Here is a 53,149-nt window from a genome sequence, read left to right as displayed (position 1 = left end):
GCATGACGGCTTGGTCCTGGCCCTGAAATCGGGCAACTTCGGCGCCGAGGACTTCTTTGAAAAGGCCGCAAAACGGCTCGCGGAGGATCAGGAATGAGCAGCAGCGACACCCGCCTGCGCGAGGATATCTGTTTCTGGGCGGCCTCGATGTTCGAGCGCGGCCTGACCGGGGGCGCCTCGGGCAACATCTCGGCCCGGACCGAGGACGGTGGGCTGCTGGTCACGCCCACCGGGTCGAGCTTCGGCCGGCTCGACCCCGCGCGGCTGAGCCGGTTCGACGCGCAGGGCCGCCACGTCGGCGGCGACAAGCCGACCAAGGAAATGCCGCTGCACAGCGCCTTTTATGAAACGCGGCGCAGCGCGGGCGCGGTGGTGCATCTGCACTCGACCCATGCCGTCGCCCTGTCCATGCTGCCCGACACGGACCCCGAGAACATGCTGCCGCCGCTGACCGCCTATTCCATCATGCGGCTGGGCAAGGTTCAGCTGCTGCCCTATTTCCGCCCCGGCGATCCGGCCATGGGCGACGCGGTGCGCGGGTTGGCGGGCAAGCGCTCGGCGGTGGTGCTGGCCAATCACGGGCCGGTGGTGGCGGCCAAGGACATGGAGGCCGCGGTCTTTGCCATGGAAGAGCTGGAGGAGACCTCGAAACTGGCGCTTCTTATGCGCGGCAGCCGGGCGATCGCGCTGACACCCGAGCAGATCACCGATGTGGTCACAACCTTCGACGTGGAGTGGGACTGATGCAATTTTCCGCTAATCTGGGCTTTCTGTTCACCGAGCACCCCCTGCCCGAGGCCATACGCGCCGCGAAGCGCGCGGGCTTCGACGCGGTGGAGTGCCATTTCCCCTATGCCGTGCCCGCCGGTGAGGTGAAGGCGGCGCTGGAGGAGACCGGCCTGCCCATGCTGGGGCTGAACACCGTGCCCGGCGACGTGGCGGGGGGCGATTTCGGTCTGGCCGCCCTGCCCGGCCGCACGGCCGAGGCCCGTGCCGCGATCGAGCAGGCGGTGGCCTATGCCGCAGCGATCGGCGCGGCCAATGTCCATGTCATGGCCGGCAAGACCGATGGCGGCCCGGCGGCCGAAGAGACCTTCCGCGACAACCTGCGCTTCGCCTGCGAGCGCGCCGGCGCCCACGGCATCGGCATCCTGATCGAGCCGATCAACCACCGCGACGTGCCCGGCTATCACCTGTCGCGCGTCGAACATGCCGCCGAGATCATCGCGGATCTGGGCCAACCCAGCCTGCGCCTGATGTTCGACTGCTATCACACCCAGATCATGCAGGGCGACCTGACCCGCCGGATCGAGGCGCATCTGCCGCTGATCGGCCATATCCAGATCGCCGCCGTCCCCGACCGGGGCGAGCCCGATGCCGGCGAGGTGAACTATCCCGACCTGCTGAAATCCGTCGCCGCGATGGGCTATGACCGCCCCATCGGCGCCGAATACAAGCCGCGCGGCGGGGACACCGGAAAGGGGCTGGTCTGGCTGGCGCCGTTCAGGGCCATCGGGGCCTGAGCCGCCGGCCTCAGCGCGGCACGACCGAGGCCGAGTCCGACAGCGCGCGGACCCCGCCCTCGGCCAGCACATAGTCATTCTCGATCCGCACGCCCGCGCGCAGCCCGGGGCCGTAGAGCCCCGGCTCCAGCGTGAACACGTCGCCGATCTGGAAACGGTCGTTCCAATGCGGGTTGATGCGCGGAGTCTCGACCGGGCTCAGGCCGATGCCGTGGCCGAGATGGCTCTTGAACGTATACCCGCGGTAGCCGTCGAGGAAACGGCCGACCTCGTCATAGACGGCCCGGCACGACGCCCCCGGCGCGATCATCGACAGCGCCAGCGCATGCGCCTCGACCACCCGACGCGCGGCATCGAGCTGCGCGTCGCTCCAGTCCCCGCCGACCGGATAGGTGCGGCACAGGTCCGAGTGGTAGCCGCGCAGCATCACGCCGGTGTCAATCGGGATCAGGTCGCCGGCCCGCAGCGGCGCGGTGCGCGGCGTGCCGCCGCCCGCGCCGCCGCGAAAATCGTTGCCAAGCTCGCCGATGGCCTCTCCCGCCGCCGACACGGCCGCCGCCTGGTAGGCCGCGAAGAGGTCGATCTCGCGGGTGCCCTCGACCAGCAGCGGCTCGATCGCGGCATAGGCGGCCTCCCCCGCGGCGGCGGCGGCGGCGATCAGCGCCAGTTCGTCGGGATCCTTGGCGCGCTGGCGGCGCGCGATCCCGGGCCGCATGTCGAACGGCTCCACCCGGCCCGACAGCGCCAGCGGCAGGTCGCCGTCGCAGCCAAGCCGGCAGCCCGCCGGGATGAGGGCGAGCAGCGGCGCCAGCGCCAGGTCGGACATCCCGGGCCGCAGCGAGGCCATGTAGGCCGCCTCGAAAGACCGCTCGTCATCCGCGAAAACCGCCCCCTCGTCGCCGGCGCGGCGGCTGATCACCGACGGCCCGTCCGCGAGGATCAGCGCCGCCGCCAGGAAAATCTCGCGCGCGCGGTAGTTGAACAGCCGGGTGAGCTGCCCGCGGTCGCGCACCAGCAGCGCCGCGCAGCCCGACGCGCGCAACTCCTCGCGCAGCGCCTGCTGCCGGGCGCGGCAGAAGGGTTCCTCCAGATTGTATCGTCCTTCGGTTTCGCCGCTCACACTGTCCACACCCCTGCGTGTCCGCTCTGCCCCGGCGCCGCCCAGGACTAGGACAAGATGTGCCATGAATGACAGGCCGGGGAAAGCCGGGACGCGGCCCGGCCGCGCATCTCCGCGCGAATTCGAATCAATCCCCCACCGAAACCGGCGGGCGGTTATCGCGCAACTTGACCTGAATCAATTACAGTAAGCCCGCCGGGGTCCACGATCTCCCCCATTGTTACCTGGAGGCCACAATAACCTAAGAACCGACGACCGACGGGCCCATTTGGGAGGAGAAAACCATGGACCGGAACCTCAATTCGACTGCCCCCCTGCCCACGGAGGACGACGCGCCGGCATCGCAATCGCGGCGCGGGTTCCTGCAGATCGCCGCGCTGACGGGGGCCGTTCTCTCGACCTCGGGACGGCGCGCCTTCGCCGACGGCGACATCGGATTCCACGCGAAGGATCTGCCTGACGAGAAACTCGTGGACATGTACCGCACCATCCTGAGGATCCGCTGGCATGAGCGGACCCAGGCCGACCAGATGCTCGCCAACCCGGATTACCGCGGCTACAACCACTTCTACGCCGGGCAGGAGGCCGTGGCGACGGGGGTGTGCGCGGCGCTCAGGAACGACGGGCCGTTCGAGCAGATCGACCTCGTCTATTCGACGCACCGCCCCTCGGGCCATGCCATCGCCAAGGGCGTGGACATCCCCAAGATGGTCGCCGAGGACGACTTCCGGGCGACCGGGCTGAACGGCGGCTACGCGGCCGAGATGCACCTGTCCGACCCCTCGGTCGGCTTCATCGGCGCCGACGGGATGATCGGGCCGGGCCATGTGACGGCGACCGGCTCGGCCTTTGCCTTCCGGGCACGCGGCTCGGATCAGGTTTCGGTCGTGTTCGGCGGCGACGGCACCTATGCCACGCCGCAGTTCCACTCGGCGCTGAACAACGCCAAGCTTCTGGACCTGCCCTTCATCTATGTGCTGGAGAACAACCTTTATCACCAGTACGCGCACTACACCTATTCCTGCCCGCACAAGGACATTGCCGATGCCGCCACGGCCTACGGCATCCCGGCGCGCGTGGTGGACGGCCAGGACGTGTTCCAGGTCTACAACGCGATGAAGGAAGCCGTGGACCGCGCCCGCGCCGGCGGCGGCCCGACCTTCATAGAGGCCAAGACCTACCGCTACTACAACCACTGGGGTGCGCCCGGCGCCAAGGAGGGGGAACTCGGCGCCTTCGGCTACGACCCGCTGGCGATCACCTCGTTCCGGCCCGAGCGCGAGGTGCGCGCCTGGATGCAGCGCGATCCGGTCGACATCTGCCGCGACACGCTGGTCGACTGGGGGGTGCTGGACGAAGCCCGCGCCGCCGCGATCGAGGAGGAGGTCAAGGCCGAGATCGCCGCAGCCTTCGAATGGGGGCTGTCGCAACCGCTCTGCAATCCCGAGGACGCGCTGAAACACGTCTTCGCCGAGGGCACCGTGGCCGCACGGCAGTTCGGCTGAACCCGGGGACCGTTTTGAAAGGATAGACCGATGGCACAGAAAAGCTGGATGTACGCGGTCCTTGAGGCCGTACAATACGAAATGCGCGAGGATCCCAACATGATCTGGATCTTCGAGCTCACCCCGCCGGTGGCCTCCAACCCCGGCCTGCCGGTGATCAACCTGGAGACTGAGTTCGGGCGCAAGCGCGTCTGCAACACCGGCATCGACGAATACTGGATGGCGGCGACCGTGCTGGGCGCGGGCCTCGCCGGTTCGAAGGCGGCGACCTACATTCCCTATCAGGGCGCGCTGATGCCGTTCGAACTGATCCAGAACTATGCCGGCAAGATGCGGCACATGACCGGCGGCAAGGCCTCGATGCCGGTGGTCTGGATCATCGAGATGACCGGCCAGACGCCAGGCTTCGCCGGCCAGCATTCCTGCTACGAGGAGGACAGCTATTACATGCACATCCCCGGGGTGCGCACGGTGATCCCCTCGACCCCCTATGACGCCAAGGGCATGATGCATGCCGCGCTGCGCTCGCCCGACCCGGTGGTTTATCTCTACCCGGCCGGGCTGCGCACGCTGGTCGAGGAGGTGCCGGACGAACCCTACGAGGTGCCGCTGGACAAGGCGGCGGTGCGCCAGGAAGGCAGCGACCTCACCATCGTCAGCTCCGGCGCGGGCATGCCCGAGGTGCTGAAAGCGGCCGAGACGCTGACCGCCGAGGGGATGAGCGTCGAGGTGATCGACCTGCGCGCGCTCAAGGAGATGGACACCGAGACGCTGGTGAATTCGGTCGCCAAGACAAAGCGCCTGCTGACCGTGGACCAGTCCTATTACACGCTGTGTCCAGGCGCCGAGGTGATCGCCCGCGTGGCGACCAATGTCGAGGGCGCGAAATACAAGCGCGTCGCCTTCCCCGACGCCCCGCCGCCCGCCTCGCCGGAGATGTTCCTGTGGATGCGCCCCAACGCCGAGCATGTGATCGGAGCCGCCCGTGACCTTGTCTGAACGCGATCTTGAACAGCAGGAGCCGGTGACGGCTCCTGCTCCCGCGCCGTCCGCCGCCTGCACCAGCTGTTCGGGCGGCACGCTGGCCGCCGAGACCGTCAAGGCCGCCTTCTGGGAGGGCGAGCGTCTGGTCGTCGTCGATGGCATCCCCGCGCTGGTCTGCCGGACCTGCGGCGAGAAATACTACGAGGACGAGACGGCGATGAGGCTCGACCTCATGCGCGGCGCGGGTTTCGCGCCGGAAAAGGCGGTGCAGAGCATGACCGTCCCGGTCTTCCGTTTCGACGCGTCCGCGGGCGGCAAGGCGGGCGGATAGGAAAGATGCGACACCCGACGCGTGTTCTGCCGGTTCTCGGCCTCGCCGCGCTGACGCTGGCGCTGTCGGCTTGGGCACAGGAGGATCAATATGCCTTCATGCCCTCGGGTGGCCGGGCGCTGCTGCTGCTCCTGATCGGTGCGGAGGACGGCGCCGCGCTGGCCGAGATCGCCGCCCGCGACCAGGGCGCGGAGGAATGGCGCGACTGGGCCGCGTCGCGCGAGGCCGGGCTGGACGAGACCGCGCTGGCCACCTTCGCCGGCTATGCCGATCTGAACCTGCCGCTGCCCGCGGAGATCCTGTCGAAGCTGGCCGAAACAGGCGACGCCGCGCTGCTGCCGCCGGATGGCAAGGACCTGGCGATCGCGCAATGCCAGTTCTGCCATTCGCTGTTCTCCGGCTACCTGATGCATGACCGCGACGAGGTCGGCTGGAAGGGCACGTTCAAGTCGCCCTTCCATTCGGAAATCCCGATGAGCGAGGTCGAACGCGACACCTTCGCCCATTATTCGGCCCTCAACATGCCGCTCCGGTTCGAGGATGTCCCGCCCGAGCTGCGGTTCTGACGCCCTGTCCGGGACGCCAAGGAAAGGTGAAACGATGACACGGATCCCGTTGTTGCCCGCAACCCTGAGCGCGCTGCTCTGGCTGACCCTGCCCGGCGTGGCGGCGGCGCAGGAGGATGACGTCTTCAACTTCATCCCCGAGGGCGGCCGCAGCCTGCTGGAAACCCTGCGCGAGTCCGGTCTGCCCACCGGCCTGGAAGCCGCGATCGCCGAGGGCGCGGGCGCAGGCGACCCGGCCACCTGGCGCGGGCGGCTCGATGCGGCGCAGGCCGAGGCGCCGGCGCTGGCCGATCTCGACAACTGGCAACTGGACACGCTGGCGCATTACCTGGCGGCCAACGCGCCCCTCGATCCGGCCGGCGACCTGCCCCGCGACGGGCGCGACATGGCGCTGCAGATGTGCCAGTCCTGCCACATCATCACCGTGGTCATCACCCAGGAGCGCACCCGCGAGGCCTGGCTGGGCACGATGCACAAGCCCAGCCACATCGAGATCGCGATGACCGAAGCCGAGCGCGAGGCGCTGGCGGATTACCTGGTGCTCAACGCCGGGATCCCCATCGACCTGGTGCCGCCCGCCCTGCGCGCGGGGGGCGCGTCCTATTGAGGGCTGCCGAACCCTAGGCCGGGAGATGGCCCATGCTGTTCAATTCGCTCGCCTTTCTCGTCTTCCTGCCGCTGGCGGCGCTCCTTTTCTGGGGGCTTCCCGCGCGGTTCCGGCTGCCGTGGATGCTGCTGGCCAGCCTCGTCTTCTACGGCAGTTTCGGGGTCGCGAACCTCGCCTATCTCGGGGTCGTGGCGGCGATCGCGCTGGCGGCGGGACGCTATCTTCTGGCGCCCGGGGCCGCGCACCGGACGGCGGTGTTCTGGGGCGGCGTGGCGGCCATCCTCGGGCTGCTGGCCGCGCTGAAATACTATGATCCGGTGGCCGAGGCGGTTGCGTGGCTGCCCCCGCTGGGGCTGAGTTCGCCGGCCGGCTTCTCCTTCTACGCCTTCACCGCGATCGCGCTTCTGGCCGACCGCCATCGCAGCCCCGAGGCCTCCGCCGGCGGCGTGCTGCAGGATCTCGTCTTCCTGGCGTGGTTCCCCAAGATCCTCGCCGGCCCGATCGAGCGCATCGGCACCTTCGCGGGCGAGCTGGGCAAGCGGCCCGCGATCAGCCCGCCGGTGCTGACGCTGGCGCTTCAGCTGATCCTGTGGGGGCTGGTGAAGAAGGTGGTGATCGCCGACAACCTCGCCCCCTTCGTCGACCGGACCTATGCGATCCCCGACTATGCCGTGCCGATGGAGCTGATCCTGGCCAGCTATTTCTTCGCCCTCCAGATCTATTGCGACTTTTCCGGCTACACCGATATCGCGCGCGGCGCGTCGCTGCTGTTCGGCGTCAAGCTGTCGGAGAATTTCCGCCGCTCCTATTTCGCCCATTCGATCAGCGAGTTCTGGGCGCGGCGCTGGCATGTGTCGCTGGCCGACTGGTTCCGCGATTACGTCTACTACCCCTTCAGCAGCGGCCACGGCGCGCTGCGGATGTATATCGGCCTCATGCTGGTGTTCGTGGCCAGCGGCATCTGGCACGCGGGCCTGGGCTACGGCATCGGCTGGGGGTTTCTGGCCTGGGGCGCCCTGAACGGCGTCTATCTGTGGGTGGAGCGCGCGCTGAGCCCGCTGCGCCGCAGGCTCCGCGGACGCCTGCGCGGCACCGCGCTGGGCCGGGTCCATACCGTCGCCGTGACCCTGCTCGTGTTTCACCTGATCGTGGTCAGCTGGGTGTTTTTCCGCGCCGGGAACCTGTCCGACGCCGGCACGGTGCTGTCGCGGATCTGGGCGGCGCTGCCGGAGCTGCCGGGCCTGATCGGACGCTACCCCTTCACCGCCGAACATGCCTTCCTCGGGGCGCTCATCCTGGCCCTTCTGGCGATCGAGCTGGTGCTGGAGCAAAAGCAGCTTACCCGCCGCCTCGCCCGCGCGCCGCGGGCACTGCGCTGGGCGGCCTGGTATGGCTGCCTCTTTGCGCTGATCCTGCTCGGCCGCTGGCAGGCCGAAGCCTTCGTCTACATGCAGTTCTGAGAGGCCCACCATGCAACCGGCCCCCCGCGCCGCCCCGACACCGAGACCGAGACCGCAGGCCAGGACCTTCGCGGCCTTCGCCGGCTTCCTGGGACTCTTTCTCGCGCTTTACGCCGCAGCCTTCGCGGTGGCGGAGCGCACGGTGGCCCGCGACGGCGCCGAGACCGCGTTTCAACGGCTGCTGGCCGCGCGCGGGGAGCAGGCGGACTGGGTGGTGCTCGGCGCCTCGCACGCGCTGCCGCTCAGCTTCGGAGACGTGCCCGGGCGGTTGCAGGCCGACACCGGCCAGTCGATGACGGTGCTGGCCGAGATCGGCGCCGGCCCGCTCTACAACCGGTTCGTGTTCGAACAGGCGCTCATCGATCTGGAGGTGCAGAACCTGCTCTACGCCGTCGATTCCTTCGGTTTCGGCGGCGAGGCGTGGAACGAGGCGCGGGTCGGCGACCGAAAGCTTCTGCGCCAGACGCCGCTGCGCCTGTCCACCGCGGGCAGCCTCGGCGCGCTGGTTCTGGAGGGGCACGCCAGCCCGCTGAGCCTTCTCGACTACCTCACCGGCTTTTCCAAACTCAACCCGGTGGAGCGCTTTCCGCAGGAGGGCTGGCGCGGGGCGGCGGATTTCGACCGCAGTTTCCGGCCCTCGCGCCACGCCGTCTCGGCCCGGATCGCCTATCTCTACCCCGAGGGCGCGCCCGCCCCGGCGACGGTCGAACGTTACCTCGAAATCCTGACGGATCTGTTCGACCGCGCTGAGCGCGCGGGCGTGAAGGTCGTCGTCGTCAAGCTGCCCCTGACCGAGGCGTTCCGGTCGCAGCTGCCAAGGGAGGCGGCCTTCGACCGGATGCTCGCCGAGCGGCTGTCCGCGCGCGGAATCCCGTTCCACGATCTCAGCGCGGCGGTCGAGGACCCGAGCCTCTATTTCGACACCGACCACCTGAACCGCCAGGGGGTCGAGGCGCTCTACCGCGATCACCTGCGCGCCATCCTGGCGCCGCGGTGACACGCGCCGGGCGGCCCACGGGCGTCTTGCGGAACACGGGCAGGCCCGGGCGCAGCCGGGCGTAGCCGCACGCCCCGGCCGGCAGGCTTTCATGTGCGCCGAGGACAAGGAAACCGCCGTCGCGCAACGCGGCGTCGAGGCCCGAGAACGCCGCTTGCTGCACGGCCGGATCGAAATAGGTGAAGGCCGCGTTGCGGCACAGGATGAGGTCGAAGGGGCCCGCCGGAACCCCCTCGCGCAGGTCCCCCCTTTCGAACCGGACGCCCCGGCGATAGCCATCGCGCAGGCAGTATTGGCCATCGGTTCGGGAAAATCCGCGCTCCCGCAGAGCGCCCGGCATGTCCCGCAGCGAACTGGCCGCGTAGCAGGCCAGATCGGCGCGCCGCAGCATCCCCTCGTCGATGTCGAGCGCGACAATCCGCAACCTCACCCCGGGATGGCGGGCCTGCAGACCGAGCCGCCAGATCAGGTTGATGGTGTAGGGCTCCTCGCCCGAGGCGCAGCCGGCAGACAGCACCCACACCACCCCGTCGCCCCGCCGGCGCGCGGCCGCGGCGCAGGCCGGCAACACCAGGGCGGCAAGCGCATCGTGGACCCCCCGGTCGCGGTAGAAGCGTGAGATCGGGATGCGGCAGATGCGGTCAAGCTCCGACCATTCCGACGGATCGCGTTCCAGCCGCGCGCGATAGGCCGCGACATCGGCCAGACCGAGCGCCTCCAGCCGCCGGACAAGCCGCTTGCGGACGGTTCCGCGGACCTTGCGAAACCCCGTCCAGCGCAGGCCCAGCCGCGGCAGGCACCATTTCAGGAAATCGGTGAACTCCTCCTGCCCGATGCCCGCGCGCGCCATCAGCCCTCCCCCGGCCCCGGGTCGCGCAGCGGCCAGCGGTTGAACCGGATCCTGCCCGACAGGATCTCCGGCCAGAGTTGGCCGATCCGCGACAGGTGATCGGCCAGGATGTCCCCCGCCCGGCGGCGCACCTCTGGCGGCAGCCCCCCGCCGCGCACGCGCAGCCGGACATGCGCCACCTGCGGGTCGTTCAGCCGCCGGCCGATCTGGCTGACGAGGCTGCACTGCGCGGCCTCGACCTCGGCGATCTCCTCGACCAGCGCGGCGGCCGTCAGACCGGCCACGAGATTATAGAGCTTGCCGACATGGGTGATCGGGTTCTTGCCGGCCGCGGATTCGATGGTCATCGGCCGGCCCGGCGTGATCAGTCCGTTCATCCGGTTCCCACGCCCGGCCTCGCCGTCATCCCCGGCCTCGGCGGAGGTTCCGGTGACGGTAAGAAAGACGCTTTCGGCGGCAAGATCGTCGGCGGCGTTGACACGCACCGAAACCGCGCCGTCGAAGGCGCGCCGCGCGACCTCGCCCGCGATATCGGCCACGCGCCGCCTTTTCGCGGCGTAGTCCCGGATGTCGGCCACATGGGCCCCGATGAAGGCGCAGCTCAGCGTCAGGTCGATCCTGTCGCCGCGCCGCACGCCCATGACCTTGATGTCCTCGCCGATCTCGGGGTGGGCGGATTTCGCCGCCGGCGCGTTCAGATGCCCCTCGACCTCCAGAACGACGCGCTCCAGCGCGCTCAGCGGCGCGTAACCCACCCCGACCGAGCTGTCGTTCGCCAGCATCGCGCCGCTCTCATGCTGGCGCAGGAACAGCGCGGCCAGGTCGGCCGACCCCGGCCTGACCAGCGCGTGGAAACGCGCGTGCCTGTCGGCATCGAGGCCATGCATGTTCCGGCGCAGCCAGTCGCGCGCGCTTTCGACAAACAGTTCCGCGACCGGCACCGTGACCCCGCCGAAGGTGCTGGTGGCGCGGCCGGCGACGAAGACCTCGAAGGGACGCGCCACTTCGCCGCCGCCGAAACACGGGCGCGCGGCCCCGCCCCACAGCAGCGCCTTGTCGACATTGTGGTGCAGGACATGGCCGAATCTGTCCTCGTAGAACCGGCAGAGCGCGAGGCTGAACTCCTCGGCCAGCGCGTCGCAGATGCTGTCGGGATGTCCGAGGCCCTTGCGCTCCGCAATCTCGACGTCGATGGCGCCGGCGTCGGGCGCATCCAGGGGGCCGATTGTCAGATCCATTCCGTCTCGCCGCCCGTTTCTCGCGCGTCGCCTGCCGGGCACGACCCGCGGCGCGGCATCCGCCCGCCGGGTTGCGCGCCACGCCCGAGCCGGTCAGGCGCGGCTTTGCGGCCCGGGGAGGTCGTTCCAGTCAAGCCCAAGCTCCTCGACCACCCGTTTCACCTCTCTGGGGTCGAGGTCCTGCGTCGTCCCCATGACATGCAACTCGGTCCGTCGCCCGCCGAGGCGGACGATCACATCGGCGAAGCCATGCCCCTTCTTGCCGCCGCGCTCTGTCTGTTCGAAAACGCAGCCGCGTTCCGCCAGCCATTTCCTGAAAGTGTCGCTACGCAATGTCTTCACCCATGAAATATGTCGGATCCAGATATCTCGGCCGCGCCGCCGCCTCGGAATTCCGGCGGGGCGATCCCGATCGAACAATCGCCTTGCCCGGGGATTATACGCCGATTGCGGCCGGACTGCATAGCCCCGCGCCCGGTGGCCGCGCGGTGCCGGCCGGTCGGGACGGCCGGGCCAGCGCTAGCGACCTGGCGCGCGCACCCGGCCGATCAGCAGCAGCCCGACCAGGAAGAAGCCCAGAATGGCCGCCATGCCCGCGCGGGCGCTGTCGAAGGCGTCGGTCGCCACGGCGACGGCCAGCGGTCCGGCAAAGGCGGTGGCCCGGCCGGACAGCGCGTAGAGCCCGAACATCTCGGCCTCCATCCCCTTCGGCGACAGCCGCGCCATCATCGCCCGGCTGGCCGCCTGCCCGCCGCCGACGAACACGCCCAGGCCCGGCCCGATGGTCCAGACCACGGCGGGCGAACGGGTCGCGGCCAGCGCGCCGCCCACCGCCAGCAGCCCCAGCAACGCGAGCGTGATCGTGGCTTTCGACCCGATGCGATCGTCCAGCCAGCCAAAGCCCGCCGCGCCGATCCCTGCCGCGAGGTTGAGGCCGATGGCGAACAGGATGACCTGCTCCATCGTCATGCCGAAGACTCCGGCCGCGAAGATGCCCCCAAAGGCGAAGAGCGTCACGATACCGTTGGAATAGAACAGATAGGCGGCCAGGAACCGCGCGATGTCGGCATATCGCCCGATCCCGCGCAGCGTCGCCGCAAGGCTGGCCACGCCTTCGCGCAGCGCCCGGCGCAGCGGCATCCCGCTGGCCGTCCCGTCCGGGGTGAGCAGCAGCAGCGGCAGCGCGAAGACCGCATACCACGCCGCCACCATGACGGCGGTGGCCCGGACATGCCCGGCCGCGCCGCGGTCGAGAAACGCCAGCGGCGCGCCCTCGCGCACGAAGCCCAGCAGCGCCACGCCCAGCGACGCGATGGCGCCCGCGAACCCCAGCGCCAGCCCCCGGCCCGAGACCCGCCCGAGAAAGGCGCGCGGCACGAGGCCCGGCAGCATCGCGTTGTAGAAGACGAAGGCCAGCTCTGCGCAGACCGCGGCGCAGACGAACAGCGCCAGCGCGAGCGGCACATCGCCCACCGTCGGCCGCACCAGCCACAGCGCAGCGGTGAACAGCACGCATAGCGCGGTGAAGCCGCCGAGCCAGGGCTTGCGCCGCCCGATCTTGTCGGCGGCCGCGCCCAGCACCGGGCTCGCCGCCGCCATGAGCGCGGCCGCGATGCTGGAGGCATGACCCCACAGCACCGTGCCTTCGGTCGGCGTGGGGGCGACGGCGGTGATGAAATAGGGCGCGAAGACGAAGGTGGTGATCAGCGTGCCGAAGGCGGAATTCGCCCAGTCGTAGAGGCACCAGGCGAGGACGCCCCGGTCGAACACCCGCGCCATCAGAAACGCGGCTCCTCGCGCGCGATGTCGGGCTCGCCGCAGCGCTCGAGGATGCGCGCGCGGGCGGCGTTCTTCAGCGCCAGCGCCGCCTCGAAATCCGCGCCCCGGGGCGCGATCGGTCGGCCGATATGCACGCTGAGCGGGACGCGGTGCGGGAACCAGCGGTGATCGTGGCGCAGCGCCGAGCGGCAGCCGCGGATCGTCACCGGAACAACGGGCACGCCGGCCTCGGCGGCGGTCACGAAGGCGCCCATTCGGAATTCCATCAGCCCGGGCATCCGCATGATCGTGGCCTCGGGGTAGAACACCACAGGCCGTCCGGCACGGGCCGCCGCGATCACGCCGCGCATGTGCTCAAGCGCCGTCTCGGTCTCGAACTGCTCGACGAAAAGCGTGCCGAGCGCGCGCAGGATCGGCCCGCGGAAACGCATCTCCCGGAAACCGATGAAGGCCACGAAGGCCAGGTTGCCCGGCAGCGCCGCGATCAGCGCCGCGCTGTCGAGATAGCTGGTATGGTTGGCGACATAGACGACGTCGCGGTCGGGCGGCGGCGCCTCGGCGGTGATCTCCAGCCGGTAGCCCTGCAGGAACAGCGCCAGGCGCACCGCCCCGCGCATCACCGCCCAGCGCAGGCTCAGCCCCGGCAGGACCTGGACCAGCGGCCAGAGCAGGCCGCCCAGGGTCGCGGTGACGGCCCACCAGTAATTGGCATAGGCCCGCGCCCGCGCGGCGGCGGCGAAGCGGGCCAGCCAGCCCCGCGCGCCCGCCAGCGCGAAGCGCGCGATCTGCCACCAGCGCGGCCGGCGCGTGCCGGCCGGGCGCCCGGCAAGGTAGTTCTCGCGCGCCTGGAACCGCCGCAGCTTGCCGCTGGAGGTCTTGGGGATCGCATGGCGCGGCACGATGACGACCTCGTCCACCGCCTCGCCCAGCACGCGGGCCGAGCAGGCCCGCGCCGCGCCCGCCAGCCGCGCCCGGACGCGGGGGTCGATGCTGCGGCTCTCGGCCAGCACCACCAGACGCTCGGTGCCTGCGGCCGGGTCGGGCACGCCGAACAGGATCACCGCCCCCGCGATGATGCCGTCGATGCGTCCGATGGCCTCTTCGGCCGGCGCGGGATGGATCAGCCGCCCGGCGCGGATGATCACGTCCTTGGTGCGGCCGGTGATGAATATCTCGCCCTTCGCGACATAGGCCAGATCGCCGCTTTCCAGCCAGTCGCCGTCGAACAGGGCGGCGGTCTTTTCGGGGTTGCCGAAATAGCCGCGCGTGGCCGACGGGCCGCGGAACTGGAGCCGCCCCTGCCGGCGTTCGGGCAGCTCATGTCCTGCGGCATCGACGATCCGCACCTCGTGGCCCAGCAGCGGCCGGCCACAGGCGACGATCTCGGTCGCCTCCGCGGCGCCGGCGCCGACCGGCACGGCGCGGCCGCTGGCGGCCAGCGCCTCGCGGTCGATGCGGTCGATCCAGGGCGGATGGCCGGGCGCGGCGAAGGACAGCCCGGTGACGGATTCGGCCAGTCCATAGCAGGGGCGCATCGCCTCGGGGCGGAAGCCGTGCGGCGCGAAACGGTCGGTGAAGGCGCGCAGCGTCGCGGGCGAGACCGGCTCGGCGGCATTGGCGGCGAAACGCCACGAGCCGAGGTCGAGCCCCTCCAGCGCCTCCTCCTCGATCTTGCCGGCGCAGATCGCGTAGGCGAAGTTCGGGGCGGCCGAGACCGTGCCGCGGTTGCGGTGGATGGTCCACAGCCAGCGCTCAGGACGGGCGAGGAACTGCAGCGGGCTCATGATGACGGTCGGCGCGGCGAAATAGAGGCAGGACAGCCACGCCCCGATCAGCCCCATGTCGTGATAGAGCGGCAGCCAGCTGACGTATACGTCGTTCGGCGTGGCGCCGATCGCCCGCCCCATCGCGCGGATATTGGCCAGCAGGTTGTCGTGGGACAGAATGACCCCCTTGGGATCGCCGGTGCTGCCGGAGGTGTATTGCAGCAGGCAGATGTCGCCGCCCGCAGTCCCGCGCGGCAGCCTTTCGGCGCCACCCGCGCTCAGTTCCTCGACCGTGGCGACGGCCCGCAACGTCGGCACCGCCGCGCGCAGCAGCCCGGCGAAGGCGCGCCCTTCCGGCACCGTGAGCAGCAGCGCCGCGCGGCAATTGCCCAGAATCCTGGCGCTGCTTCTCAGCGATTGTTCGATCTGATCGGGCCGCGCGGGCGGATAGATCGGCACCGGAATTCCGCCGGCCATCAGCGCCCCCATGAAGGCATGGAAGAAATCCGGACCCGTGGGCAGCATGATCGCCACGCTTTCGCCGGGCTCCAGCCCCCGGGCGCGCAACCCGCCCGCCAGCGCGCGCGCGCCCTCGGCCAGCGCGGCATAGGTGATTGGCGCGTCTTCCGCATCGCCGTCGGAGGGGATGATATGCGGCCGGTCCGGGTGATGCTCGGCGTGCCAGTCCAGGACCGCGGTCAGGCTGTCGATGCCCTCGGGGACGGGCCGGATCCGGTCCGCGGCCACGGCCGGCGGCGCCGCGCCGGCGGCGGGGCGGCGCGGCACGCGCGCCTCGGCCCGGCCCAGCGCCGCGAGGATGTCGCGCGGCGTGCGCGCGCCGGCCCGCAGCGCGTCAGGCAGGCGGACGTCGAACTGCCGTTCGAGGCGGGCCATCAACTCGGCCCGGCCGAGGCTGTCGAAGCCGAAGCGCGCATCGAGATCGGCGTCGAGCCCGAGACGGTCGATCTCGTCGTTGTCGGGGTGCAGGTCGCGGCCAAGCTTGCGCACCTCGCGCATCAGCTCCGCGGCGAGATCGGCGCCGGGCCCGCCGCCCGCCGCCCCATCCCTGTCGCCCTGTGACCGTCGGTTGTGCATGTCTGATCACCCGCGCCCGGCGAAACTGCCGTCTCGGCGTTCCCGGCGGCCGGTCGCACGGACATGTCAGCTTAGCCCCAACCGGCCTTTGCGTCGAGAGGCGCGTCGGGCGCCGGCCGCCCGGCCGCCCCCTGTTCCGGCCCTCCTATTGGACCTCAGGTGGCTGCAGGCACTGGTAATAGGCGAACCGCGTCAGCCCTGCATCGCCGCAGCGGCGGTATTCCTCAAGCTCGCTGAGATAGCTGTAGTTGATATAGGGGTTCACCAGGAACCGCCCCTCATGCTCGCGGAAATTGCCGAAGCGGTCGATCTCGCCCTCCAGATCGGGATGCTTGGCCAGAATGGCGTCGCGCAGCGCGTCGCCCTGCAGGAAATTATCCGGCAGCTGGTCGAACGGGCCGTCGAAATAATTGTTATTCTCGACATTTCCGGCGTAGACGCCGATCAGGATCTTCCGGTCGAGATAGCGATCCTGGTAGAAGGAAAATCCCGTCCGCATGCCGATCAGGATCGACGGATCGCCGTCGCTGTAGGACAGCAGTTCCTCCGCCTTGGGCGCGGTCTCGTTCAGCACGAACATGAAGCGCGCGTCGGCGCGGTGGAACATCAGGTAGAATTGCAGGCCGGATTCGTCGAAGACGGGGCCAAGGTATTCCTCCCCCTCCCCGATCAGCGCCTCGGGCGGCCGGACCCCGCGCAGGTCGTTGAGGGCGAACAGCGCGCTCTTGCCCGCATAGCTCACCTTGTAGAGCAGTTCCTCCACCTTCTCGACCTCCACCCCGTCGTCGGCTGACAGCGGCCGGTAGCGGGTCAGAAGATCGGCGTTCCAATCCTCCATCTGGTTGAAATAGGCGAAATGCAGGATCCCCTCGTCGCGATCCTTGACGTCTAGGCGCATGTTGCCGGCATAGGTCAGCCCGTCATGGCCGAAGGTGAAATAGAAATAGTTCTCGGTCGGGTAGACGCGGACCCGGTCGGGCAGCGACGCGAAGACATGGCCGAAGACCGCCATCACGTCGTCGATGGCGAAGCCGGGCGCGGCGCTGACCGACTCGACGTAATCCTGGTTGCACAGCACGCCGTTCGTGCACCCCGCCGCGGCCGCCCCCCCCGGCGAGAGCAGCAGCAGGGCGGCGACGGCCAGAGCCTTGGATTTTCGTGATGGATACATGGCGGGGCAATCTCCATTCTCGGGATCGGGGTGAGACCGGAACAGGGCCGGCGTCGGCGTCCTGGATCGCCGGGCCTGACCTGTGGGCGCGCGGCACGCTCTGTCAGTCACTGTCATCGCGCAGCCGCGTGGTCATCGTGTTGTGCTGCAAGGACCGATAGGTTTCGTGGAAGGTCGAAAGCTCCGGCCGGTGGACATAGCGCTGCCGGGAGTTGTCGGGGTTGTGCTGCGCCGACTGGTGCCTGCGATGGAAGGAAGAGAGCGCCTGAGCGTGCACCTGACGCTGGCGCGTCGTCGCCGGGTCATGCTGCGCCGACTGGTGCGTCCGATGGAAGGTGGACAGCGCCGGCTGGTGCACCTGACGCTGCCGCGTCGTCGCCGGGTCGTGCTGCGCCGAGAGATGCGTCCGGTGGAAGGTGGACAGCGCCGGCCGGTGCACCTGTCGCTGCCGCGTCGTCGCCGGGTCATGCTGCGCCGACTGGTGCGTCCGATGGAAGGCGGACAGCGCCGGCTGGTGCACCTGACGCTGCCGCGTCGTCGCCGGGTCGTGCTGCGCCGAGAGATGCGTCCGGTGGAAGGCGGACAGCGCCGGCCGGTGCACCTGCCACTGCCGCGTCGTCGCCGGGTCATGCTGCGCCGAGCGATGCGTCCGGTGGAAGGCGGACAGCGCCGGCTGGTGCACCTGCCACTGCCGCGTCGTCGCCGGGTCATGCTGCGCCGAGCGATGCGTCCGGTGGAAGGTGGACAGCACCGGCCGGTGCACCTGCCACTGCCGCGTCGTCGCCGGGTCATGCTGCGCCGAGCGATGCGTCCGGTGGAACACCGACACGGCGCTCCTGTGGATCGGCCATTCCCGGCTCGTCGCCGGATTATGCTGGGCAGAGCGGCGCGTGCGGTGGAAGACGGAGAGGCCGGTGCGATGGCTCGGCCATTCCCATGTGGTCCGCGAATTGTGCCGCGAGGAGCGGTAGGTCCGGTGGAAATCCGTCAGCCGCGGGTTGTGGTAGGGCAGGCGCAGGCTGGTCAGCACGTTGTGCAGCCCCGACCCCAGCGTCCGGTGGAAGATCGAAAGCGCCGTGCGGTGGCTCGGCCAGGCCAGCGACGACAACGGATCGTGCAGCGAGGATTCCCAAGTCCGGTGGAAGATCGAGCGCCCCGTGCGGTGATAGGGGATCGGCCGGGTGGTCACCCCGTCATGCATCGACGAGCGATAGCGCAGATGGAAGGACGAGACCGTCGGATCGTGCAGATCGACCGGGCCGCTGGTGCGCGGGTCGTGCATCGCCGAGACGAAGCGGCGGTGGAACGCCGACAGCTGCACCCAATGCGCCGGCGGCGGCGGGATATCGATATCCGCGTAGACGCAGGCCCGGTTGTTGGTCGCGACCCGGTCGCCGCCGCGCGCCCCGCCCGGCCCGAACAGCGCGACCAGCAGATCGTCCGAGACCTCTCCGGTCTGCGGCAGGCCGAAGACGCTCTCTGCCGCGCGCAGGGCCGCGGCGGTGTTCGGCCCCATGACGCCATCGGCCGGCCCCGGATCGAAGCCGCGCGCCGCCAGCTCCATCTGGACGACGCGCAGCGGATCGCGCCCGCCGCGGCCCAGCCAGTCGATCGCGGCACAGTTGCGGACCCGTGTCGTGGCGATGCCGCGCGGCGCCAGGAAGTCGAGGTCCAGCGCCACCTGCTCGCCCGGCGCCAGCGCCGCGTCCGGGTCGTAGCATGTGACGTGGGAGCCTGCCTCCGCGCAGCGCCACGGGCCGAGGTTTCCGGGCCGGAACAGCATCCCGCCGCCGATGTCGTCGGACAGCGCGACAGGCCCCTCGTAGGGGAGCGGCCCGGCATTGCGCAGGGTGATCCGGAACCGGCAGAGCTCATTCGGGGCGCAGTCGGAAAGCAGGCTCTTGGCGACGGCGAGATCCGGCAGCGCCAGGGGCACGGCCGGCGCCGGCCGGCCGCGATGGATCTCGATATCGCCGACATGACCGGCCGAAAGCGGCCCCGCCCCGTCGCCGAGCCCGATGATATAGGACGCCCGCACCCCGTCGGGCGGGGTCGCCGGGCCCGGCGCCGGATAGGGATAGAAGGCCTCGGGCGGCGACAGCGCCGCCACCGCCGTCAGCGGCGTGCCCTGAACGCCGGTGGCCGGGCGCGGGTCGGTGCCCGCCCCGCCCCGTCCCGGGCAGGGCGACAGGGCCGAGCACAGCGCATCGCCCGTCATCCAGACCTGTGCCTGCGGCGCGCCGGCGTCGCGCCGGCCGGCGCCGGTATAGCCATATCCCAGCGCGACGCCGCCGGCGGCGGCCGCGCGCAGATGCGGCGGATCGAGGTCGGCGCGTTCGTCATAGCCCACGTCGAAGCGCCCCTGCGCCTCCCAGGTTCCGTCCTCGCCGCGGGCGAACAGCAGCACCCGCGCCCCGCGCGGCGTCACCGCCACGTCGTCGCCGGGCAGCGCGACCCCGCCGAGGCCGCCCCGCTCGGCCACGACCATCACGCCGCCCTCCGAAAAGGCGATGTCGGTCACGGGGTGGCTAGCGCCCTGCGCCGCCATCTCCTGTTGCGTCAGGAAGAACGGCGGCATCTCGATCTCGCGGCGCACGCTGTCCAGGGCAAAGCCGCCGGCCTCGTCCAGCCCGACCGACCAGATCGTGTTGCCCGCGTCCTCGCTCATCTCGTCCCAGTCCGGATTGTCGAAGCCCTGCGCGCCCCAGACCGCGTAGTAAAGGCGCACGGCCCCGGTCTCGGCATCCTCCTGCACGCCCAGCCCGTAGACCCGGCGGCGGAAGTCGGCGATGTTCCAGCAGGCCGGATCGGCCCCGAACCGCGCCGCCGCCTGCGCGGCCGGACCCGCGCCGCAATCGTCGATCCGCGGCGCGCTGGCCGGATCGAAGGGCACGACATCGCTGAAGCGATATTGCGCCGTCGCGCTGTCGAGGTAATAGCTCCGCCCCTCCACGCCGTGGTCGTAGGTGTCGAGAACCGCACCGCTGCCCGCGTCGATGCGGTAGATCATGCCGTTCTCGAGATCCGACACGAAGAGCTGGCCGTTCGCCCCGTCATAGGCGATGTTGCCCAGGCCCGCGCCGCCGTTGGGACGCCCGTCCAGCGTCAGATTTGCGAAAACCTCGGGCCGGTAGCCGTTGTCGGCGCGCAGCCGGTAGACGGTCCCGGGCCCGCCGCCCCTGCCCCACATACCCTGCATCCAGCCGCTGTTGTCCGGCCGGCGGAACAGCCCGAAGGCGGCGCTGGCGCCGAGGTAGATATTGGCGGGGTCCGCGCCATCGACGGCGATGCCGAAGACCTGCCCGGCGTCGCGGGCCAGAACGCCCAAACGCTCCGGCACGCCGTCCCAGCGGCTGCCGTCGGCCCGGTAACCGGGGCTTGCCAGATCGAGAACCCGCGCGACCTTGCCGCCGGGATCGAGGACGGGCGCGCCCGTGGCCGCGTCGACCATGGTGCCGGAGAAGCTGGTCACCACTGCCGCCCCGTCGGGCAGGTCGCCCTGCTGCGCCCCGGCCGGGCCGGTCATGAGCAGCGCCAGTGCCGCCGCAGGCGACGCCGCCCGCAGGCGTCGGGAAAGCAGACAGGCGAAACGGAACCGGAGCGTCCGCGCGGGTTGAAAGGCATCCACGGCGGCAATCCTTTCGATCAAGGCATAAACCAACCCCACCACGGTCGGACATTCTGCTGATTCTATCAACCGGTCATCCCGAATCGGTGAATCGCCTCCCACCCCGACCGGCTGTTCGCGAGTGCTGTGGAGGGGGCCCGCCCCTTCGGCATGAAGACGATCGTGGCCGCGGCGCGGGCGGCAAGAGGCTGGACTTCGCGTGGCCTGGCCGCAACATGCACGGCGGGGCCGGAATCAAGGCGGGAACGCGGGCCCGGAGGCAGGCCGGCAACCGCAGACGGCGGACAGACATCAAAGGCCCCCTGACGCGCATCCGCGCGGCATCGGGGCAGGCGCGGAAAGGGCGACAGGCATTCACATGAGCAAACCACTGGAAGGGCTGAAGGTCCTCGAACTCGCGCGCATTCTCGCCGGTCCCTGGATCGGCCAGACCCTCGCCGATCTCGGCGCCACCGTGATCAAGGTGGAAAGCCCGGGCGGCGACGACACCCGCAGCTGGGGGCCGCCCTTCATCACCCGCGACGACCTGCCCGATGACGCGCCCACTGCGGCCTATTTCTACTGCGCCAACCGCGGCAAGCAGTCGGTGGCAGCGGATTTCACGGACGCCGAGGACCTGGCCTTCGTTCAGGACCTCGCCGCGGGCGCCGACGTTCTGATCGAGAATTTCAAGGTCGGCGGGCTGAGGAAATTCGGCCTCGACTTCGAAACGCTTTCGGCGCGCAATCCCGGCCTCGTCTACTGCTCGGTCACCGGCTTCGGCCAGACCGGGCCCTATGCGGAACGCGCCGGCTACGACTACCTCGTGCAGGGCATGGCCGGCCTGATGTCGGTCACCGGCGAGGCCGAGCGCCAGCCGATGAAGGTCGGCGTCGCGGTGACCGATATCGTGGCGGGCCTTTACGGTGTCGTCGGCATCCAGGCGGCCCTGGCCGAGCGCGCGCGCACCGGCAGGGGGCAGCATATCGACGTGTCGCTTTTCGACAGCGCGACCGCGCTGATGGCGAACCAGGCGATGAACTTCCTGGCGACCGGCGTCTCGCCGACGCGGATGGGCAACCAGCACCCCAATATCGCCCCCTACCAGGTCTTCGACCTGGCCGACGGACAGGTCATCATCGCCGCCGGCAACGACGGGCAATTCCGGCGCCTGTGCGGCGTGATCGGGCGCGAGGATCTCGGCGCCGATCCCCGCTACCAGACCAACCGGGGCCGGGTCGAGCACCGCGACCTGCTGATCGCGGAACTGTCCGCCAGCCTGGCGTCCTGGACCCGGGCCGAGTTGCTCGCGCAGCTGGAGAAGGCCGTCGTCCCCTCGGCCCCGATCAACGCCATGGGCGAGGTCTTTGCCGACCCGCAGATCGTCGCGCGCGGCCTGCGGATCGAGCCCGACGGCGTGCCGGGGGTGCGCACCCCCCTCGCCTTCTCGTCGAGCGAGCTGGCGCTGGAGCGTTCGGCCCCCGGGCTCGACCAGCATGGCGAACGGGTCCGCAGGCGCCGCTGGGAGTGAACGCCGCGCGCGGCCCGGCGGCCCGGCCGCGCGGTTTCTGTGGCCGGAACGCCCTGCTCCGGCGCCAAACCGGCAGACGCCGGTGCAGACCGTTTGTATACACGCTGAAATATGCAATCCTAGGACAACGAAAAGACAGGAGAGCAGATTGTGGTGAACAGCCCCGCGCCCGCGCAGGCAAGCACGGCGAAAGACCGCGAAAGCCACGACACCCCGCAGCCCGGGCAGGACGCCTTCAAAGGCTCTCGCGGGACGGCGACCCCGCCCGGCGACGCGGTGGGTATCGCGCTGCTGAGCCTTGCGCTCCTGTCCGGTGCCGAACGGGTCTGTCTCTATCGGTTCGGCGCCGACGCGGCGGCGGAAAGGACCAACCTCTGGGCGCGCGACGGCAGCGCTGGCGGGCCGGACCGCTGGCAGCAGATGACCGAGGCGAACCGCCGGCGCTGGATCGAGGCGCTGACGGCCGGCGAAACCGTGCAGGACGACGGCGGGGATCTCCTGGCGGCGCCCCTCGGCGCGCCCGACGCGCCGCGCGGCTTTGTCCTGTTCGAAAACCCGGGCTGCCATTCCCCGTTCCCCGAGGCCCGAAAGGCGGAACTGGCGCCGCTCCTGTGCGGGCTGGAGAAGGTCCTGCGCCGGCAGGACGCGCGCCGCCAGGCCGGCGGCGCCTCGGACCCGTCCCGGCAGGACGGCGATCGTCCCGGCGGCACGCTGGACGCGGTCCCCGATTTCGTGTTCGAGATTTCCGAGGACGGCCGTTTCGTTCATGCCTACGAGGGCTGCGACAGGCTGATCGGCGCCGCGCCGGCGTATTTCCTGGGCCGCCCGCTGGAAGAGGTCCTGCCGGAAGATGTCGCCGCGCTGGCACGGCAGGTGATGGAGGAGGCGCGCCGAAACGGCAGCGCCGCGCGGAAGGTCATTCCGCTGACGGTGCGGGGCGAACAGAAGTGCTTCAGGGTCTCCGCCGCGTATCGCGCGCCGGGCGCGGCCACGCGGGAGCCACTCTTCGTGTTCGTCGTCCAGGAAATGACCGATGAATACAGGAACGAGCGCATCCTGCACCGTCTCGGCGACATGGCGCTGTCCACGGCCAATCTGGTGCTGCTGACCGACCGGCAGCGCCGCATCACCTGGTGCAACGAGGCCTTCGAGAAACGCAGCGGTTACACGCTGGACGAGGCGCGCGGCAAGACCCCGGCCGAACTGCTGCAGGACACGCAGACCGATCCCGCCACCAAGGCCCGCATCCGCGCCGCGCTGAACGCCGGCGAACCCGTCGAGGCGGAACTCCGGAACCGCAGCAAGGACGGAACCTATTACTGGGTCGCGCTGCGCATCCAGCCCGAACGCGACGGCGCGGGCGAGGTGACGGGCTTCACCGGCGTGATGACCGACATCACGGAACTGAAGCGGCAGGAGGCGAACCTGAGGCTGCGCGTGGCCGAGGCCGAGGCCGCCCGCGAACGCCTCGTGGAAGCCGCCGAGACGATGGAGGACGCCTTTGCCCTGTTCGATGCGAATGACGTCCTGATCGCCTGCAACCAGCGCTACCGCGACTTCTATGCCGAAACGGCGCCGGTGCTGGTTCCCGGCACCAGCTTCGAGAGCATCGAGCGTTACGCGCTGGCCCACGGGCAACTGCCCGATGCCCGGGGACGCGAAGAGGAATGGCTGCGCGAACGCCTCGAGGGGCGCCGCCGCGGCGGCGCCGACCTGCTGCAAAGCCTGCCCGACGGGCGCATCCTGCGGGTGATCGAACGGCGCACGAATTCCGGCGGACTGGTCGCGATCCATTCCGACATCACCGCCCTGAAGGAGGGCAAGCGTTGCCTGGACAACATCATCGCGGGCGCCGATGTCGGCACCTGGGAATGGTCGCTGGCCAGCGGCGAGAACCGCGTCAACGACCGCTGGCTGGACATGATCGGCTATTCCCAAGGCGAACTCGGACGGATCACCATCGACACCTGGCTTAGCCTCGTCCACCCTGAGGATCTGGAGCGCATCCAGCCCACCATCGAGGCCACGAAAGACGGCGAAACGGACCTGTACGAGTCGGTCTTCCGGATGCGCCACAAGGACGGTCATTGGGTCTGGATCCATGCCCGCGGGCGGGTCTTCCGCCGTGGCCAGGACGGCACCCCCGAGGTCATGGCCGGCGTCCATATCGACATAACCCGCCAGAAACAGGACGAAGCGATCCGCCTGGCGGCCGTCGAGCAGGCCGAACGCTCGCGCCGGCTGCTCTACGACGCGGTGAACACGTTGCCGGACGCCTTCGCCTATTACGACGCCGAGGACCGGCTGGTTCTCTTCAACCGGAAATACCGCGAATTCTTCAACAGGACCGGCGAGGGCATCCGCCTTGGCGCCAAATTCGAGGATATCCTTCGCGAGGGCCTGGCCCGGGGCCAATATCGCGACGCGGTCGGCAGCGAGGAGGAATGGCTGGCCAGGCGCATGGCCGATCACCGACTGGAGGAAAACGAACAGGAACAGCACCTCGCGGACGGCCGCTGGGTGCGGGTGATTGAAAAGGCCACCCCGGACGGCGGGCGCGTGGGCGTGCGCGCCGATGTCACCCAGCTGAAAAAGGCCGAGATGCGGCTGGCCGGCATTATCGAGGGCGCCCAGGCCGGCACCTGGGAATGGGACGTCGAAACCGGGCAAAACGCGATCAACGAACGCTGGGCGCTGATGCTGGGCTACAGTGGTAAGGAGCTGGGACAGCCGCGATACGACCTCGTGCGCGAGCTGATGCACCCCGACGACCGCGCCGCCGCCGAACAGAAGCTGCTGCGCGTCTTCGAAGGGAAAACCGATCTTTTCGAACACCGTCAGCGCCTGCGCCACAAGGACGGCCACTGGGTCTGGGTCCTGTCGCGCGGCCGCGTCACCGAGCGCGCGGATTCCGGCGAGCCCAGAATCCTGTCCGGCATTCACCTCGACATCAGCGAGCAGATGCACCGCGAGGCGGCCCTGAAGAAATCCAAGGCCGACCTCGAACTCGCGCTGATGGAGCGGGACGCGGCGGAACGCCGCTTCTTCGATATCGCGGAAATCAGCAACGACTGGTTCTGGGAACAGGACAGCGAAGGCCGGTTCACCTATGTTTCCGAAAGCTACACCGCCCATACCGGCCTGCCGACGGCGAATGTGCTGGGCTGGACCCGCGAGGAGCTGAAGGCCGGAAAGCCGGCCGTGGAGCGCAGCGCCGACTGGGATTGGCTGGAGAAAAAACTCGCCGCGCGCGAGCCGTTCTCGGACTTCATCTTCCTCTCCTATGGCTGCGATGAACTGCATGACCCGATCTGGGTCCGAATCAGCGGCGCGCCCTTCTGGGGCGAGGACGGCAAGTTCGCCGGTTATCGCGGGGTGGGAACGGATGTCACGCAGCTCTATATCGCCAAGGCCCGCGCCGAAGAGGCGAACGCGGCCAAGTCGCTGTTCCTCGCCAACATGAGCCACGAGATCCGCACGCCGCTGAACGGCGTTCTGGGGATGGCGGAACTGCTGGAATCCTATCTCACCGATCCCGAACACCAGCGCATGATCGGCACGATCCGCGAATCCGGCGAGACGCTGCTCAACATCCTCAACGACCTGCTCGACATGTCCAAGATCGAGGCCGGAAAGCTGGAGCTGGAGACGGTCTGCTTCCGCCCGACGGAGCTGGTGGAACAGGTCGAGGACCTGCTGTCGCTCACCGCGCAGGAAAAGGGCCTGACCTTCGACGTGCTGATCGGATCAGGCGTCGAGCAGCCGCGGCTGGGCGATCCGCACCGGGTGCGGCAGATCCTGCAAAACCTGGTCAGCAACGCGATCAAGTTCACCGAGAAAGGCGAGGTCACGATCGCCGTGACCGGCCGCGACGCGGAGCCGCTGACGATCGAGGTCCGCGACACCGGCATCGGCATGACCGAGACGCAACTCGACCGCCTGTTCGAGGATTTCGCCCAGGCCGACAACAGCACCACCCGCCGTTTCGGCGGCACCGGGCTGGGCATGGCGATCGTCCGGCGGCTGGTGGACATGATGGGCGGACAGATCCAGGTCGAAAGCCGCCCCGGCGAAGGCACCGTGATGCGCGTCTCCCTGCCGCTGGAGATCGGCGCCGCCGTCGAGCCCCCCGCCCCGAGCGCCGAGCCGCAAGCCATCGAGGGCGTGCGTATCCTGGCCGCCGACGACAACGCGACCAACCGCGCCCTGCTGGAAGACATGCTGCGCCGGCGCGGCGTGGAACTGACGGTGTTATGCGACGGCAAGCAGGCGGTGGAGGCCTGGGAGCCCGGCCGCTTCGATTTGTTGCTGCTGGACATCTCGATGCCGGTGATGGACGGGGTCACGGCGCTGCAGGGCATCCGAGAGCGCGAGGCCGCCGCGGGCTGCCCTGAGACGCCGGCCATCGCCTTCACGGCGAACGCCATGGCGCATCAGGTCAGCGAATACATCATGAACGGGTTCGACACTCATGTGCCCAAGCCCTTCCGCATGGAGGACCTGACCAAGGCCATCGGCTCGCTGATCCGCCGGGGCTAGACGTCGAGAGCGGCTTCGAGCGCGTCGAGCATCCGCTCCAGTGTCGGGTTGATCCGTTTCAGGATCGCCTTTTCGGACAGGCCGTTGTGCTGGCCCTGTGCGATCAGGATGTCGACGGTCCCGGCCAGAGCCCCGATGTTCGGGTGGCCCACGGTCTCGGCCACGCCGGAGATCTTGTGCGCGAGCGCCCCTATTTCCCTCATCGCCTTGCCCGGCGCGCGATCCGCGGCCACGTCGCGCTGGCACTGCTCGATGCGGATGATCTGTTCTTCAAGTTTCGCCTCGAAGACGACGCGCGCGCGCTCAAGCGCCGCCGGAAGCGGCCCGCCGACCCCGTTCGGTGGCGGCGCGTCGCTGCGGAGGGAATGTGTCATGCCAGCATCTTCCTGATCTGCAAGGCCAGCGTTTCCTCGGACTTTTCCTGTTCCGACGGGAACCGCGCCTTGGTGATCGCCTGATTCAGGATCGCGGTCGCCTTGCGCGAGCCGAAGAGGCTGCCGCGCACCTGCTGGCCGACGCGCACGCGCGGCGTGGGCAGGCCATCGGCGGCATAGACCACCTCGAACTCCGCCAGCGCGTTATTGATCTCGAATTCCAGGCTCTCCACGTCGATCGCCGTCTGGCGCGGCATGACCGCCACGAAATCGCCGTTGCCGGCATAGGAGAACAGGCAGTTCTTGGTCCGCAGCCCCTCGAAGATCGCCGCCGCCACGTCGCCCAGGGTCTCGATGAACACCGTCGGCTCAGCGCGGTTATGGATATGCAGGGCGTTTTCGACGTGAATGCCCATGGCGGCGTGGGAGAACAGCCCCCGCCCGTCGAGGGTCAGGAGATAGTTCTCCAGCGCCAGGTATTCGATCACGCCGCCCTGCATCTGGAACGAGATCGGCGTCTCGAAATCCACCGCATGCGCGAAATCGCCCTGGCCGGTCTGGACCTGCATCGCCAGCGCGTTCGAGCGCTGACGCTCGTTGTGCAGCCGCTCGACCATGTTGATGCGGGATTTCCACTCCAGCGGATCGAGCGGCTTGTTGATATAGTCGGTCGCACCGGCCGCGAAGGCGTCGTCGATGTAATTGCGCTCCGACAGCCGGGTGACCATGATGATCGGCGTCTGGCGGTGCGGCGGCAGGGCGCGCAGGGCGGAACAGAGTTCCACGCCGTTCATTTCCGGCATCTGGATGTCCAGAAGGAAGGCGTCGAAGGCCAGGGGATTTGCCTGCGCCATGCGCAGGGCCTCCGGCGCCGAACTGACGGTTTGCACTCCGTGCCGCCCGTCCCGTTCCATGAAATCGCTGATGATCTCAAGGATGGCCGGGTCATCGTCGACTGCGAGAAACCTCATTTTGCCGCTCCGTTTTCCGTTGCCCGCCTGTCGGTATCGTGCCCGCCGCGGTCCTCTTCATCGTGAAGATCGCGGCGGAATACGTCTTTTTTCAGGCAATTTTAGAAAACTTTACGGAAAATTAAGAAACAATGCATTGCCCCCTCCCGCGGGGGCTCAGGCGGGTTCTTCTTCCGGGATGCCCAGAATGGTCCGCAGACGCGCGACGAAAGGCTTTGGCCGGATCGGTTTTGTCATCACTTCGTCAGCCGGACATGACCCGATCAGTTCTTTGAGTTCCGATGCCGTGGACGCCGAAAACAGGATCGTGAATGTCGCGGCGTTGGGGTTGGCGGAGGCGCGCAGATGGCGAATCAGCTTCTCCCCCGAGATCAGCGGCATCTTCCGGTCGACGATCAGCAGATCGAATTTCCGGGTCATGGCCGCCTCCAGCGCCGCCCGGCCGTCCGGAACCACCGTCAGTTCCACCCCGGCGACCGTCTCCAGCAGCGCCCGCACGATCTCCTGGTTGACCTCGTCGTCCTCGGCAAGCAGCACGCGCTTCCTCGAAAGAGCCCCCTCGGACGGCCCCAACATTTCCGCACTCATCACGAACAACTCCCAAACTGCACAATTTTTTCATTTTTCGCGCCCGTCGATTCTTCGCGGGCTATGCCGTCAACCGGCCGCTTTCCCTGCGCGACGGCGATTCGGCATGGATTACGCAAATAATACATTTCCAGCAGGCCGACGCGCCGTTTCAATCCCTTCAGCCCCGGCAATTTCGCATGCGAAAGTGGTGAAAACAGGGATCGAAATATGTCCTTGAAAGGGAAAACCATCCGCCCGCCCCGCGCGGGGCGGCGACTTGCCGTTCCGCGGACCGGGCCGGGGTGACGGTTTGTCCCGGGGCGCGGGTCGCGGCTCTTGCGGAGGTCGTGATATCCCGCCCCCCTAGATACGTCTTCCCGTTGCAGCGTCGAAGAGATGCACCTTGTCGATATCCCATCCCAGCGCGATCTTCTCGCCCGGGCGGAACGGGTGACGCTCGCTGAAGACGGCGCAGACGCGCTCTCCGGCGAGTTCGACGAAGACCTCGATATTGGCGCCGGTCGGCTCCACCACATCGACCGTGGCCGCGATCCCCTGCCCGTCGGCCGCCAGGTTCAGATGCTCCGGCCGGACGCCGAGCACCACGGTCTTGTCGTTCCACGCCGTCGAGGCGGCGGGCACCGGCAGCGCGGTGCCGTCATCGCACAGCAGATGCGCCTGGTCGCCCTCGCGGCGGAACCGGCCCTTGATGAAATTCATCGAGGGCGAGCCGAGGAAACCGGCGACGAACAGGTTCGCGGGGCTGTCGTAAAGCTCCAGCGGGGCGCCGATCTGCTCCACCCGGCCGGCATTCATCACGACGATCCGGTCGGCCATGGTCATGGCCTCGATCTGGTCGTGGGTGACGTAGACCGAGGTGGTCTTGAGCCGCTGGTGCAGCGCCTTGATCTCGGTCCGCATCACCACGCGCAGCTTGGCGTCGAGGTTCGACAGCGGCTCGTCGAACAGGAACACCTGCGCGTCGCGCACCAGCGCCCGGCCCATCGCCACCCGCTGCCGCTGGCCGCCCGAGAGCTGCGCCGGCGAGCGGTCGAGATAGGGTTGCAGGTTGAGGATATCGGCGGCCTCCATCACCTTCGCCTCGATCTCGGGCTTCGGACGTTTGCGCAGCTTCAGGCTGAAGCCCATGTTGTCGAAAATCGACATATGCGGATAGAGCGCGTAGTTCTGGAACACCATCGCGATGTCGCGGTCGCGCGGCGGCACGTTGTTCACCACCTTGTCGCCGATCACGATCTCGCCGCCCGAGATCGTCTCCAGCCCCGCGATCATGCGCAAGAGCGTGGACTTGCCGCAGCCCGACGGCCCGACGAGAACAACGAATTCGTGGTCCTCGACGTCGATATTGACCCCGTGGATCACCTTCAGCGCGCCGAAGGATTTCTCGACATTCCGGATTTTGACAGACGCCATAGTCTTCTTCTTCCTGTGTTGTTCCGTCCGGGCCTATTTCACGGCGCCGAGCGCCATGCCGCGGATGAGGTATTTTTGGAGCCACGAGAACACGATCGCCACCGGCACCGTGGCCAGCACCGTGCCCGCCATCACATGGTGCCACTCCACCTGGTAGCGCCCGGCCACCTGCGAATAGATCTGCACCGGCAGGGTGAAATCGTCGGAGGAGCGGATCATGGTCAGCGCCAGCACGAACTCGTTCCAGCCGTTGATGAAGCTGAAGATCGCGGTGACCGCCATCGCCGGCACCGCCAGCGGCAGGAAAATCCGCACCAGGCTGGTGAAATGGCTGGCGCCGTCGATCCAGGCGGCCTCTTCCAGGTCACGCGGGATGGTGCTGAAATAGCTTTGCAGCATCCAGATGGTGAAGGCCATGTTGAAGGCCGCGTAGGTCAGCACCAGAGAGTTCAGGTTGTTGACCATCCCCAGCGCCACCATCAGCCGGAACAGCCCCAGCACCAGCACGATGGGCGACATCATCTGCGTCATCAGAAGGAAGGTGCGATAGGCCCCCTTCCCCGGAAAGCGGTAGCGCGACAGCGCATAGGCCGCCGGGATGCTGAGCACCAGCGCCAGCGCCGTGGACAGCACGCTGACATAGAGGCTGTTGAACAGCGCCTCGCCGAAGTTGGTCTTGACCCACATCTCGGCGAAATTGCCCCAGCGGAACTCGCTGAAACCCCAGCGCGGGGGATAGACGAACAGCTCGTCGCGCGGGCGCACGGCGGTCACGAACATCACCGCGAAGGGGAACAGGATCACCACCACCAGCGGCGACAGCATGGCCCAGTAGATCAGCGATTTCTTGAGTTTCGGCTGCATGCTACGCGTCCCCCTTCGCGGCGGAATCCTTTTCGCCCCGCGTCACCAGCGCGACGTAGATGATGGTGAACAGCAGCAGCACCCCGAACATGATCAGCGAGATCGCCGAGGCCTTGCCCAGCTGCCCGAAGCGGAAGGCCAGCTTGTAGAGATAGGTCACCAGGATGTCGGTGCCGTTGGCCGGGCCGCCCTCGGTCATCACCCAGATGATCGGCAGCGAGTTGAAGACGTAGATCACGTTCAGCACGATGGCGATGTTGATGAAGGGCTTCATCAAGGGCAGCGTTATGTGGCGGAACTGGTCCCAGCGGGTAGCGCCATCCACCATCGACGCCTCGTAGGAATCCTGCGGCAGCGAGGACAGGCCGCCGAGGAAAATCGTGGTGGTGAAGGGGATCGACACCAGGATGCCGATCAGGATCTCGACGGTGAAGGCCAGTTGCGCCTCGGCCAGCCACTCGATCGGTTCGGCCATGAGGCCCATGTCCATCAGCGTGGCGTTCAGCAGCCCTGCGCGCCCGTTCAGCGCCCACCGCCAGACCACGGCGGTCATGGTCAGCGAGATCGCCCAGGGCAGCATGATGATCACCCGCGCCAGCCCGCGGCCGTAGAAATCGTCGTTGAGGATGATCGCGATCGGCAGCGAGATCGCCAATGTGCCCAGAACCACCGTGACCGTCCAGATCACCGTGCGTTCGAGCGAATCCCAGAACAGCGGATCGGCAAAGACCTCGGCGAAATTGTCGAGCCCGGTGAAGCCGCGCAGCTGCCCGAACCGGCTGACCTCCTGCAGCGAGGTATTGGCCAGGTCCAGGACCGGATAGCCGATGATGAACATCGCCAGCAGCAGGCCCGGCACGATCATCGCAAGCGGTTTGAATCCGTTGAGGGATTTCATTCAGTCACCCGAAAGGTCGATGCCGGGACAAGCCCGGCCGGAAAAGAAGGGGCGGCACGAGGCCGCCCCCATCAGGTTGAGGTTCATTTGCCACGGATCTTGTTGATCTCGGCGGCGGCGGCGGTCAGCGCCTCTTCGGGGGTCTCCTGCCCCAGATAGACACGCTGCAGCGCGCGCACGGTCACGTCGGCGATCTCTTCCCAGTTGGCGATCGTCGGCGCGAACTTGGCGTAGGGCAGACCGGCGGCGAAGCCCGCGATGTCCTTGTCGGTCTTGTAGTAGTCCTCGGCGGCGACGTTCTTGGTCACCGGCAGGAAGCCCTCGCCGTGGTCGAACTTGGTGCGCCATTCGTCCTTGTAGGCGAACTCGATGAACTTCCACGCCTCTTGCTTGACGTCGGAGTCCGCGAACATCATCAGCGTGTCGGTTACGCCATAGGTGGCCTTGGCCGCCTTTTCCGGGAACGGCATGACCTGGTAGTTCAGGTCGGGCGCCTCTTCCTTGATCTGCGGGATCAGCATCGGGAAGGTGAAGACCATGCCGACCTTGCCCTGCTTGAACAGGTTGAACAGATCTTCGCGGCTGTAGTTGGTGGGCGACGGCTGGGTCAGGCCCTCGTCCAGCATCTTCTTGTAGAGCGAGGCCGCCTCGATCGCCTCGGGCGCGGCCAGGCCCGACGTGCCGTCCGCGTTCAGGATGTCCCCGCCGTGGGTCCACAGCGAGTAGTAGAAATAGGCGTCGGTCTCGATCTCCTTGCCCTGCAGACCGAAGCCGTAGCTGTCGGGCAGCGCCGAGATCTTCTGCGCGGCGTCATAGAGTTCGTCCCAGGTCTCCGGCGGCTTGGCGCCGGCCTTCTCGAACAGGTCCATGTTGACCAGCATCGCGCGCGCCGAGGCCGCCACCGGCAGGCCCATGATCTTGCCGTCGATCACCGAGGGCGCCATGAAGGTGTCGATGAAGGTGCTCTTGAACTCGGGCGTCAGGTAGTCGTCCACCGGCTCGGCGATTCCCTGCTCGGCGAAGTCCAGCAGCCAGCGCGTGCCGATGATCGAGATGTCGGGCGCGGCGCCGCCGGCGATGTCGGTGGTCAGGCGCTGCAGCAGCGTGTCCCACGGCACCACTTCGATATTGATGTCGATGCCGGGATTCTCCTTTTCGAAGGCGGCAGCCACCTCTTCGAAAAACGGCCCGGTCTTGGAACTGTATTCGGCCACGGTGAAATCCACCGTGGTGTCGGCGAAGGCGGCTCCGGCCATGACGCTCAGCGTCAGGGCCGATGCGGCCAGGGTCGTCCTCTTTGCGGGGGTCATCGGTTCTCTCCTCTGTCGAACTTTTTTGCCGCATCAGCCGCGCCCGAAAGGCGTTGCCGTAACGGAATGACGAAACAAGTCTGCGGTGAAAGCGCTGCCGTTGAAAATAGAATTATTGCATGGACCGATGTAGATCAGGCATCAGCGCCTCCCGGGACCGTCCAGCACGACAGGCCCGGCCGCGCGAGGGCGGCCGGGCCTGGTGTCGCGCAGCGGCGCGCGGCCGCGGCTCAGCCTGCGCGCCAGGAAAACTCCGGCTCGTAGCCCAGCACGCGCCGGGCCTTGTCGATCGACAGCAGGGTCTGGTGAGCCTCCAGCGCGCCGGTGACCGGCACGTCGGGGTAAACCTCGGCCATCAACTCGGCGCTGGTCTTCTCCATCACCGTGTCGGCATTGGCGATGATGAAATGATCGGCGCCCACGAAATCGACATGCAGCGCCTTGCGCACTGCCTGCGCGCAGTCGCGCGCGTCGATATAGCCCCACAGGTTCCACTGACGGAAATTCGGGTCATCCTGCCAGGTGGGGAAGCGCGCGTAATCGCCCGGCTCCATCACGTTGGACAGGCGCAGGCCGATGAAGGTGCTGTCGGGGTTCCAGCGCTGCATCTGGCGCGCCATCTCCTCGCCCAGGTCCTTGGACAGCGAATAGGCGCTTTCCGGCCGCATCGGATGATTCTCGTCCACCGGCGCGTAGGCGGGCGGGTTTTCGGGGCTGAAGGGCAGGCCCAGCGTGGTCTCGCTCGAAGCCCAGACGATGCGCTTGACGCCCACGCGCAGCGCGGCGTCGAAGACGTTGTAGGTGGTGACCATGTTGTTGCGGAAGGTCACGTCCTCGGGCATCAGGTCGGGCGCCGGAATTGCGGCGAAATGCACCACCGCGTCGGGCGTGCTGAATTCGCGGAAGGGGTGATCCTTGCCGCCCGTCCATTGCAGCGCGTCCATCACCTGCCCGCGGTCGTTCAGATCGACCTTGTAGAACGGGCAGACGGGATCGGACGAGGGTTGAACGTCGATGTTCAGAACCTTGTAGCCCTGCTCGACCAGGTGCCGGCACACGGCGCGCCCGGCCTTTCCGCTCCCGCCCGTGACAACGATGTTCTTCATTTCAGTCTCCTGTTTTTCGCAGGCGCCACGACCGCGGGGGCGGCGCGGCACACGTTTCGTTCAGACTACGGCGGCCGGGGCCGGAATGCCGAATGCCGATTTTGAATTCCGCGATGTTTTCTCGGCATTGGTCGCGCGGGCATGCCTCCCCTACCCTGACCACAACGACAAATCAGACCGGACCAGAAGCGCCGCGATGACACGGCATATCATGTATCTCTATCCTTGGGACCTGCGCGACGAAGGCGCAGGTGCCGTGGCAGGCCGGCTGCGGGCGGCGGGAATCGACTCCGTTGCGCTGGCCACCAGCTATCACTCGGGCAAGTTCCTGCGCCCGCATTCGCCCGGCGGCAAGGTTTATTTCCCCGAGGGCGGCACCGTCTATTTCGAACCCGATGCAGCGCGCTACCGCCAGCTGGCGCCGCTCCGCGCACGGCTGGCCGAGGGTTACGACGCGCTGGCCGAGCTGAGCCGCCACGCCCCCGACCTGGGCGTCACGGCCTGGACGGTCGGCCTGCACAACTCTCGCCTGGGCCAGTCCCACCCGGAGCTGGCCGCGCAGACCGTCTACGGCGACCGGCTGATCAATTCGCTGTGCACGGCGCAGCCGGAGGTGCGTCACTACCTGACCGCGCTCTGTGCCGACACCGCCGCCCAGCCGGGCGTGCGCGAGATCGCGCTGGAGACGCCGGGCTGGCAGGCGTTCCGCCACGGCCATCACCACGAGTTCGAACTGGTGGACCTGCCGGAGGCGGTGCAGACCATGCTCGGCACCTGCTTCTGCCCGGCCTGCCGCAAGGGCGCGCGGGCGCAGGGGCTGGACATGGGTCGGCTGGCGCGCGACACGGCCGCGCAGCTCGACCGGTTTTTCGAGACCGGCGCGCCGCCCGCGACCGATCCGGCCACCGACCCCGACTGGCGCGCCCTGCACGACTGGCGCGCCGCGACCGTGGCCGCGCTGGTCGCCGAAATCCGCGCCGAACTGCCCCCCGAGGTGCGGCTGGCCGTGATCCCCACCACCCAGACGCCGAACAGCCTGTGCTGGATCGAGGGCAGCGACCTGTCCCGCCTCGCCACCGCGGCCGACCGGCTCGAGGTGCCCGCCTATCGCTGCGGCGTGGCCGACATCGCCGGCGATGCCGCCGAGGTGCGTGCCGCCGCGGGCGCCGAGGCCGAGATCGGCTTCATCCTGCGCCCAACCTTTCCCCACCTGACCGACGCGGGCGACGTGGCACGGGCCGTTCAGGCCCTGCGCGCGCTCGGCCCGACGTCGGTCTCTTTTTATAACTACGGCCACATGCGGCTGCAGTCCCTGGACTGGATCGCATCCGCGCTGGCCTGATCACGAAAGGATCTCCCATGCCCGATCACTCCGACACCGTGGCGCTGGTCACCGGCGCCGGGCACGGCATCGGCCGTGCCATCGCCCTGCGGCTGGCACGGGAGGGCGCGGCGGTCTGCGTTCTGGACATCAACGCCGAGCAGGCTCAGGAAACCGTCAGGCTGCTGCGCGAGGCTGGCCACAGGGCCCATTGCGAGGTCGCCGACATCACCGATTTCGCCGCGGTCGAAGGCGCGGTGGCGGGCGCCGAGGCGGCCCTCGGGCCCGTCACGCTGCTGGTCAACAACGCCGGCTTCACCGATGCCGGCGATCTCGACCGGATCGCGCTGAAGGTCTGGCACCGCGAGGTCGAGGTCAATCTCAACGGCCCCTACCATTGCCTGCGCGCGGTGCTGCCCGGCATGAAGGCCCGCGGCGGCGGCGTCATCGTCAACATCTCGTCGGTGAACGGCGTGCGCTATTTCGGCAACCCCGCCTACAGCGCGGCCAAGGCCGGGGTGATCAACCTCACCCAGGCGGTCGCCTCGGAATACGGCAAGCACGGCATCCGCTGCAACGCGGTGCTGCCCGGCTCCGTCCGCACCGAGAACGTATCCTGGGAAATCCGCATCAAGAAGGACCCCGAGGTGTTCCAGAAACTCGCGCGCTGGTATCCGCTGGGCCGCGTCGCCGAGCCCGAGGACGTGGCCAAGGCGGTCTCTTTCCTAGCGTCGGACGATGCCGGTTACATCACCGGCGTGGCGCTGCCGGTGGATGGCGGGCTGCTTGCCGGAATGAACGTCATGATTGACGAATTCATATTGGAATCCAAAGACTAACAGGCATCATTTAAAGTATCGCTCGAAGTTTTGGGCGGATTTCCCCCCATCGCGCCCCCGGCGGATATCCCGAAGAAACGCGCAGGGCCGCGCCGGTGCCCCGGCTGCGGCGGCGCGCTGCCAACGACACCAATACCCAGAAGGGCTGGACAACAATGACCCCGAAAACGCTGTTCGATCTCCCCACCCCGAGCCTCGTGCTCGACCGTGCGAAACTGGCGCGTAACATCCGCCGCATGGCCGCGGCCTGCGCCCGCAACGGCATCGCCCTGCGCCCGCATCTGAAAACCGCCAAGTCGATCGACGTGGCGCACATGGTGCTGGACGAGCAGACGCAGGGCATCGCCGTCTCCACCCTGTGCGAGGCCGCGTATTTCGCGGGCCAGGGCATCCGCGACATCCAGTATGCGGTCTGCATCACCCCCGACAAACTGGCGCGCGTGGCCGCGATCCAGGCCGGCGGCGCCAAGATCGCCCTGATCACCGACAGCGTCGAGGTCGCCCGCGCCATCGCCGACATGAACGGCGTGATCGACGCGGTGTTCCACGTCCAGATCGAGGTCGATTGCGGCGAGAACCGCACCGGGGTCCTGCCCCACTCCGACCAGGTGGGGGAGATCGCGCGCATCCTCGACGCCGCGCCCAACATCGCCTTCGACGGGGTGATGACCCACGCCGGCCATTCCTATGCCTGCCGCTCGCTCGCCGAGATCGAGGCGCTGGCCGAGACCGAGCGCCTGGCCGCCGTGACCGCGGCCGAGGCGGTGCGTGCCCTGGGCATCGAATGCAACACCGTCAGCGTGGGCTCCACCCCCACGGCGCTCTATGCGCGCAACCTCGACGGCATCACCGAGACCCGCGCCGGGGTCTACATGTTCGGCGACGTGTTCCAGGCGCAGATCGGCTCCTGCACGCTCGACGATCTGGCGGTTTCGGTGCTGACGGACGTGTCCAGCCACCGCCCGGACCTTGGCCACCTGACGGTCGATGCCGGCGCGCTGGCCCTGTCCAAGGACCGCAGCACCGAGAAGGTGGCCAACGATGTCGGCTTCGGCCTTGTCGGGGACGTCGCGGGCCGGGTGATCGCGCCCCAGATGATCGTCGAGCGGGTGTTCCAGGAACATGGCCTCGTGCACATGCCCGAGGGGCAGCGGTTGCAGGACTACCCCATCGGCCACCGTCTGCGGGTCTACCCCAACCATGTCTGCATGACGGCGGCGATGTATGACCGCTATCACGTCGTGGACAGCGAAAGCGGCAACGGCACGGACATCGTGGCGGTCTGGTCGCGCGTCAACGGCTGGTAAACGCGCCCGCTGCCCCCCGGGGGGCGAGGCGACAAGGAAAAAGCGCCCGGCCTTTCGGCCGGGCGCTTTGTTTCGTCGGGACCTCGCCGCAGCGCGGCATGTCTCAGCGCATCAGCGCCGGCAGGGTCGAGGTCAGCTCGGGGACCAGCACCAGCAGGACCACGACGCCGAGTTCCACCGCCAGGAAGGGCAGAACCGCGCGGAAGATCGGCAGCACCGGACTGTCGGCGATCCGGCAGGCCACGAACAGGCAGACGCCCACGGGCGGCGTGATCAGCCCCAGCGTGAGCGTCAGGATCACCACCATGCCCATCTGCATCGGCTCGATCCCCATCGAGGCGGTCACCGGCATCAGCATCGGCACGATCAGCACGATCGCGGCGCCCGGCTCAAGGAAGGTGCCGACCAGCAGCAGCACCGCCGCCAGCGCCAGCAGGAACAGCGTCGGGTTGCCCGCGAAATGCGCCGCGAAGGACTGCACCATCATCCCGATCCCGCCGATGGTCAGGACGTAGGAGACCACCGTCGCCGCGGCGATGATCAGGTAGATCGTCGCGGTGATGCGCGCCGCGCGCTTCAGCGAATCCCACAGCGTGGCCAGGTCCATCGTGCCGAAGGCCAGCCACGAGACCAGCAGCGCGTAGACCACCGCCACGCCGCCCGCCTCGGTCGCGGTGAACACGCCCATCAGCGTGCCGCCCACGATCAGCGCCGGCAGGCCCATCACCAAGAGGCCGTCGCGGACCATGACCATGACCTCGTCCCGCTCCACCCGGTGCTGCGAGCGCGGCAGCCGGCCGCCGCGCGCCTGCAGGAAGATCACCAGCCACATCGCGCCCGCCAGCAGGAAGCCCGGAACGATGCCCGCCACGAACAGGTCGATCACCGACAACCGCGTCACCGCGGCATAGATGATCATGATCACCGAGGGCGGGATGATCGGCCCGATGATCGAGGAGGCGATGGTGACGGCGGCGGCGTAGTTCTTGTCGTAGCCTTCCTCGGGCATGCCCTTGATGAACACCTGCCCCAGCGCCGCGGTGTCGGCCACCGCCGCGCCCGAGATGCCGGCGAACAGCACCGAGGACGACACGTTGGCATAGGCCGTCCCGCCCGGCACCCCGCGCGTGATCAGCCCGGCAAGACGGATCAGCCGCACGGTGATGCCGCCGCGGTTCATGATCTCGCCCGCGAGGATGTAGAAGGGCGCGGCCAGCAGCACGAAATTGTCCATTCCGGTGAACAGCCGCGTGGGCACCGTGATCAGGTCCAGGTCCAGCGCCCAGAGCCCCACCGCCCCCGCGATGCCCAGCGAAAAGACGATCGGCACGCCGATCGCCAGCGTCAGCACGAACACAACAGCCATAGCGATCATGGCGCGCCCTCCCCGTCTTCCATCGACGCCAGCGCCTCGGCCGGCAGAACCATCATGCAGATCGTGTTGATCAGGATCAGCACCGCGCCGACCGGGATCGCCATGTAGGGCAGCGTCATCGGCACGCGGATCGCCGGAGAGACCTGCCGCATGTTGTCGATCGCCGCCGGGAAACCCTTCCACATCAGCAGCAGGCAGAAGCCCGCCACGCAGAGATGGACGAGCATCCCCACCGCCCGGCGCAGCGCCTCGGAGCGCACCGAGTCGAAAAGGCTGACCTCCATGTGCTCGCGGCGCAGCAGCGCCGGCGCCGCGGCCAGCATCACCATCCAGGTGGTGGCATAGCGCATGGTTTCCTCCGACCAGGAGATCGGATCGACCAGAACATATCTGAAAAACACCTGCGCCAGGTTCATGCCGATCACCGAGACCAGAAGGAGGGCCGTTACAACCTCCGTCCCCCCGGCCAGGATCCGAACCCATCTCAAAACCGTGCGCTGCACGTTCACGCCTCCTGCCCTGCCCCGTTGCCCCCCCGGCCCGACGGCCGGACAGCGGCGAACGGGAAGCGCGCGCGGCGCTTCCCGTCCCACTTCATTCAAGCCAGCGGCTTACTTGCCGTAAAGCTCCGGCTCGTAGGTCGCGGCGGTGTCAAGCAGCGCCTGCACCAGCTCGGCGCCGACCTGCTCGCGCAGATACTCCAGCACCGGCTCCTGCGAGACCTCGGCGAAGGCGGCCTTCTCGGCCATCGTGGTCATGTGGACCTCGACGCCCTTCTCCTTGATCAGGTCGATGTATTTCTTCGCCCCGGCCAGCTTCTGGGTGTTCTCGACGCGCGAGGCCAGCAGCGCCGCCTCCATCACCACCGCCTTCTGGTCGTCGGTCAGCTTGTCGAAGAACTTGTCCGAGATGATGTAGGCGTGCACGCCCAGGATGTGCTCGTCGGTGGACATGAATTTCTGCACGTCCATCAGGTTGTAGTCATAGTTCACCTGGGCGGGGTTCTCCTGCCCGTCGATCACGCCCTGCTTGGCGGCCATGATGATCTCGGAGCCCGGCATCGGGGTCGCCGCGGCGCCGAAGGATTCGACGAAGCGGATGAAGACCGGGCTTTCCATGACGCGCATCTTCAGGCCGTCGAGGTCCTCGGGGCTGCGGATCGGGCGCACGTTGTTGGTGAAGTCGCGGAAGCCGTTCTCGCCCCAGGCCATCACGCGGATGCCGGTCTGGGCGCGCATGTCCTCGGCCAGGTCGGCGAAGAACTTGCTGTCGAACACCTTCCAGGCGTGGGCAGACGACTTGAACAGATAGGGGATCGAGAGCACCTGGATGTCATTGTAGAAGCCGGCCAGTGCGCCGGTGTCCACCAGGCAGACCTCGACGGTGCCCTGCTGCACCTGCTCGGCGCAGGCGCGCTCAGCACCCAGTTGCGCGCTGGGGAAGAGCTGGACGCTGATCTCGCCCTCGGTCTTGTATTCAACGTGGTTCTTGAACGCGACCAGCGCGTTCCATTCGGGGTTGTCGCCCTGCGGCGCGTTCATGCCGAACTTGATGGTCTCGGCCGCGGCCGGAACCGCGGCAAGCAGAGCGGCGGCGGCCGCGGCTGCCAGAGTCTTCTTGAGTGATTTGTTCATCTTTTCCATTTCTTGTTTCCCTGTTGGAAGCGCAGAAAATATCGCCCAAAAAAGCTTACGGGCGTCCTGCTTTCAAAGAAAATGCAAAGACCTGATCGCGCCATGCCGCAATGGTATGACGGCCGGCGCGCCACCGAAAAAACCGCCCGCCGGCGCGTGGCCGGGGGCGGTCGGAGGGTCGCGGCGCTGCCCCGTTCGGGTCAGGCCGGGACGGCCCAGTCCACCTTGGTGTCCACCGGGAAGACCGGGCGCGGGAGGTTCCTGAAATCGAAGCGCGACAGAATCGGCGAGGTCAGTCCGGGCGCGTCCACCTCGATGACCTGGTCGGGGCCGAAGAATTCGTTGAAGCCGGCGCGGAAATGGCCGCGCGACTTCACTACCACGGCCCGCGCCTTGGCGATGTCCAGCCCCATCATCTCGAGGAAGACCGGATCGGCGCACTGGGTGCGGATCGAGATCACCACGACCTGGATGCCGCCGAGATCGAGCAGCGCCGTGCGGCCGAGCTTCATCCGCCGCCCCGCGTAGAAGCCGCGGCGCCCGACGCAATCGCCGTCGCGCACCCGCACCACCGTCGCCTGCACCTCGAAACGGCGCGAGAACTGGTCGGGCTCGTCGCGGTTGAACACCGCGGCGAAGCGCGCGCCCTCGCCCAGCCGCGTGGCCTCGGCGGCGAGCGCCGGGTCGTTGATCACGCCCGCGATCACGCCGGTCGCCCCGGCCCTGTGCAGGGCCTCGATGATCCACATCGTGTTGCCGTTGCCGCCGCCGCCCGGGTTGTCGGCCACATCGGCCAGGATCACCGGCTTGAGGCTGGGGTCGCGGCCGACCTCCAGCACGCGCTCCACGGCCTCCTCCAGTGGGGTGATGATCGGGGTATAGCGCTCATGCTCGGCCCAGGCCCGCGCGGCGATCTGGCGGGCGACGCGCTGCGCCGCGCCGTTGGCACTGCGCGCCGTCACGATGATTGCCAGGCCGTTCTTGGGCGTGTCGCTGTAGGCGAAGCCGCCCAGGATCGAGACGTTGAGGATGTCCTCGTCGATCAGCGACTGGCCGAAATTGATGAGATCGGCATAGGGGCCGCTCTCGGTCAGGAGGGTCACGGTGGGCGGCGTGACCGGCAGGCGCAGGAAGGCCACGTCGGGCTCCAAGCCGCCGAACAGCTCCAGCAGGGCGCCCGCGGCCTCCTTGCCCCGCTCCAGCATGTCGACATGGGGATTGGTGCGATAGGCCACGATCACGTCGGCGCAATCGACCATGCGCTGCGAGACATTGCCGTGCAGGTCCAGCGTCACGACGATCGGCACGTCGGGGCCCACGACCTCGCGCACCATGGCGAAGATCTCGCCGTCGGGGTCGTTGTTCTCGGTCGTGATCATCGCGCCGTGGTTGGAGATATAGACCGCATCGAGCGGCATCGCGGCCTCCAGCCGGCGCTTCATCTCGTTGCGGGTCAGCTCGAAGAATTTGTGGTCCAGCGGCCCGCCCGCCTCGACCAGGCCCACCAGGATGGGCACCGGTGTCCAGTCGATTCGGCTGTCCATCTCCTTGCAGAAGCCGCGCAGTTCGGTCGGCAGCATGGGGTCCGCGCTGGCCAGGTCTGCGGTGATCTCGTCCCCTGCCAGGTAGACGCGGTTGACATAGTCCTCTTCGGTGGTGACCGGAGCAAAGCTATTGCTTTCGAGCATCAGGCCAAGGAGGGCTACCCTGCACGGCTGTTCTTCGGGCATATGTTCGGACCTCATGTTTTTGATGTCTCGAACTTAGCGGCCTTGGCCGGAGCCGACCAATGCAAGCTCCGTCTATGCCGATGCCGATCCTGCATCGGTCAGCCGCAGCCAGAATTCCTCCGCCGCGCGCGGCAGCGGCTCCCGGCTGCGGAACAGCCGGATTTCGGAGGGAATGATGTAACTGCCGTCGCCGGCCAGGACCAGGGCGCCGGTTTCCAGCTCGGGCAGGATCTCGCTCTCGGGCAGCCAGGCCACGCCGCGCCCCTGCGTCGCCATGGATTTCAGCACCCCCGCCAGATGCGAGTCGAACACCCGTTGCAGCACCGGCGCGCGCTCGTGATGTTTCAGCAGGAACTCCACCGCGCGGCCGCTGGCGGCCGAACCGACATAGGCGAGATAATCCACCGCCCGGTCCTTGCTGCCCGGCAGGCAGTGGATCGGCCTGCCCCCCGCGTCCGGCGCGGAGACCGGCATCAGCCGATCCTCGCCCACGGCGATCGAGGTGAACCTGTCCTCGGGCAGCTGCATCTCCACCGTCGTGTGGGTCGGGCTGATCATGAAATGGCATTCCCCGCGCAGCAGCGACTGCACGCAGTTGGCGATCTGGTTCGAATCGAGGCGCGTGCGCAGGATCCCGGTCTCCCGTTCGATCCCGCGGATCCAGCGCGGGAAGAACACCAGCGACAGGCTGTGCGTCGCGGCAAAGGAGATCGTGCTTTCGGAATGCTGGCCGATCTGCTGGATCTCCTCGCGGCTCTGCAGAAGGCGGCGCAGAACCTCTTCGGCCACCGGGCGGAACCTGTGGCCGGCCGCCGTCAGCTCGATTGGGTGCTTGCTGCGGTCGAACAGCGTGGCCCCGATCCATTCCTCCAGCGCCTTGATCCGGCGGCTGAAGGCGGGCTGGGTCGTCGCTCGCTCATCCGCCGAACGCGAGAAGTTCCGCGTGTCGACGAGCGAGAGAAAATCCAAAAGCCACTTGATTTCCATTGTGTTTTCCCGGCGGAGAGTCGCCCTGTCGGGGCGATGTTGTGTTAACCCTAACAGAACGGCGCTCGCCAAGGAAAGGGCCCCTCGCATGCATGATCGGCATGGTGGCATCCGATTTCAGCATTCGCCTTCGCGCCCGCCGCCGGTGAATATCGCCATACCCAATGCAACTTGCCCGCAGGCCCCCGCCTGCCTCTGCCGGAGAGCGCCATGATCACCGAGATTCGCCCCTACTGGAAGAACTACATCGGCGGGAAATGGGTGGACGGGTCCGACAACGGACGCCTGGCCGTCAGCGACCCGGCCACCGGCCAGCATATCTGCGATGTCGCCCGCGGCACCGCGCAGGACATCGACGCCGCGGTCGCCGCGGCGCGCACCTGTTTCAACGCCCGTGTGCTGCAGGACATGGCACCTCATGAACGCGGCGCGCTGATGTTCCGCATCGCCGACGAACTGGACAAGGCCGCCGACGAGATCGCCACCGTGGAATGTTTCGACAACGGCAAGACGCTGGCCAACGGCCGGGCCGAGATCCCGCTGACCCAGCGCTACCTGCGTTATTACGGAGGCATGGCCGACAAGCTGGAGGGGCGGCAGATCCCGCTCGGCGCCGGGCTGCTGGATTACACCATCCACGCCCCCTATGGCGTGTCGGCGCAGATCGTGCCCTGGAACGGGCCGCTGCCGGTGGGCGCGCGCTCGATCGCCTGCGCGCTGGTCACCGGCAACACCGTGGTGCTGAAATCGCCCGAGGATTCGCCGCTCAGCCTGTTCCTCTTCGCCGAGGCATGCGAGCGCGCCGGCGTGCCCGCGGGCGCGGTCAACATCGTCTGCGGGCTCGGATCGGAGGCCGGCGCCGCGCTGGCCAGCCATCACGACATCGACCACATCGTGTTCACCGGCTCGGTCGAGACCGGCAAGAGCGTGCTGCGCGCCGCCGCCGAGCGGGTGATCCCCTGCGTGATGGAACTGGGCGGCAAATCCGGCGGCATCGTCTTTCCCGATGCCGATCTCGACCAGGTCGCGGCCAGCGCCGCGGCGGGCATCTTCAAGCATGCCGGCCAGATCTGTTCGGCCGGGTCGCGGCTGATCGTGCACCGCTCCGTCTACGATCAGGTGGTGGCGCGGCTTGTCACGCGGGCCGAGGCGCTCAGCGTCGGCCCCGGCATCGACGGCTGCGACCTCGGCCCGCTGATCTCGGCCCGCCAGCTGGAGCGCGTCGAGGCGCTGTGCCGCGTCGGCGTCGCGGAAGGCGCGACGCTGGCCACCGGCGGCACGCGGGTCGCGGCTCTCGACGGGTTCTTCATGACCCCGACCGTGTTCAGGGATGTGCGCCCCGACATGCGCATCGCGCAGGAGGAATTCTTCGGCCCCGTCGTCGTGGTGATCCCCTTCGACGAGACCGAAGAGGCCATCGCCATCGCCAACGGCACCGACTACGGGCTGGCCGCGGGCCTCTACACCCGCGACCTCAGCCTCGCCCATACAGTGGCCGATCGGCTGGTCGCGGGACAGGTCTATGTCAACCAGTGGTGGGCCGGCGGGGTCGAGACCCCCTTCGGCGGCATGAAACGGTCGGGCTATGGCCGCGAAAAGGGCCAGGAGGCGCTGCTGGGCTACGTCCAGACCAAGAATGTCGGCATCAAGCTGTGACGCCGACGGAGGAGACCTTCGACTATGTGGTGATCGGCGCGGGCAGCGCGGGCTCGGTCGTGGCCGGGCGGCTGTCCGAAGCCAATGCCGGCACCGTCTGCGTGCTGGAGGCCGGCGGCCATGACCGCCACCTCGCCATCCATGTGCCGGCCGCGGTGGTCTATGCACTGGGCAATCCGAAGATCGACTGGATGTTCCGCACCGCGCCCTCGGCGGGCACCGCGGGGCGTTCGATCCTGCAAAGCCGGGGCAAGGTGCTGGGCGGCACCGGCGCGATCAACGGCCATGTCTACACCCGCGGCGACCGCTCCGATTTCGACGGCTGGGCGGCGCAGGGCAATCCCGGCTGGGCCTACGTCGAGGTGCTGCCCTATTTCGCGCGCTGCGAGCGGCGGATCGGCCCCGGCGACGACCGCTATCGCGGCCGCTCCGGCCCCTTCACCGTCACCGACATCGACGCGCCCGAGCCGCTGTGCGAAGCCTTCATGGACGCCGCCGGAACGGTCGGCATCCCGCGCAACCCCGATTACAACGGCGCCACGCAGGACGGCATCGCCTATGTCCAGCGCTCCATCCATCGCGGGCGGCGGGTCAGCCCGGCGCGGGCCTTCCTGTTCCCGGCGATGCGACGGGGCAATACCGATGTGCGGACCGGCGCCCATGTTCAGCGCCTGGTCCTCGAAGGCCGGCGCGTCGTCGGTGTCGCCTATATCGCTGGCGGGCGGGAACACATCGTCCGTGCCCGGCGCGAAGTGATCCTGTCGGCGGGCGCCGTGGGGTCGCCGCATATCCTGCAGCTTTCCGGCATCGGCGACCCGGAACGTCTGCGCGCCGCCGGACTGGCCCCGCTGCACGCCCTGCCCGGCGTCGGCGAGAACCTTCAGGACCACTACGCGGCGCGCATGGTGCTGCGCATCCGCGGGGCAAAGACGATCAACGAACGCGTGCGCGGCCTGCCGCTGCTGCGCGAGGTGCTGCGCTACGCCCTGTTCCGCAGGGGCGCGCTGGCGCTGACCCCCACCCTGCTCTACTGCTTCGGCAAATCCGATCCCGGGCTGGCGTGCAGCGACATCCAGGTCTCCTTCACCCCGGCCAGCTACCCCGGCGGCGTGTGGTCGGGGCTGGACCGCTTTCCCGGCGCGACCATGGCCTGCTGGCAGCAGCGCCCGCTCAGCCGCGGCCATGTCCGCGCCCTGTCGCCCGACCCGAAGCAGGCGCCCGAGATCCAGCCCAACTACCTGGGAGAGGAAACCGACCAGCGCGCCATCGTGGCCGCCATGCGGCTGGCCCGCCGGATCGCAGGCGCCGACCCCTTCGCGCGGTTTGTCGAGGACGAGATCTGGCCCGGCGCGGCGGCGGCCAGCGATGCCGATCTGCTGGCGCACGCGCGCCAGACCGGAAACACCACCTATCACCTGATGGGTAGCTGCCGGATGGGCCCGGCGGCGGACCCGCGCAACGTGGTGGATCACGAACTGCGCGTGCACGGAATCGCCGGGCTGCGGGTGGCCGACACCTCGATCATCCCCGACATGCCCGCCGCCAATACCAACGCCTCGGCTCTGATGATCGGCGAGCGGGCGGCGGATTTCGCCCTCGGCCGCGTGCCGCTGCCGGCGGCCGCGCTCTGAGGCCGCGCCCGGCGCGACCGGGCCGTCCTGGCTTTTGCACCCCATGCCTAATTTGCATTGGCCGATCTGAAATCGGCATTTCATGGGACGGGGGGCATGGCCTACCGTGTTGGGAAATCAGAAAAAATGTCGCGTCCGGACATTCTTATCCGCGGGGCGATTTAGTCCGACAAATCGGGGGTTTCAATGGGGTTTTCCGATTTTTTCCGTCTCGACGGAAAAAAACTGTTCATTACCGGCGGCAGCCGGGGCCTGGGCCGGGAAATGGCGCTGGCCATCGCGGCGGCCGGGGCTGACGTCGCGCTTGTCGCGCGGCCCTCGGAAAGCCTGGAAAACACCGCGAAGGAGATTCGGGAACTGGGCCGGACGGCCTGGACCTTCGAGGCCGATATCGGCGACCCGGCCGCCTGCGAGGCCGCCTGCGCCGAGGCGCTCGATGCCGCCGGTCCCTTCGACATCCTGATCAACAATGTCGGCGGGCGGCGCGTGAACGTGCCCACCGAGGACATGCCGCTGGACCAGTGGCGCGAGTTGATGGACCTGAACCTGACCAGCACCTTCCTGTGCTGCAAGGCCATCGGCGGCGCGATGATCGCGCGCGGCGCCGGCGGGCGGGTCATCAACATCGCCTCGATCAACGCGCTCGTCGCCGGGCGCGGCCTGGCCGGGCGTCACTACGAGACCGCCAAGGCCGGCGTGCTGCAACTGACCCGCAGCCTCGCCGTGGACTGGGCGCCGCATGGCATCACGGTCAACGCCATCTGCCCCGGCATCTTTCTCACCGAGCCCAACAAGCTGTGGTCGCAGAAACACCCCGAGGTGATCGAGGGCATCTTGCGGAACATCCCGCAGGGCCGCCTGGGCGATCCCAGGGACATCGGCCCGCTGGCCGTCTACCTGGCCAGCGACAGCGCAAGCTACATGACCGGCGCCTCGCTGGTCATCGACGGCGGTTACACCTGCTGGTGACAGGCAGGACGCCGCCAACCCGAGGCCGTCGAGATCGAGCAGCACCGAATCCGTACTTCAACCCGGAAAGGCAGACCACCATGCGACATTCACTCCGAAACCTGCTCAGCGGAGCAGCGCTCGCGCTGCTCGCGGGGCTGGCCCCGGTCACCGGCGCCAGCGCCGAGACCCTGCGCTACGCCACCATCGGCGAGCCGCCCAGCCTCGATGTGCACATGGGCACGGCGACCATCGCCGCGACCATCGGCCAGCACATGTTCGAAACGCTCTACGCCTTCGATTCCACCTTCGAGCCGCAGCCCCTGCTGGCCAGCGGCGAGCAGTTGCTGGATGACGGCCGCACCATCGTCATGACCCTGCGCCAGGGCGTGAAGTTCCACAACGGCAAGGAGATGACCGCCGAAGACGTCGTCGCCTCGCTGAAGCGCTGGGGCGAGTTCGGCGCGCGCGGCAAGCTTCTGATGGCGAACGCCACTTCGCTCGAGGCCACCGGCCCCTACGAGGTCACGCTGAAACTGTCCGAGCCGAACGGCGCGTGGAAATCCATGCTGGCTTTCCCGAACGGCGGCCCGGTGATCTACCCGTCCGAGATCGTGACCGCCGCGGCCGGCGAACCGATCGCACCGGAAAACTATGTCGGCACCGGCCCGTTCAAGTTCAAGGAATGGCGCGGCAACCGCCATGTCGAGTTGGTGAAGTTCGACGAATACGTCGGCGTTGACGCCCCGGCCGACGGTTATGCCGGCGCGCGCGTGGCCGAGGTCGATGCCATCCGCTTCATTCCGGTCCCCGACGTGGGCACCCGCGTCAGCGGCGTGCAAGCGGGCGACTACGACTATGCCGAGTTCATCTCGGGCGACCTTTACGGCGTGCTCAAGGATGACCCCTCGGTCAAGATCCACCTCAGCGGTGCGCCGATCTTCGGCCTGATGTTCATGAACTCGAAGGAAGGCCCGCTGGCCAACAACTTCGAACTGCGCCGCGCCATCCAGACCGCGCTCAACAAGGAAGAGGCGCTGCGCGTCTCGGTCGGCGAAGAGGCGCTGTGGAAGGCCAACGGCTCGTTCTTCCCCGAGGGCAACATCTGGTACACCGAGGCCGGCACCGAGGCCTATTCCGAAGGCAACCCGGAAAAGGCCAAGGAAATGGCGGCGGCCGCGGGCTATGACGGCACCCCGATCAAGCTGCTGGTCTCGACCAACTACAAGACCCATTTCGACCAGGCGACGGTGTTCACCCGCCAGCTGGCCGACGCGGGCATCAACGTGCAGATGGTCGTGGTCGACTGGGCCACGCTGCTGAAAAAGCGCGCCCAGCCCGACCAGTGGGACATGTTCGTGACCCATCACGGCAACATCCCCGACCCGATCCTGCTGACCGCGCTGAACGACAGCTATCCGGGCTGGTGGGCGACCGAGGACAAGACCGCCCTGAAGGCCAAGTTCACCGGCACCTCGGATCTCGCTGCCCGCCGCGCTGCATGGTCGGAGCTTCAGGCGCTGATCTACGAGCAGGTCCCCACCATCAAGGTCGGCGACGTCTACTCCTACGACATCGCCTCGCCGTCGCTGAAGGGCATGGGCGAGACCACCCTGATCTGGCCCCACTTCTGGGGCGTCTCCAAGTGATCTCTAAGGAAAGGACCAAGCAGCAATGCTGGCTTATGTCCTGAAGAGGACCGGCGCGGCCATCGCAACCCTGGTGGCCGCGTCGATCGTAATCTTCATCTTCATCCATCTCATTCCGGGCGACCCGATCTACGTCATGCTCGGCGACGAGGCAACGCCCGAACAGGTCGAGGCCCTGCGCATCAGGCTGGGTTACGACCAGCCGATCTACGTCCAGTATTTCTACTGGGCGGGGAATGTCCTGCGCGGCGATCTGGGCACCTCGATCTTCTTCCAGGAGCCGGTGACGCTGATCATCCGCGACGGCGCCGAGACCAGCTTGCTGCTGGCCACCGTGACGATGGTCTGGATCGTCGCCCTGGGCGTGCCGGTGGGCGTGCTGGCGGCGATCCGCCAGGGCACCTGGATCGACCAGGGCCTGTCGGGGATCGCCATGCTGCTGGCCTCGATCCCGACCTTCTGGGTCGGCCTCTACCTGATCCTGATCTTCGCGGCGAACCTCGGCTGGCTGCCCAGTTCCGGCTACCCCTCGATCTTCGAGGAAGGGGGGCTGTCGAACCTGCGCTACCTGCTGCTGCCCAGCCTGACGCTGGCCGCGCCCAACGCCGCGCTGATCCTGCGGCTGACGCGGGCCAGCATGCTCGACGTCGCGAAGGAGGATTACGTCCGCACCGCGCGCTCCAAGGGCATCCGCCCCTACCGCGTCGTTCTGCGCCATATCCTGCGCAACGCGCTGCTGGCGGTGGTGTCGGCCTTCGGCTTCACCTTCGCGGCCCTGATCTCCGAGGCTGTGGTGACCGAGACCGTCTTCGCGCTGCCCGGCATCGGGCGGATGGTGGTCCAGTCGATCCTGCGCCGCGACTATCCGGTGATCCAGGGCGTCATCCTCGTCATCGTCTGCCTCTACCTGGTGATCAACCTGCTGGTGGACATCTCCTACCGTTATCTTGACCCCAGGGTGGACCTCGAATGACCACGAAACTCCGTTCATTCCTGTCGGTCTTCGCTGCGCGCCCCGTCGCGCTGCTGGGACTGGTCTATCTGGTGACGATCGTCACCGTCGCGCTGGGCGCCGATGTGATCGCCCCCTATGCGCCGGAGGCGATCGAACCCATCAACCGCCTGAGCCCGCCCAGCTGGGGCCACTTGTTCGGCACCGATCATTTCGGCCGCGACACCTTCAGCCGGGTGCTGCACGGTTCGCGGCTGGCGCTGCTGATCGGCGTCGGCGTGGTCAGTTTCGCGCTGGCCACCGGTGTGCCGATCGGCATCGTCTCGGCGCTGTTCCCCCGCCTCGGCCGCGTGCTGATGCGGATGGTCGACGTGATGATGGCCTTCCCGTCGCTCCTGCTGGCGCTGGGTCTGATCGTGATCCTCGGCCAGAGCGTGGCCAACGCCATTCTCGCCATCGGGGTGATCTACCTGACCACCACGGCGCGGATCACCTATGGCGTGACGCTGCGCCTGCGCGAGGAAACCTATGTCGAGGCCGCGCGCTCGATGGGCGCGAGCACCGTGTGGATGATCCGCAGGCACATCCTGCCCAACATGATCTCGCCGCTGCTGGTTCAGGCAAGCTTCGTCTTCGCCTTCGCCCAACTCGGCGCGGCCTCGCTCGACTTCCTCGGTCTCGGCGCCCCGCCCGAAATCCCGAGCTGGGGCAACATGCTGGCCGAGTCGCGCATCTACATCACCCGCGCGCCGTGGCTGCTGTTCTACCCCGGCCTGATGATCGTTCTGACCGCATTCTCGCTGAACCTCGTGGGCGACGTGCTGCGCGATCGCCTGGATCCGCGCTTCCGCGAGATGCTGAGCAACCGGCAGAGGAGATAACGCATGCTGAAGGTCCGCAATCTGGTCGTGGCCGCAGGCTCGCCCTCGGCCGAACTGGACATCGTCTCGGACGTGTCCTTCGAGATCAAGCGGGGAGAGGTGCTGGGGTTGGTCGGTGAATCCGGCAGCGGCAAGAGCATCACCTCGCTTGCCGTCATGGGGCTGCTGCCGCATCCCCATATCTGGGTCCGCTCAGGCGCGATCGAACTCGACGGCGCCGACATCACCGAGGAACCGCCGCATCTGCGCGTCGAGCGCGGTCACGGCGGCGTCTCGATGATCTTTCAGGAGCCGATGACATCGCTCAACCCTGTGCTGCGCATCGGCGAGCAGATCGAGGAGGCGGTCCGCGTCCACGACGGCTCCACCGGGGAAACCGCCCGCATCCGCGCCCGTGAACTGCTGGAAATGGTCCGCATCCCCGACGCGCGGCTGCAGCTCAACGCCTATCCGCACGAGCTGTCGGGCGGCATGCGCCAGAGGGTGATGATCGCCATCGCGCTGGCCTGCCGGCCGCAGGTTCTGATCGCGGACGAGCCGACGACCGCGCTCGACGTTACGGTGCAGATGCAGGTGCTGAGCCTGATCCGCGAACTCTGCGACGCCTTCGACATGGGGGTGCTGTTCATCACCCACGACCTCGGCGTGGTGTCGGAACTCGCCGACCGGGTGGCGGTGATGTATGGCGGCAAGCTCGCCGAGACCGGCCCGGTGGCCGATCTGTTCCGCAACCCGCTGCACCCCTATACCGGCGGACTGATGGGCTGCGTGCCCGATCCCGGCGCCGGGCACCGGCGGTTCCGCACCATTCCGGGCCAGGCGCCGAAGCCCGGCGAGGTGCCGCAGGGCTGCAAGTTCGCGCCGCGCTGCGACCACGTCCAGCCGGTGTGCCGCTCGGGCGCGATCCCGGCCGTCGCCGCCGGCCCCGCCCACGCCGCCTATTGCCATCACCCGCTATCGCGAGAGCTGACATGACCAAGCACGACACCATTCTGGAGCTTCGCAACCTGCGCAAGAGCTTCACCGCGCGGCGGGACGGCACCAGCTACGAGGTCAAGGCCGTCAACGATGTCTCCTTCGACGTGCATCGTGGCGAGGTGCTGGGGATCGTCGGCGAAACCGGCTGCGGCAAGACCACGATCGGGCGCACCATCATCCGCCTGACCAGCGCCGATGGCGGCGAGGCGCTGCTCAACGGGGCCGACATCTTCACCGAGAACCGCCGCCGCATGCGCGACCTGCGGCTCAAGGTGCGGATGGTGTTCCAGGACCCCTACGCCTCGCTCAACCCGCGCCGCTCGATCGGCGACTCGGTGGCTGAGACCGGCGACATCCACGGCGTCTTCAAGAGCCGCGAGGAGCGCGCCGAACTGGTGGCGCAGACCCTGACCCAGGTCGGGCTCGACCCCTCCTTCGCGGAACGCTACCCGCACCAGCTCAGCGGCGGCCAGCGTCAGCGCGTGGGCATCGCCCGCGCCTTGCTGCCCACCCCCGAGTTGATCATCGCGGACGAGCCGGTCTCGGCGCTGGACGTGTCGGTGCAGGCACAGGTGCTGAACCTGCTGGCCGATTTGAAGGAGGAGATGGGCCTGACCATGATGTTCATCTCGCACGACCTGGGCGTGGTGGCGCAGATCAGCGACCGGGTGGCGGTGATGTACATGGGCAACCTGGTGGAGATGGCCGACGGCGCCGGCCTTTTCGCCGATCCGCGCCACCCCTACACGCAGCTGCTGATCGCCTCGGTGCCGCGCCTCGACGCCACCAAGCGCATCGCCGGCGGAATCGAGAAGGGCGAGCCGCCCAGCCGCTTCGCCCAGCTTCAGGGCTGCCCCTTCCACGACCGCTGCCCGATCGCGACCGATCTGTGCCGGGCCGAGCGCCCGCTGCTGCGCGACCTCGGGGATGGCCGCAAGGTGGCGTGCCACAACGCCTGAGACAAGAAGAAGGCCCCGGCCGCCGGGCCGGGGCCTGAAGGCCTCGCTCGGCGCGGAGGATCACGCGGCGGGGGCGTCCTGCCACCATTTGCCGGCGATGACGATG

44 protein-coding genes are annotated in these 53,149 nt (G+C 68.2%); 22 read left to right on the top strand and 22 right to left on the bottom strand.

The features are described 5' to 3' along the window. Nucleotides 1-93: 93 nt before the first annotated feature. Both otnC and KCI33_RS14840 read left to right on the top strand, forming a co-directional pair. A complete protein-coding gene (gene otnC / locus KCI33_RS14845) occupies nucleotides 94-744 on the top strand; it encodes a 3-oxo-tetronate 4-phosphate decarboxylase (protein ID WP_212525589.1) in 651 nt (216 codons plus the stop codon). Then, entirely contained in the window at nucleotides 744-1,523 is a 780-nt protein-coding gene (locus KCI33_RS14840) for a TIM barrel protein (RefSeq protein WP_212525588.1), read from the top strand. Before otnC ends, KCI33_RS14840 begins: the two co-directional genes overlap by 1 nt. Before the next feature lie 10 nt (nucleotides 1,524-1,533). Here the strand turns inward: KCI33_RS14840 and KCI33_RS18105 are convergent, their stop codons facing one another. Beyond that, entirely contained in the window at nucleotides 1,534-2,643 is a 1,110-nt protein-coding gene (locus KCI33_RS18105; protein ID WP_212525587.1) for a M24 family metallopeptidase, read from the bottom strand. A 284-nt stretch (nucleotides 2,644-2,927) separates the two neighbouring features. Here KCI33_RS18105 and KCI33_RS14830 point away from each other — a divergent pair, with 284 nt between their 5' ends. The 7 genes from KCI33_RS14830 to KCI33_RS14800 are packed head-to-tail and all read left to right on the top strand — an operon-like array spanning nucleotide 2,928 to nucleotide 9,093. Further along, nucleotides 2,928-4,148 carry a thiamine pyrophosphate-dependent dehydrogenase E1 component subunit alpha gene (locus KCI33_RS14830; protein WP_212525586.1) on the top strand — a complete coding sequence of 407 codons (1,221 nt, stop codon included), beginning with the start codon at nucleotides 2,928-2,930 and terminating at the stop codon, nucleotides 4,146-4,148. Nucleotides 4,149-4,178: 30 nt separating this feature from the next. Next, complete coding sequence (locus KCI33_RS14825) at nucleotides 4,179-5,147, top strand: transketolase C-terminal domain-containing protein (RefSeq protein WP_212525585.1); 969 nt, start codon at nucleotides 4,179-4,181, stop codon at nucleotides 5,145-5,147. After that, nucleotides 5,134-5,463 carry a type II toxin-antitoxin system MqsA family antitoxin gene (locus KCI33_RS14820; protein WP_212525584.1) on the top strand — a complete coding sequence of 110 codons (330 nt, stop codon included), beginning with the start codon at nucleotides 5,134-5,136 and terminating at the stop codon, nucleotides 5,461-5,463. The genes KCI33_RS14825 and KCI33_RS14820 overlap by 14 nt, the downstream gene beginning before the upstream one ends. A gap of 5 nt (nucleotides 5,464-5,468) precedes the next feature. Beyond that, on the top strand, nucleotides 5,469-6,029 hold the full coding sequence (locus KCI33_RS14815; protein WP_212525583.1) for a hypothetical protein: 561 nt from the start codon (nucleotides 5,469-5,471) through the stop codon (nucleotides 6,027-6,029). Nucleotides 6,030-6,063: 34 nt separating this feature from the next. Continuing rightward, complete coding sequence (locus tag KCI33_RS14810; protein ID WP_212525582.1) at nucleotides 6,064-6,636, top strand: hypothetical protein; 573 nt, start codon at nucleotides 6,064-6,066, stop codon at nucleotides 6,634-6,636. Nucleotides 6,637-6,668: 32 nt separating this feature from the next. Beyond that, on the top strand, nucleotides 6,669-8,096 hold the full coding sequence (locus KCI33_RS14805) for an MBOAT family O-acyltransferase (RefSeq protein WP_212525581.1): 1,428 nt from the start codon (nucleotides 6,669-6,671) through the stop codon (nucleotides 8,094-8,096). Nucleotides 8,097-8,106: 10 nt separating this feature from the next. Beyond that, nucleotides 8,107-9,093 (top strand): hypothetical protein, encoded by a 987-nt coding sequence (locus tag KCI33_RS14800; RefSeq protein WP_212525579.1) that lies wholly within the window; start codon nucleotides 8,107-8,109, stop codon nucleotides 9,091-9,093. Here KCI33_RS14800 and KCI33_RS14795 read toward each other — a convergent pair. From KCI33_RS14795 to KCI33_RS14765, 7 genes are all read right to left on the bottom strand, one after another. Beyond that, nucleotides 8,981-9,943, bottom strand: coding sequence for a CheR family methyltransferase (locus KCI33_RS14795; protein ID WP_212525578.1), 963 nt, complete (start codon nucleotides 9,941-9,943; stop codon nucleotides 8,981-8,983). The genes KCI33_RS14800 and KCI33_RS14795 overlap by 113 nt on opposite strands. Continuing rightward, the gene (locus KCI33_RS14790) at nucleotides 9,943-11,181 is read right to left on the bottom strand and encodes a methionine adenosyltransferase (RefSeq protein WP_212525576.1); all 1,239 of its coding nucleotides are present in this window, start codon (nucleotides 11,179-11,181) and stop codon (nucleotides 9,943-9,945) included. The genes KCI33_RS14795 and KCI33_RS14790 overlap by 1 nt, the downstream gene beginning before the upstream one ends. Nucleotides 11,182-11,274: 93 nt before the next feature. After that, entirely contained in the window at nucleotides 11,275-11,514 is a 240-nt protein-coding gene (locus KCI33_RS14785; RefSeq protein WP_212525575.1) for a hypothetical protein, read from the bottom strand. Nucleotides 11,515-11,700: 186 nt separating this feature from the next. Next, on the bottom strand, nucleotides 11,701-12,960 hold the full coding sequence (locus tag KCI33_RS14780; protein WP_212525574.1) for an MFS transporter: 1,260 nt from the start codon (nucleotides 12,958-12,960) through the stop codon (nucleotides 11,701-11,703). After that, the gene (locus tag KCI33_RS14775; RefSeq protein WP_212525573.1) at nucleotides 12,960-15,821 is read right to left on the bottom strand and encodes an AMP-binding protein; all 2,862 of its coding nucleotides are present in this window, start codon (nucleotides 15,819-15,821) and stop codon (nucleotides 12,960-12,962) included. The genes KCI33_RS14780 and KCI33_RS14775 overlap by 1 nt, the downstream gene beginning before the upstream one ends. 145 nt (nucleotides 15,822-15,966) lie before the next feature. Then, entirely contained in the window at nucleotides 15,967-16,992 is a 1,026-nt protein-coding gene (locus KCI33_RS14770) for a hypothetical protein (protein WP_212525572.1), read from the bottom strand. Between the two features lie 103 nt (nucleotides 16,993-17,095). After that, complete coding sequence (locus tag KCI33_RS14765; protein WP_212525571.1) at nucleotides 17,096-20,518, bottom strand: peptidoglycan-binding domain-containing protein; 3,423 nt, start codon at nucleotides 20,516-20,518, stop codon at nucleotides 17,096-17,098. 460 nt (nucleotides 20,519-20,978) lie between these two features. On the opposite strand from KCI33_RS14765, the gene KCI33_RS14760 reads away from it, so the two are divergent. Both KCI33_RS14760 and KCI33_RS14755 read left to right on the top strand, forming a co-directional pair. After that, complete coding sequence (locus KCI33_RS14760) at nucleotides 20,979-22,130, top strand: CaiB/BaiF CoA-transferase family protein (protein ID WP_212525570.1); 1,152 nt, start codon at nucleotides 20,979-20,981, stop codon at nucleotides 22,128-22,130. A gap of 150 nt (nucleotides 22,131-22,280) precedes the next feature. Further along, nucleotides 22,281-26,669: a PAS domain S-box protein gene (locus tag KCI33_RS14755; protein ID WP_212525569.1), complete on the top strand. Its 4,389-nt coding sequence runs from the start codon at nucleotides 22,281-22,283 to the stop codon at nucleotides 26,667-26,669. On the opposite strand, the gene KCI33_RS14750 is transcribed toward KCI33_RS14755, so the two are convergent. From KCI33_RS14750 to KCI33_RS14710, 9 genes are all read right to left on the bottom strand, one after another. Next, nucleotides 26,666-27,043 (bottom strand): Hpt domain-containing protein, encoded by a 378-nt coding sequence (locus tag KCI33_RS14750; RefSeq protein ID WP_212525568.1) that lies wholly within the window; start codon nucleotides 27,041-27,043, stop codon nucleotides 26,666-26,668. The two genes, KCI33_RS14755 and KCI33_RS14750, sit on opposite strands and share 4 nt — an antisense overlap. After that, the gene (locus KCI33_RS14745; RefSeq protein ID WP_212525567.1) at nucleotides 27,040-28,014 is read right to left on the bottom strand and encodes a response regulator; all 975 of its coding nucleotides are present in this window, start codon (nucleotides 28,012-28,014) and stop codon (nucleotides 27,040-27,042) included. The genes KCI33_RS14750 and KCI33_RS14745 overlap by 4 nt, the downstream gene beginning before the upstream one ends. A 156-nt stretch (nucleotides 28,015-28,170) precedes the next feature. Beyond that, a complete protein-coding gene (locus tag KCI33_RS14740; protein ID WP_212525566.1) occupies nucleotides 28,171-28,602 on the bottom strand; it encodes a response regulator in 432 nt (143 codons plus the stop codon). Further along, nucleotides 28,602-28,835: a hypothetical protein gene (locus tag KCI33_RS14735; protein ID WP_212525565.1), complete on the bottom strand. Its 234-nt coding sequence runs from the start codon at nucleotides 28,833-28,835 to the stop codon at nucleotides 28,602-28,604. Before KCI33_RS14735 ends, KCI33_RS14740 begins: the two co-directional genes overlap by 1 nt. A 112-nt stretch (nucleotides 28,836-28,947) precedes the next feature. Further along, complete coding sequence (gene ugpC / locus KCI33_RS14730; protein WP_212525564.1) at nucleotides 28,948-30,018, bottom strand: sn-glycerol-3-phosphate ABC transporter ATP-binding protein UgpC; 1,071 nt, start codon at nucleotides 30,016-30,018, stop codon at nucleotides 28,948-28,950. A gap of 33 nt (nucleotides 30,019-30,051) precedes the next feature. Further along, nucleotides 30,052-30,882 carry a carbohydrate ABC transporter permease gene (locus KCI33_RS14725; protein WP_212525563.1) on the bottom strand — a complete coding sequence of 277 codons (831 nt, stop codon included), beginning with the start codon at nucleotides 30,880-30,882 and terminating at the stop codon, nucleotides 30,052-30,054. A gap of 1 nt (nucleotide 30,883) precedes the next feature. Beyond that, nucleotides 30,884-31,780: a sugar ABC transporter permease gene (locus KCI33_RS14720; protein WP_212525562.1), complete on the bottom strand. Its 897-nt coding sequence runs from the start codon at nucleotides 31,778-31,780 to the stop codon at nucleotides 30,884-30,886. Nucleotides 31,781-31,863: 83 nt separating this feature from the next. Next, nucleotides 31,864-33,090, bottom strand: a complete 1,227-nt coding sequence (locus KCI33_RS14715) for a sugar ABC transporter substrate-binding protein (RefSeq protein WP_212525561.1) — start codon at nucleotides 33,088-33,090, stop codon at nucleotides 31,864-31,866. Between the two features lie 230 nt (nucleotides 33,091-33,320). Further along, nucleotides 33,321-34,196, bottom strand: coding sequence for an NAD(P)-dependent oxidoreductase (locus tag KCI33_RS14710; protein ID WP_212525560.1), 876 nt, complete (start codon nucleotides 34,194-34,196; stop codon nucleotides 33,321-33,323). A gap of 196 nt (nucleotides 34,197-34,392) precedes the next feature. On the opposite strand from KCI33_RS14710, the gene KCI33_RS14705 reads away from it, so the two are divergent. From KCI33_RS14705 to KCI33_RS14695, 3 genes are all read left to right on the top strand, one after another. Then, the gene (locus KCI33_RS14705; RefSeq protein WP_212525559.1) at nucleotides 34,393-35,538 is read left to right on the top strand and encodes a hypothetical protein; all 1,146 of its coding nucleotides are present in this window, start codon (nucleotides 34,393-34,395) and stop codon (nucleotides 35,536-35,538) included. Nucleotides 35,539-35,555: 17 nt separating this feature from the next. Continuing rightward, complete coding sequence (locus KCI33_RS14700; protein ID WP_212525558.1) at nucleotides 35,556-36,356, top strand: glucose 1-dehydrogenase; 801 nt, start codon at nucleotides 35,556-35,558, stop codon at nucleotides 36,354-36,356. 155 nt (nucleotides 36,357-36,511) lie between these two features. Continuing rightward, complete coding sequence (locus tag KCI33_RS14695) at nucleotides 36,512-37,663, top strand: alanine racemase (protein ID WP_212525557.1); 1,152 nt, start codon at nucleotides 36,512-36,514, stop codon at nucleotides 37,661-37,663. A 103-nt stretch (nucleotides 37,664-37,766) separates the two neighbouring features. Here KCI33_RS14695 and KCI33_RS14690 read toward each other — a convergent pair whose 3' ends face one another. The 5 genes from KCI33_RS14690 to KCI33_RS14670 all read right to left on the bottom strand — a co-directional run bounded on the left by KCI33_RS14690 (nucleotide 37,767) and on the right by KCI33_RS14670 (nucleotide 43,389). Further along, nucleotides 37,767-39,038: a TRAP transporter large permease gene (locus KCI33_RS14690; RefSeq protein WP_212525556.1), complete on the bottom strand. Its 1,272-nt coding sequence runs from the start codon at nucleotides 39,036-39,038 to the stop codon at nucleotides 37,767-37,769. Further along, nucleotides 39,035-39,541 (bottom strand): TRAP transporter small permease, encoded by a 507-nt coding sequence (locus KCI33_RS14685; protein ID WP_212525555.1) that lies wholly within the window; start codon nucleotides 39,539-39,541, stop codon nucleotides 39,035-39,037. Before KCI33_RS14685 ends, KCI33_RS14690 begins: the two co-directional genes overlap by 4 nt. Nucleotides 39,542-39,649: 108 nt before the next feature. Continuing rightward, entirely contained in the window at nucleotides 39,650-40,672 is a 1,023-nt protein-coding gene (locus KCI33_RS14680) for a DctP family TRAP transporter solute-binding subunit (RefSeq protein WP_212525554.1), read from the bottom strand. A gap of 200 nt (nucleotides 40,673-40,872) precedes the next feature. Next, on the bottom strand, nucleotides 40,873-42,402 hold the full coding sequence (locus KCI33_RS14675; RefSeq protein ID WP_282960741.1) for a M81 family metallopeptidase: 1,530 nt from the start codon (nucleotides 42,400-42,402) through the stop codon (nucleotides 40,873-40,875). Between the two features lie 72 nt (nucleotides 42,403-42,474). Then, nucleotides 42,475-43,389: a LysR family transcriptional regulator gene (locus KCI33_RS14670; protein WP_212525552.1), complete on the bottom strand. Its 915-nt coding sequence runs from the start codon at nucleotides 43,387-43,389 to the stop codon at nucleotides 42,475-42,477. A gap of 210 nt (nucleotides 43,390-43,599) precedes the next feature. Between KCI33_RS14670 and KCI33_RS14665 the strand changes: the two genes are divergently transcribed. The 8 genes from KCI33_RS14665 to KCI33_RS14630 all read left to right on the top strand — a co-directional run bounded on the left by KCI33_RS14665 (nucleotide 43,600) and on the right by KCI33_RS14630 (nucleotide 53,043). Beyond that, a complete protein-coding gene (locus tag KCI33_RS14665; protein ID WP_212525551.1) occupies nucleotides 43,600-45,045 on the top strand; it encodes an aldehyde dehydrogenase family protein in 1,446 nt (481 codons plus the stop codon). Further along, complete coding sequence (locus KCI33_RS18100) at nucleotides 45,042-46,676, top strand: GMC family oxidoreductase N-terminal domain-containing protein (protein ID WP_212525550.1); 1,635 nt, start codon at nucleotides 45,042-45,044, stop codon at nucleotides 46,674-46,676. Before KCI33_RS14665 ends, KCI33_RS18100 begins: the two co-directional genes overlap by 4 nt. Before the next feature lie 186 nt (nucleotides 46,677-46,862). Continuing rightward, nucleotides 46,863-47,645 (top strand): SDR family oxidoreductase, encoded by a 783-nt coding sequence (locus tag KCI33_RS14655; protein ID WP_212525549.1) that lies wholly within the window; start codon nucleotides 46,863-46,865, stop codon nucleotides 47,643-47,645. Between the two features lie 80 nt (nucleotides 47,646-47,725). Next, nucleotides 47,726-49,273, top strand: coding sequence for an ABC transporter substrate-binding protein (locus KCI33_RS14650; protein WP_212525548.1), 1,548 nt, complete (start codon nucleotides 47,726-47,728; stop codon nucleotides 49,271-49,273). A gap of 25 nt (nucleotides 49,274-49,298) precedes the next feature. Next, a complete protein-coding gene (locus KCI33_RS14645) occupies nucleotides 49,299-50,246 on the top strand; it encodes an ABC transporter permease (protein ID WP_212525547.1) in 948 nt (315 codons plus the stop codon). Then, nucleotides 50,243-51,106: an ABC transporter permease gene (locus KCI33_RS14640; protein WP_212525546.1), complete on the top strand. Its 864-nt coding sequence runs from the start codon at nucleotides 50,243-50,245 to the stop codon at nucleotides 51,104-51,106. Before KCI33_RS14645 ends, KCI33_RS14640 begins: the two co-directional genes overlap by 4 nt. A gap of 3 nt (nucleotides 51,107-51,109) precedes the next feature. Continuing rightward, complete coding sequence (locus KCI33_RS14635; protein ID WP_212525545.1) at nucleotides 51,110-52,081, top strand: ABC transporter ATP-binding protein; 972 nt, start codon at nucleotides 51,110-51,112, stop codon at nucleotides 52,079-52,081. Next, entirely contained in the window at nucleotides 52,078-53,043 is a 966-nt protein-coding gene (locus KCI33_RS14630; protein ID WP_212525544.1) for an ABC transporter ATP-binding protein, read from the top strand. The genes KCI33_RS14635 and KCI33_RS14630 overlap by 4 nt, the downstream gene beginning before the upstream one ends. Nucleotides 53,044-53,149 lie beyond the last annotated feature (106 nt).

The sequence above is a fragment of the Actibacterium sp. MT2.3-13A genome (assembly GCF_018139985.1).
Lineage (GTDB): Bacteria > Pseudomonadota > Alphaproteobacteria > Rhodobacterales > Rhodobacteraceae > JAGSOU01.
This window is presented reverse-complemented; position numbering and strand designations above follow the sequence as displayed.

Bases quoted from the DNA above. Each gene is read 5' to 3' on its own strand.
- KCI33_RS14680 (WP_212525554.1), bottom strand. From the start codon at position 40,672: ATGAACAAATCACTCAAGAAGACTCTGGCAGCCGCGGCCGCCGCCGCT.
- KCI33_RS14750 (WP_212525568.1), bottom strand. From the start codon at position 27,043: ATGACACATTCCCTCCGCAGCGACGCGCCGCCACCGAACGGGGTCGGC.
- KCI33_RS14675 (WP_282960741.1), bottom strand. From the start codon at position 42,402: ATGCCCGAAGAACAGCCGTGCAGGGTAGCCCTCCTTGGCCTGATGCTC.
- KCI33_RS14830 (WP_212525586.1), top strand. From the start codon at position 2,928: ATGGACCGGAACCTCAATTCGACTGCCCCCCTGCCCACGGAGGACGAC.
- KCI33_RS14665 (WP_212525551.1), top strand. From the start codon at position 43,600: ATGATCACCGAGATTCGCCCCTACTGGAAGAACTACATCGGCGGGAAA.
- KCI33_RS14705 (WP_212525559.1), top strand. From the start codon at position 34,393: ATGACACGGCATATCATGTATCTCTATCCTTGGGACCTGCGCGACGAA.
- KCI33_RS14670 (WP_212525552.1), bottom strand. From the start codon at position 43,389: ATGGAAATCAAGTGGCTTTTGGATTTTCTCTCGCTCGTCGACACGCGG.
- KCI33_RS14700 (WP_212525558.1), top strand. From the start codon at position 35,556: ATGCCCGATCACTCCGACACCGTGGCGCTGGTCACCGGCGCCGGGCAC.
- otnC (WP_212525589.1), top strand. From the start codon at position 94: ATGAGCAGCAGCGACACCCGCCTGCGCGAGGATATCTGTTTCTGGGCG.
- KCI33_RS14635 (WP_212525545.1), top strand. From the start codon at position 51,110: ATGCTGAAGGTCCGCAATCTGGTCGTGGCCGCAGGCTCGCCCTCGGCC.
- KCI33_RS14810 (WP_212525582.1), top strand. From the start codon at position 6,064: ATGACACGGATCCCGTTGTTGCCCGCAACCCTGAGCGCGCTGCTCTGG.
- ugpC (WP_212525564.1), bottom strand. From the start codon at position 30,018: ATGGCGTCTGTCAAAATCCGGAATGTCGAGAAATCCTTCGGCGCGCTG.
- KCI33_RS14760 (WP_212525570.1), top strand. From the start codon at position 20,979: ATGAGCAAACCACTGGAAGGGCTGAAGGTCCTCGAACTCGCGCGCATT.
- KCI33_RS14805 (WP_212525581.1), top strand. From the start codon at position 6,669: ATGCTGTTCAATTCGCTCGCCTTTCTCGTCTTCCTGCCGCTGGCGGCG.
- KCI33_RS14790 (WP_212525576.1), bottom strand. From the start codon at position 11,181: ATGGATCTGACAATCGGCCCCCTGGATGCGCCCGACGCCGGCGCCATC.
- KCI33_RS14840 (WP_212525588.1), top strand. From the start codon at position 744: ATGCAATTTTCCGCTAATCTGGGCTTTCTGTTCACCGAGCACCCCCTG.
- KCI33_RS14650 (WP_212525548.1), top strand. From the start codon at position 47,726: ATGCGACATTCACTCCGAAACCTGCTCAGCGGAGCAGCGCTCGCGCTG.
- KCI33_RS14655 (WP_212525549.1), top strand. From the start codon at position 46,863: ATGGGGTTTTCCGATTTTTTCCGTCTCGACGGAAAAAAACTGTTCATT.
- KCI33_RS14715 (WP_212525561.1), bottom strand. From the start codon at position 33,090: ATGACCCCCGCAAAGAGGACGACCCTGGCCGCATCGGCCCTGACGCTG.
- KCI33_RS14640 (WP_212525546.1), top strand. From the start codon at position 50,243: ATGACCACGAAACTCCGTTCATTCCTGTCGGTCTTCGCTGCGCGCCCC.
- KCI33_RS14815 (WP_212525583.1), top strand. From the start codon at position 5,469: ATGCGACACCCGACGCGTGTTCTGCCGGTTCTCGGCCTCGCCGCGCTG.
- KCI33_RS14630 (WP_212525544.1), top strand. From the start codon at position 52,078: ATGACCAAGCACGACACCATTCTGGAGCTTCGCAACCTGCGCAAGAGC.
- KCI33_RS14740 (WP_212525566.1), bottom strand. From the start codon at position 28,602: ATGAGTGCGGAAATGTTGGGGCCGTCCGAGGGGGCTCTTTCGAGGAAG.
- KCI33_RS14780 (WP_212525574.1), bottom strand. From the start codon at position 12,960: ATGGCGCGGGTGTTCGACCGGGGCGTCCTCGCCTGGTGCCTCTACGAC.
- KCI33_RS14765 (WP_212525571.1), bottom strand. From the start codon at position 20,518: ATGACCGGCCCGGCCGGGGCGCAGCAGGGCGACCTGCCCGACGGGGCG.
- KCI33_RS14745 (WP_212525567.1), bottom strand. From the start codon at position 28,014: ATGAGGTTTCTCGCAGTCGACGATGACCCGGCCATCCTTGAGATCATC.
- KCI33_RS14825 (WP_212525585.1), top strand. From the start codon at position 4,179: ATGGCACAGAAAAGCTGGATGTACGCGGTCCTTGAGGCCGTACAATAC.
- KCI33_RS14710 (WP_212525560.1), bottom strand. From the start codon at position 34,196: ATGAAGAACATCGTTGTCACGGGCGGGAGCGGAAAGGCCGGGCGCGCC.
- KCI33_RS14770 (WP_212525572.1), bottom strand. From the start codon at position 16,992: ATGTATCCATCACGAAAATCCAAGGCTCTGGCCGTCGCCGCCCTGCTG.
- KCI33_RS14720 (WP_212525562.1), bottom strand. From the start codon at position 31,780: ATGAAATCCCTCAACGGATTCAAACCGCTTGCGATGATCGTGCCGGGC.
- KCI33_RS14695 (WP_212525557.1), top strand. From the start codon at position 36,512: ATGACCCCGAAAACGCTGTTCGATCTCCCCACCCCGAGCCTCGTGCTC.
- KCI33_RS14800 (WP_212525579.1), top strand. From the start codon at position 8,107: ATGCAACCGGCCCCCCGCGCCGCCCCGACACCGAGACCGAGACCGCAG.
- KCI33_RS14775 (WP_212525573.1), bottom strand. From the start codon at position 15,821: ATGCACAACCGACGGTCACAGGGCGACAGGGATGGGGCGGCGGGCGGC.
- KCI33_RS14690 (WP_212525556.1), bottom strand. From the start codon at position 39,038: ATGATCGCTATGGCTGTTGTGTTCGTGCTGACGCTGGCGATCGGCGTG.
- KCI33_RS14725 (WP_212525563.1), bottom strand. From the start codon at position 30,882: ATGCAGCCGAAACTCAAGAAATCGCTGATCTACTGGGCCATGCTGTCG.
- KCI33_RS14795 (WP_212525578.1), bottom strand. From the start codon at position 9,943: ATGGCGCGCGCGGGCATCGGGCAGGAGGAGTTCACCGATTTCCTGAAA.
- KCI33_RS14645 (WP_212525547.1), top strand. From the start codon at position 49,299: ATGCTGGCTTATGTCCTGAAGAGGACCGGCGCGGCCATCGCAACCCTG.
- KCI33_RS14735 (WP_212525565.1), bottom strand. From the start codon at position 28,835: ATGGTTTTCCCTTTCAAGGACATATTTCGATCCCTGTTTTCACCACTT.